Origin of the sequence: Peribacillus sp. NPDC097895, from assembly GCF_050277555.1 — a bacterium.
Taxonomy (GTDB): domain Bacteria; phylum Bacillota; class Bacilli; order Bacillales; family DSM-1321; genus Peribacillus.
In genome coordinates, this window is sequence record NZ_JBNNSH010000008.1 from 115,343 (window position 1) to 173,013 (window position 57,671).

The window sequence follows — 57,671 nt, forward strand, 5'->3', positions numbered from 1 at the left end:
CACCCATCTGGTTCCTACTCTTGGTGATACTATATAACTATCAGAAAAAAAGATAGAAACAGAAGTAAAGCCTTGAACTCAATATGATTCAAGGCTTTATCATTTTCATCATAAGACCGTTTCAATATGAGTAGTCCGCACTGTTGTTAAAATATATCAAGCAACCACATTAAATTTTAAATCAAAATAGTGTAAGCTAATATATATCATCGGTCCCTTCCTTCGAAAAGAAGGTACATCCTGATTGGTCGACCCATCCATCAGTGGCAATGGTGAAAAACCCCATTGGTGGACGTTTCACTTTATTTAATAACCGGAGGGGTTTGTTTAATGAAGATTATATATATCCTTACTCTAGTTCCTTTTATAGGCATACTAGGATTCCTGCCTTTTGTTAATAGAATAGAACCATATGTATTGGGTATGCCTTTCAACATGTTCTGGATGGCTATGTGGGTGGTCCTTACCTCTGCCATTTTGGGCATCATGTATAAGTTGGACCCAAGGAATAGAGAAGGTGACCAGGAATGAATATTGCTCTCTTAATCATTTTAGCATTTTTACTTCTAGCGATTTTTTTAGGCATTCGCTCTTCAAAAGGAAAAGATATGAACTTGGAACAATGGACGGTTGGCGGACGCGGTTTTGGAGCGATATTCGTCTTTCTGCTCATGGCTGGGGAAATTTATACGACCTTCTCTTTTCTTGGCGGCAGCGGCTGGGCATATGGCAAGGGTGCACCCGCTCTATATGTTCTAATTTACATTACCTTGTCTTATGTATTATCTTATTGGCTCCTTCCGGAAATATGGAAATATGCCAAAGATAATAAACTGATGTCACAATCCGATTTCTTTGTTAGCAAATATAAGAGTCCAAGTTTAGGAATTTTAGCTGCGCTTGTCGGTGTGGTGTCGATGATTCCAGTGATTGTCGTGCAGCTGAAAGGATTGGGGATCATTGTCTCGGAAGCATCCTATGGCGCCATCTCCATGTCTGCGGCAGTTTGGATGGGGGCGATCGGCCTTACCATTTATGTGATGATATCCGGTATACACGGCTCAGTTTGGACAGCCGTCATTAAAGATATCATGATGATCGCAATTATAGGCTTCTTAGGGATTTACCTCCCCATTCATTACTTTGGTGGATATCAGCCGATGTTTGAAGCGGTTGATGCGGCCAAGCCCGGTTTTCTAAAGTTCCCTGAGCAGGGACTTAGCGTATCATGGTTTATCTCCACGGTAATATTGCTCGTATTCGGTTTCTATATGTGGCCACAAGTTTTCAGCGCAGTTTATTCGGCGCGCAGCGGGAAGGTATTTCGAAAGAATGCCATCATTAGCCCGTTATATACGCTCATGTTGTTATTTGTCTTTTTTGTCGGGTTCACAGCTATATTGAAAGTGCCTGGACTAGTTGGAGCAGAAGCAGACCTTTCATTGTTGCGTCTTTCGACCGAGACCTTCGATCCATGGTTTATAGGTATAATCGGCGGAGCAGGATTGCTGACCGCATTGGTGCCTGGATCCATGCTATTAATGAGTGTCGCAACACTGCTCGCGAAAAACGTATATAAGGAATTGGCCCCTGCCGTATCCGATCGTCACGTTGTAAGATTGGCAAAATCCCTTGTTCCTGTCATTGCCCTAATAGCCGTCTACTTCACCTTAAACGGGGGAGAAACGATGTCAGCATTGATTCTCATGGGATACAGTCTCATCACACAGCTATTCCCGTCCCTACTCTTTAGTCTGAAGAAGAATAATCCCATCAATAAATATGGCGCAATCGCCGGCATCATCACCGGATTATTCATCGTAATCTGCATTACACTCAGTTCTTCAACTATAGGAACCTTGTTTCCATCCTTGCCACAAGCAGCGAAAGATTTGAATGTCGGGATCATCGCCTTGGCGGTCAATTTCTTGGTGATGATCACGGTAAGCCTCGCTTTCAGGAAGCACGCGGTTAAGCTTGAGCCTAAATCCTTAAACGATATCTGAAGTATTTCTTTGACGGTGGCTTTTGGATGAAAAGTGCACCGTACATGACATTATATAATCGAGAGGCTCAGTCCAAAGACTGAGCCTTTTTACACTATCAACTGTCCACCTCTTCTTATTCAAGAAATATAACCCCTGAAAAATAAAACTCTATGAATTCGTGTAAGCATATATACAAATGAGTCGTTGTCATTTAATGAATGTTCAACATCGTCGTTTATCGTATAGAAATCATATTTAGATTTCTAATTGACTTGCGTGATTGGGACTGTAGAGCATTTGAACTCGAGCAAAGTCTATTGGTTTATTTATAGGGATCTCTATGAAATATTTCAGCTGCCATATTTGAGTTTTTTGTGCCTGACGGCTAACAGGCTTGTCCCAAGGTGGATAAACGCGTATAGCCCGTTTACCGCCATTGCCCTTATTAGATACTATATTTTGATCACATAAGACAGCTTTTGGAAATACAAACTGACCAAAGTTATTCCCTTTGCGAGTACTAATAACAAACAAATCAACTGGATTTGATATGTCATATGGTTGAATCGCTCCATTCCCAATCCGCTCCCACAAAGTCACAAATTGTCCAACCTTTGCAGGTGTGATTTTAGCCACACGAAACCTAATAAAAAGGCTATTCAACTTGAATATATAGGCTCCATATTCAGCGTTTTGTGCTTCTATTAGTGGTTGAGACAAATCAAACCTGCACGTGCTATAAACAAGTTCCTTTGTTGCAATAAGGTCACTATGAATTGTGTCAGAGGAAGCCCAGGAATTTTGACCACCAAGATCGGATTGCAATAAGATTTGATTTTTCTCATCCATCTGTTCTAATCCTCCATTTCAAAAGCTCTCTAGTCATTTTGCTATATCAAGCCCTTCGATACACCTCACTCTTCATTTTAGAACATTCGTTCGTTAAGTTCAAATATCAACAGCAGAATGATATTTAACGTAAAAAACCCAGGCACCTTCATCCCGGGTCTTTAAACTTTATGCTGACTTTTTCCCTTGTTCTGCCTGTGGGAGTTATTTACCAAGTCCCCTGAAATACAATAGGGCATGCCCAAGCGAAGGTAACGGCCCCGTGCTGTTCTTCCTCCAAGATCAATAACAATTCCTTCTTCACTAGGTCTGTATCACCTAATAATTACGATGTACATTTGATTGGAAATCAAATCCCCTAGCTTCTTTTGTATCCAATTCCTTTATGTCCCTGGCACCTTCAATACTCCACTAAAGTCTTCCTTCCAGCATTCAAAGCTTTAACGATTTCCTTATATTCGTGCAACTGTTGTTCTAGTTCTTGTTTTCTATTTACGATCATCCTCGAAACTTCTTTCGGGCTAGGCCCGCCTTGAATGCTTCTGATCTCGACAAAGTATTCGGGAGAGATGATCTTTTTCCATTCGTCTTCATTTAAATTCACTGCAACGAATTCATTTATAATCTTGTTAATGTCTTGTGTGTCCCAATCATACAGCTCTTTCCCTTCACTTATCGACTGTTTTGCAATATGGCTAGCTATGGAATGAGCTTTTCTAAATGATATCTCGTAATCTCTTGATAGGGTATCAGCTAATTCAGTAACTGTTATACTAGATTTTGCCGCCATTTTCTTAGTATGCTCTTCATTTACTTTCAAAGTCGATATGACGGCATACATGAGTTTCATGACACGGCCTGCATTCGAAAAAGCCCGATATAAATGCGGCTGCAGATCATCTTCCGTATCGACGATATCGCCAAATGGAGTATTGTGGATCATATTCATTGCAGCAAGTGCATCACCGTAAGCACTGCTTGCAATCGAACGTGAATGTTCGATTGAAACCGGATTTCTTTTTTGCGGCATGATACTGCTTACTTGAACATAAGGATCAGACACATAAAATGTACCAAACTCCCTTGTCACATGCTGCAAGAAATCTTGAATCCATCTTCCCGTATTGACCATGGCCGTCATGATGGCACTTGCGGTTTCCAATAAATAATCCGCCCCGCCAATCGAATCATAGGAATTTTCAATAACCGAATCAAACCCAAGCAGTTCAGCGGTGCGATTCCGGCTGATTGGAAAACCAGTTGTGGTTAAAGCAGCCGCGCCCAGGGGTGATTGGTTCACCGTTTCATAAGCTGCCCAAAACCGGCCAATATCTCTTTGAAGTACATCATAAATGGCTAGGAAGTAATGGCCTAATGTAGTCGGCTGAGCCGGCTGGGTATGGGTGTAGCCAGTAATATAGGTTTCCATATGCTTCTCTGCTTGCACCAAGAATGCCTCACTCAATTGATTTGCATAGCCAATTAATTGGAGAAGGTGACCTCTCAAAACAAGCCGGTACATGGCGACTCCCATATCGTTGCGACTGCGGCCGATATGGATCTTTCCCGCCAATTCATGGCCAATTTCATCGCCAATCTTTGCCTCCATCATGAAAAATAAGTCTTCGAATTGAGGTTGATAGGTCAGCAGGGTAATATCTGTTTGAGCCACTTTTCGAATCCCATCCAGCATGATTTTCGCTTCTTCTTCTTTAATGATCTTTTGTTCTGAAAGCATGATGACATGTGCTCGGTGAATATCGAACATCACATGGAATAAGTAATCTCTTTGATCATTAAATACAGGCATTAAAAGCTCTTCTACATATGTTTTTCCTGGAAAAACACTACCTTCATTTTTGATAAATTCATCAAGCTTACTCATCTTTGTACCCCCGGTTTATAAGGCTTTTTCTGCCTTGATTCCAAAAAACTTGTTCGAGATAAATAGAACGATGACAATCAGCGCGATTTGAATCATCCCATAGGCAGCAGCCTGCCCCATATTGAACATCCGAAGCTGATTCATAATTTCAATCGATATGGGTCTGTTAGAAATCGTATACAACAGGACTGAGGTTGGAAATTCCCCGACGGACTCGATAAATGCCAATAATGTCCCTGATAAAACGCCAGGCATAATAATCGGTAAAATGACCTTTCTGAATGTATAAAACCACTTAGCCCCCAAGTTTCTGGCCGCTTCCTCAATCGAGTCATCCAACTGCTCCAGAACGGCGTTAGTCGAGCGGACAACCAGTGGAATATGTCTGATGAAATAGGCAAGAGGCAAAATCCAAAATGTCCCTACCAAAATCTGACCAAAAGAAAAGACGCTAGGTTCATTAAAGGCGAATATCAAGTTCATCCCAACAACCGTTGCAGGCAAGGCCCAAGGAATCATGACTAAAATATCAACAAAGCTTTTCCCGACGAATTTCCGTTTGACAAGTACATAAGACGCGATGACCCCAAACACCAGATTCGCCAGTGTGGCAATGACAGCCATTAGTAAACTATTTCTTAGCGGTTTGAATATATTTGGATCTTGGAACAAAAGCCGGTAATTCTCAACATTAAATACTGATGGATATGTTTGAAATGTCCAAGTCCCATCCGGCACAAGTGAAAGCAATAGAATCGTAAAGTGCGGTAAAAGCAGAATTATCACGCCGATGATACCCATTGCGACCATCACCCACTTCATGAACGGATTTTTCACTTCACTTCTATGTGCCCCAATTCCTTTCGAAGCCATACGGTAATCCTTCCTATTCTGATACCAACGCATGAATAATAGAAATGAAATCGAAACAATGGATAGTATGACGGATTGAGTTGCAGCAATTTCCATATCACCATTAATTTTCGAAAAATATATTTGCAAGCTCAACACCCTGTACCCGCCAGCCAATAAAAATGGGGCACTGAATGAAGCCATTGAAATCATGAAAACAAGCAAAGAGGCGGCAACGATGGCCGGTGTCAATAATGGAAATGTCACCTTCCAAAATACCTTGAATTTATTTGCCCCTAGGTTATAAGCAGCTTCTTCTAAGGACGGATCGATTTTATTGATTGCAGCGGATACGGTCATATAAAAATATACATACATCGTATAGGCATGCACGATCAGAATTCCCGAAACCCCGCCGATTTTAAAAGGAACTTTATCGAGACCAAACAGATCTTTGATGGCATTTGGAATTAATCCCGATTCTCCATATAAAAACATAAAGGCCATGACCCCCACCAATGATGGAAGAACAATTGGCAAAATGGCTGCTGATGAAAAGAAGCTTCTGCCTGGAAAATCGTAACGGTTAAAAATAAATGCGAGCGGAATGCCAATCAAGGCACTGACCAATACGCTCAAAATGGATATATAAACGGAATTCCAGAGCGCCTCTAAGTTCGTTTTCGATTCCTGTACGAAGAAGTCCTGATAATTTCCTAGAGATATCGCCCCGTCTTTTTGCAGACTTTCGATAAAGGTCCTCAATGATGGGTAGAGAACATACGCTACGAGCACTAATACAACTGGTATAAGCAGCCAAACCGTCAACCTGGTATCACGATTTTTAATCATGGAGCATCACCGCTTATGACAGGGATGAGACGAAGCTGTTTCTCAGGAAGTTGGACATACACTTCCTTCCCTTGATAAAAGTATCCAAATTCATGTGTATTAAATACGTCCACCCTTAGTGATACGTTTTGAACATCCACCATGACATTCACAACAGATCCAAAGAATTGGACAGAATTGATTTTCCCTTTAAAGACATTCATTACCTCTTCGGCTACATCTAGAATTCTGATTGCTTCCGGACGAATCGAAATCGCAAGGTTATCATCAGTCTGTAAAATGGAATCTCCTTCTCCAGTTTTATTTTGAACATGGAACCTAACCGGATGTTCAACGCTTTTGAGAGAAACCACTATATTCTCTTTTTGAACGTTTTCCACTTGAACGGGTAATAGATTAATCTCACCTATAAAGCTCGCCACAAAATCATTGGCCGGCTGATTATAAATTTCAGCCGGCGTCCCGACCTGGTGACATACACCATAATTGAATACAGCGATCCGATCACTCATCGATAAGGCCTCAGCCTGATCATGCGTGACATAAATGGTGGTAATCTTATAATCACGCTGCAGCCTTAAGATCTCCACCCTCATTTCATCTCGAAGCTTGGCATCCAAATTACTTAATGGTTCATCCAACAGTAATATTTCCGGTTCAATAACAAGGGCTCTCGCAAGGGCCACACGCTGTTGCTGCCCTCCGCTTAACTGGCTCACTTGACGATCCGAGTAGCTCTCAAGCCTGACCTTTTGGAGGGCATCCAGTACTCTCCTCTTTAAGTCAGATGAAGAAACTTTTCTCACACGCAATCCAAACGCTACATTTTCAAAAACAGTCATGTGAGGAAAGAGGGCATAGTTTTGAAATACCATGCCTGTATTTCTTTTCTCCGGAGGTACACGCGTCATATCTTTGCCGCTAAATCGGACGATACCTTTTGTTGGATAATAAAACCCGGCAATCATCCGAAGGGTTGTCGTTTTACCGCAGCCACTTGGGCCAAGAAAGGTAAAAAACTCCCCTTCTTTGATATCCAGATTTAAATGGTCGACAGCTATCGTTTTTCCGAAGGCTTTTTGGACATTCTCTATTTTTATTGACGCCATCCCAAAGACACTTCCTTATTCTTTAATTTCTTTATCTCCACTTTTAATATTTTCGTCCCAATATTTCATCCACTCATCCCCATTTTCTTGGAAAGCATTCCAATCTATATCCATTGCTTTGATTTCCGTGCCCGTGATCCATTCTGGTAAATCCGTCACATCACTTCTTGTCGGAATCCTGTAAAATTCTTCTGCTAAATTTTTTGCAGCTTCTTGTGAATTCACAAACTCATAAAAAGCTTCGGCAGCTTTTGGATGCTTGGCACCTTCAACAATGGCAATCCCTTCTGTCAATACTGGTGTTCCGCTTTCTGGAATGACGAACTCAAACGGATAATTTTTATTTTCTTTTAGCATGACAACATCCGGCATTGCCCAAACAGAAAGTGAGCCCTCTCCTTTAGCTATCTTGTTATACATCATTTCCGGGTTCGCAGAATATTCCTTTGTGTTTTGGTCCAACTTCTTTAACCAGTCATATCCTTCTTGGGGATCATTTGTATCCTTATACGTACGATAGATCATCGAAGAAAAAATTGTCCTCATCGTACCGGAGGCTAACGGATAGCGGATGATAATTTCGTCTTTCCACTTCGGATCAAGCAACTCATCCCAATCTTTCGGTACTTCGTCTTTTGATAGTTCCTTGCTGTTATACATGATGACTTCCGGTGTCTGGCTCGTTCCCGTCCAATACCATTCTGGATCGTGGAATCCTTCATCGAGACTATCTGAATAAGTAGGCTTATAAGCAGCTAACAGCCCATCATCCTTTGCTTGATTAAAATTCGTGGAGGGTGCCCCCCACCAAACGTCAGCCTGCGGATTATTTTTCTCAGATCGAACACGATCAAGGATTTCCTGAGACCCCATGTCAAGCCACTCAACATCAATTCCATATTTATCTTCAAACTGCTTTTCATATTTTGATAAGATATCTTTTCCATGCGGTGAATAAACAACAATTTTATCTTCCAATTCACCTTTTTCTCCCTTGGCCCCGCCAGCTTCCGTATTCGTTTTCGTATCTGTGCCGTTACATCCTGAAATCAATAGGGCTGCAGATAAGGTCAGTACTGAAACAAATGCTTTTTTTCTGCTTTTCATTAATAATCCCCCTCATCACGAAAATTCAAAATGCTATCATATTCCCTTAAAAATAGAGCAACTGCTCCTAGAACTCCTGCGTTTTCTCCCAGTTGTGATGTTTTCATTTCTACTAAACTTGGAAGATATCGATCTACGATCTCCCGAATTTTAGGTAACATGTATTCAGATGAATTTAATACACCACCTCCTAAAATAATCACTTCTGGATTTAGCAAGCTAGCCGCATTGACAATTCCGCAAGCCAAATGTTCGATCGCTTCATTAATGACGGCTATAGCTGACGAGTCTCCTTGTTTTGCTAACAAAAAGGCGTCTTTCCCAGATAGTTCAGAAGACTGGGCCCTTTCGAATAAAGAATGATGGGGATCCTTGAGAACAACTCTGGTAAAATGATCACCAATCGATTTTCCTCCTGCAACACTTTCCAAATAGCCGTATCTATGGAATATCGGCTTGAATTCACGCTTCATGTCCTCTTTGTCAGTCACCATATATCCCATTTCCCCTGCTGCACTTGAAGCCCCTCTGTATAGCTGGTTATTCAAGATAATGCCGCTTCCTATCCCCGTGCCAACTGCAATGAAAAGCAAATTGCGCTTATTTTGTGCGTTCCCCAGCCACTGTTCACCGAGGGCAGCAGCATTTACATCATTGTCGAGAAAAATAGGATAATCAAAATATCGTTTCGCTTCGGCTATAAACGGATACTGTACCCATCCTAAACTCGGTGCCTCCATTACTAATCCACTTGCCGTTTGCGTAATACCGGGAATCCCAACCCCCATCCCTAATATCCTGTCTTTCGCAATCTGGTTCTTTGCAATTAACCTTTCCGTTTCAATCGCCATTTGTTTAAGAAGACCTGAATGCAAGTAAGTGTTTGTTGAAAAACTAGTATCAGCAAGGATATTGCCACTTAAATCACATAAAACGATTTTCACTTTCGTCCCGCCGATATCAGCCCCAATGATATAGGCTGCCTTCTCATTAAAAAAGAGCTGAATGGGCCTCCGTCCACCTTGAGAAGATGACTCACCTATCCCTTTCTCAAATACCCATTTCTCCTGTATAAGTTCATCCACAGCCAGAGAAACAGTCGGTTTACTTAGCTGAAGCTTAACGGCGATTTCAGCTCTCGAAACGGGTGAGCATTCTTGGATGCATTGAATGATTCTTTTCTTATTTACGTATTTTTGTTGACTGGGTGTTCGCTTAAATCTCATCACATCACGGCCTTACTTTATTTAGTTAGTAAATCTTCCTAATTAAGTAAAAATATAACTTAAATAAAGTTTGTGCACAAGTAATTTTTTACAACATTCGAAATAATCTGTTTTTAATAGTTACTTCGAATTATTTACAATTATAACCATTAATGATATTTATTAGATGAGCTTTTTACCATCAAGTTAGTTAGAAAATATTACTAACCTACATTTTTTCCACACAAAAAGCTTAAGTATTTGATAAATGTTGAAGGGGGTTAAAAGTAAAATGAAAAAAGCTTTGGTATCTGTGATTTCTCTTTTATTAATTCTTGCATTATTGCCGCTTGGCGGTAGCGCTGCGAGTACGGAGAAATCAAACATTGAGTTATGGAATGCGGTCAAGCCACTCGAGACAACCGTGACATTCTTAAACAGCGGTGCCCATCCAGATGATGAACGCAGTGACTTTCTCGCTTATCTATCGAGAGGACTAGGTGTGAAGACATCGAGCTTGATTGCAAACAGGGGTGAAGGAGGACAAAATGAAATTGGGGATGAACTAGATAATGCCCTCGGAATCATCCGTTCAAGAGAAATGATAGAAGCTGCAAAAATTACTGGGGTGAAGGCTTATCATCTAAGTGAAACAACTAGTGATCCCATCTATGATTTCGGCTTCTCGAAAACACCAGAGGAAACATTGGAAAAATGGGGCGAGGAACTCACATATGAACGGCTTATCCGATTTATTCGGACGTATCAGCCTGATATATTGATGCCTTCCTTCCAAAATGATGATACCCAGCATGGACATCATCGAACAATGACAATCTTAAGTGAACGTGCTTTTAAGGATGCCGCAGATCCAACTGTTTTCCCGAAACAATTGAAACAAGGTCTATCAGTATGGCAAGTGAAAAAATTATATTTACCTGTTTCCTCCTCAGAACAAGCCGACACTTCCATTGAAATCGGTAACTATGATCCGATATACGGCATGACTTACCCACAGCTTGGAGAACAATCCCGCTATCTGCATAAAAGCCAAGGCATGGGTTCCGATATCCCTGCAGCACCTCGCCAGGTCCATCTGGATTTAAAGCAAAGTGCGGTTGATACAAAAAACAAGTCGGATCTTTTTGCAGGTGTACCCTATAATTTTGCTGAATGGGCTGAAAAACTCCCTCACTCAGCTTCAAAATTAAAGGCAGAATTTAAATACCTGCAAACGAATTTGGACGCTGTTGTTGCGGCATATCCAAATGAAAAACAAATTTTCTCTAAATCTCAAACAGCTCTTTCTCATGTTCGTAAAATGACAGCACAAATAAAAAAAGCAAAGCTAAGCTCTGTCATTAAGAACGACTTGCTTCATAAGCTTTCATTAAAAGAGGAGCAATTACAAAACGTCAGCTATGTCTCTTCAGGACTGGATGTTCAAGCTGAAGCAGTCTCAAACATTCTTACGAAAGGGCAAAATACGAATGTAACCGTAACGGTTAAGAATAACGGGAAACAAACATTGAAAAAGGTTGCTGCTACATTGAACGTGCCTAAAGGATGGCAGACTAAAACAAAATCTAAAGATGTCAATCTAGCACCTAATAAATCAGCAACGATCACCTACAAGGTTGACGTTCCTGAAGATGCAGCCTATTACCACGCTTATGACGAATCAACCATTACAACCAGCATTTCTTATAAATATGGCAGCACCAAAACTTCCATCGTGGAAGAATTGGAAGGAACGATCGCTGTACTTCCTGACGTTGGCCTTACCCTATCTCCTGAAGATATCGTCGTAAATACAGCAGATGTAAAGGAAGAAATACCAGTGACCGTTACCTTGAAGAATTATACAGAAGGAAAAACATCAGCAAAGGTTGCTTTGAAGGTCCCTGAAAATTGGAAAGTAAAGCCTGGAAAGGCCACCGTATCATTCAATGAAAAATCAGAAGAAAAACAAGTGAAGTTCACGCTTACACCACCGAAGACGATTCAAAATGGTGAATATCAGGTTAAAGCGGTTGCTTCTGTCAACGGAAAAACCTTTGATTCAACCATTCAAGAAATATCCTATGACCATATCGGAACATTCTATTACCAATACCCATCAGCTATCAACACCGTTGCATTTGAGTTATTGATGCCAGCTTCCTTAAAAGTGGGTTACATTGAGAGTGGATTTGATAAAGTTGCAGATTACTTAAGCAATGCAGGCCTTAATATAACAAAATTAACCGAAGCTGACTTAGCAAAAGGTGATTTGAGTCAATACGACACGATCGTTACCGGCATACGTGCCTATCTATCGAGGGAAGATCTAAAGGCAAACAACGCTCGCTTACTGGAATATGTTGAAAACGGCGGTCATCTCGTCGTTCAATATCACAAACCAGGCGATGGATGGGATGCCCTGACGACTGCTCCATACCCGCTTACCCTCGGAAATCCATCCATTCGCTGGAGGGTTACCGATGAAAAAGCCACAGTAAACGTTTTGAAACCAGAATCAGCGCTTTTCAACTATCCAAATAAAATAACAACGGACGACTGGAACAATTGGGTTCAAGAAAGAGGATTGTACTTCCCAATGAAATGGGACGATCGATTTGAAACATTCATTTCCATGGCTGATCCAAATGAAGAACCATTTGATGGCGGAATCCTAATGGCCAAATACGGTAAAGGCACCTACCTCTACACTAACCTTGTCCTATACCGGCAAATTCAAGGCCAGGTCCCAGGAGGATATCGAATCATGACGAACTTGATTAGTTACGGGGCCCAGTAACTAGTGAAGAAACCTATGCAAATGTTGAATGCATAGGTTTCTTTTTTCATGTCAATATATGTCCCATTTTTTTCTTTCCACGCCTTCTGTAACTTCCTGCAAACCAAGGGATGTTTCATAAGACGGCCAGGTTTTCAATTTTAGCTTCTTCCCTCTTCCACTAAAACAAAAAAAGTTATGCACAAGATAGGAAAAGGCTTATACGATTGGGTTTCCCCTCATTGTCTCGCATCCCTTTGTCCACACTTTATGCACAACTTCATCCATTACCAACATCAATGCCGGCAATATTACTCTCTTACTTGTATTTCCAAGCTCGCGTTTCCTGCCTAAAGCACTTTACTCAAGAAGGATTTAGTTCTCTCGTGCTGAGGGTTACCGAATAATGCATTCGGCTCATTTTCCTCGACAATATACCCTCCATCCATGAATATGACGCGGTCCCCGACTTCCCGGGCAAAACCCATTTCATGCGTAACTACAACCATTGTCATGCCTTCTTTAGCAAGTTGTTTCATGACTTCCAATACATCTCCGACCATTTCAGGGTCAAGCGCAGAAGTTGGCTCGTCAAATAGCATGATTTTTGGATTCATCGCTAATGCCCTTGCGATGGCAACCCGTTGTTTTTGTCCACCGGAAAGTTCCCCTGGATAGCTATTAGCCTTTTCCTTAAGGCCAACCTTATCCAATAAGTCAAGCGCTAATCTTTCCGCTTCCGCTTTAGCCGTGGCGCGTATTTTAATAGGTCCCAGCGTGATGTTTTCCATAACGGTTTTATGAGGAAACAGATTGAAATGTTGAAAAACCATTCCAACCTCTTGCCTGACTTTATTAATATTGATTTTCCTTTTTGGGTCGGTGATAGTATGTCCGTTAATGACCACTTCACCGCCCGTAACTTCCTCAAGAAGATTCAGGCAACGAAGAAATGTACTCTTTCCAGATCCAGAAGGGCCTATTACACAAATTACTTCCTTTTCTTGCACTTCTGCATTTATATCTTTTAAAACCTCGACAGTTCCAAATGATTTTCTCAGGTTTTTTACAGTAATGATGCTCATCGTACTTGTACCCTCCTTTCTATGAAATTAGCAATAAGGGTTAACAAATAGATGATGATAAAGTAAATCACGCCGACAACCAGCCAAATCTTGAATGCTTCAAAGGTTGCCGAAGCTTGAATTTGTCCTTGCTGGGTTAAATCCGCTATACCGATGACGGATAATAGAGATGTATCTTTCAAGCTAATGATCGATTGGTTCGTAATGGTAGGAAGCATCCTTCTAAAGGCTTGCGGTAAAACGACATATCTCATTGTTTGAGTTCCGGTGAACCCGATTGATCTTGCCGCTTCCGTTTGTCCTTTATCGATGGACTGTATCCCTGCTCTTATTATTTCAGCAAAATATGCCCCTGCATTGATAGCAACGGTTATTATTCCAGCTGTTGTACTGTTCAAAGAAATCAAATTTAGTGAATTCACACCGAAATATATAAAAAACAACTGCACAATGAACGGTGTCCCTCGTATCGCATCCACATAAACCTTTGCAATCCAGTTCAAGATCTTGATCGGGGCAAGTCGCAGTAAGGCAATCACTAAACCAATCAAAAAACCTAGGATAATGGCAATCACAAAGATATAAAGTGTCACCTGAAGTCCTTTTAATAAAATGGGCAATGCCGCCACAATTATATCCATTTCTTTCACCCCTTTGAAAAAGAAAGCGCGCTTAGAGCGCGCCTATTTTGCATGAATCTATTCACCAAGATACGTTTTTATTATTTCATCATACGTGCCGTCTTTTTTAAGATTAGCAAGACCATCATTTATTTTCTTCAATAAATCCTTGTTTTGCCCTTTCAATACGGCGATTCCATACTGATCCCCATTCAAACGGTCACCTACGATTTTCAACCCAAGATCTTTTTGGGCGATTGCATAGGAGATAACCGGATAATCTTCAATAAGAGCATCGGCATTGCCGTTGGCCACTTCCTGGAACATCGCGGGACTATCATTGAATTGAACCACTTTAATTCCTAGTTTCGTAGCATTTTCCTGTGCATATTTAGCACCTGTAGTCCCTTTTTTCACTGCTATCGTTTTTCCTTTAAGATCTTTAACAGATTTAGTAGTATTATTATCTTTTTTAACGACTACTGTTAATCCTGCATCAAAATATGGCGTTGAGAAATCAACAACCTTTTTTCTTTCCTCTGTAATGCTCATGCCTGCAATGGCCACATCAAGCTGGTTGGCTTGCATTGCGGGAATGATTCCGCCGAAATCCATTGGAGAAAATTTGATTTTAAAATCCTGGTCCTTCGCTATTGCATTGATTAAATCAATATCAATACCTTTATAGTCGTTACCCTCTTTAAATTCAAAGGGAGGATAAGTGGTATCCACACCAACTTTATAAACCTTTTCAGTTTTCTTTTCCTCACCTGCATTTTTTTCACCATTGCTTCCACAAGCCGAGATAAAGATAGTTAGAATCAAAAACATACTAAGTAAACCAAGTTTCTTCATTTCAAATCACTCCAATTCATAGATTATACGTGATAACAAATAATTCTCCCTATAATATAGCATAAGTATAAAGTATTATAATATGAATTTTTAGAATAAATATTATTTTCTCCAAATAATATTTATGGATGTTTTTCCTAATATTGTTCAAGTAATGGTAAATGGTATGAAAACGCTTATTTCCATGTCTAAATAGTTCGGAATGAAACTAGCACCTGTAAAAGAAAATTACATTAGATGGTGAATCGATGATAAGGAAATCATTAGCCATTTCATCCGATGACACCCATACCCGCAAATTTACTTTTCGGACAAGTAATATTGATAGTTGCGTGCCTTTCTTTCGATACCGTTCAGCCCGTCTAGTTTCACTAGGATTTTATATATTGTCATCAATTTTCTTATGCTACATTACAAGTTGGCGCGGGTTCTACGTCAAGATAATGTTCCATACAGCGCATACCGCTTTCCTCATCTGTGCCATAAATCATGCGGATCTTCCTTTTTAAAGGAAGACCAAGGCATTTCAATATCTTTAACGCATAAAATGCTGCCATTCCCGGTCCTTTATCATCAATGGTACCGCGGGCATATAGCTTTCCTTCTCGAATAGTTGGCTCATAAGGTGGTGTTGTCCATTCTCCAGGAGCAGGAACCACGTCGACATGGGCAAGTACCCCAATATAATCTTCAGACTCTCCCCATTCAGCAAACAAGGCGAAGCCGTCTAAGTTTTTTGTTTTAAAACCCTCATTTTTGGCTAATGCCAAACATAATCCAATGCTTCGCCTATCTTTTCCCCCATTGGATATTCGGGAGTACTCGTTGTTAAATCCTTAACACTCGCAATACGCAATAAGCCTTCCAAGTCCTTTAAAAGATCATCTTTTCTTTTTTCCACTTCTGCCAGCCAATTGATTTCCATTACATCCTCAACTCCCTTCTCAATTATATTAATTTTACATCCAATTCCTTTTCTCCTTTAAATACTCTTAAGCTGACCTGCCCCTTTAGTGCATAAAGAAAAAGCTGCCTTAAAGACAGCTCCAATCTTCAGCTAACGCACCCGTTAGCTGGAGTACAATAATTCATAATCTTACTTTTTTAGATAAAAACTATTACTACAAGGTTTATATTGTATAAATATTATAAATATGTAAAAAAGCTTACTCAAAGAGTAAGCTTAACCTCTATAAACACTTTCACATGTTCCAGGTTTTGGTTCATAAAAACAATGGTCTTTAAATTGACCAGTATGAGGTTGATCATACCATGTTGGAGGGCATGGAGCATATGGATTAAAATACCAAAGAGCATATCTAGCCGGATGCTGTCTCCAGTGCTTCAAATTCTGTTCTGCTAATCTTCTTTCAATACCTCTCGCTCTTTGATAAAATACATTCCCTTTTTGAACAGCTTCAAAAGAATAATTTCCTCCTTGTACTTGATAAATGACTTGTGGAATTGTTCTTAAACCTTTAAAGTCTAAACAATTAGCTACAAGACGATTCACAATTACATTTCCAACATATAACATTCCTAGTTGTCCTTCACCTTCGGCTTCTGCTCTCATCATCCTTGCCATTAAGTCCACGTCTGAACTTCGGTAGTTTGCTCTTGTCATTTTTCCACCCCAAAAATATTGTATGAAAAATAGCCTACAGTCATGTCATTATTTATGTAATATAAATGTTTAGTTATAATAACTTACAGCTTTTAAGTAAAATGAAAACTATTGCCTTCTTTTTTCCCTTTATGCAACTAACCTGCCCCGTTAGTGCCATAAGAAAAAGGCTGCCTCAGCAACCTCTCTTATTGTAGTAAAGCACCTGTTAGTTCATTAAGAAAGCCCTTTATGGAAGCAAAGAAAAGAAAATAAATAAAGAGATAGCAATATTCATATACCCCCAAAATCCTTTTCTGTCTTTTTGAAGTTCGGCTAATCCTGTCACCAACATAAGTGCCCCAAGGAAAAACATATAATACGGAAATAACTCAAAGGTTTGAGTTATTAGACTATAACCTGAAAGAACAATAACCACTATTGTTAAGATAATTCTAACCATTTTCAAGAATATATTTCCCCCTAAAAATTAAGTTCTGTACAATTTCTTTTTCAATCATACCATTTGACACCTTTTCATTTGTGTAAAAAATGGAAATTCCTTCTTTCACTAACCTGCCCCTTTAGTTCCATAAGAAAAAGCTGCCTTAAGACAGCTTCGATTTTCAGCTCACGAGCTCATGCACCTATTAGTTCAACAGAATGATTAATTTAACAAAGGTTAAAAACAACAATATATTAGACTTCGTTTATTTGACAAGTTGTTCAGAATAGTCACAGATGACGAAAAAAAGGTTTAGTATTTTTACACTGTATTGGTAACCCCTTCAATGTTTGTCTTTAAATATTCTTGTTCCCAATCCCAATTTTAAGTTTTATTAATAAGCTCTATATATTGTAAATCTCCATAGCCTACTGTTGGGAACAGAGCAAATAACCTATTAATTAAATCTGATGTTGGTAAATCTTTATTTTTGGAAATATACTTTACTACTGCATTATCTTCTTTTAGCATATCTAAATATATGCCTATTGCCTGATACATGACTGGAAGTAGTTCATTTGATGGTTTATTATGATTGACCAATACTTCCTTGTATACAGAATAATAATGACCTAATTTAAGTTCAGTTTGATTAACTTTAAATTCATCCTCCCTGAAGCAATTTAAGAACACTTTCCCTTCATATCCGGACTGTTCAAGATAGGCAAGTATGGTAAGTAGGTTCATTTGACAAAACATGTCTTCACCAAACCATAAAACGATACATTTATACTCTTTATTAAAAAGATTGTCTAATGGAACAATGACCTTTTTGATATAATTCTCTACTGACTCATGATGTCCTGTAGCTCGAGTGTTTATAAATTCTTTATCAAAAACTTGTTTAGTAGTCGCGTTTACACACATTGCTTCATTAAATGGAGCGTAATCAGCATCTCCCATTAGTCTGTTATCTTTAAACTCCTCATACATCGCTTGACCATTCAATAAGTTGAGTACTTCTTTGTCAAACAATTCACTCTTCTCGTTTTTTAACTGTTCAACCTCAATTTTTCTAGAAACATTCATTCTACACCATTCCCCTTTCTTATTAATAGTGAGTTTAACAATCGACTGGACAGGCAACTTATTAAGTTGATATTCTCTAGGATTGATACCAAAAACAGTTTTAAAGGCTCTGCTATATGCTTCTTGCGAAGAATAATCGTAATCAAAGGCGACATCAATTATCTTCCTGTTATTTGCTAAATCTTCCGTGGATAAATACAATCTTCTAAGAAGGATAAAAAAGTTACTCCTTATTATTTAATGAAAAGTTTTAAGAAGGAGTATTCGTATAAGCCTTCCCTTTAGTGAAATCCACTTTTATTCCCCCTATAAAATAAAAAAAGTGCCAACTTCTCTATAATAGAAATCGGCACTTGGTTTATTCGCTATACGTTATCGTGTCGTTTGTGGCGGTTGGCATACGTCACATTTACGTTGGTTATTATTTTTAAATTTCGTAAATGTTTTTTCAAAGTTGCTACCACATGCACATTTAAATAGTAACTTTTGAGAAAATCCGTGATATTCCGTGGTTAGCAACTTACTTTCCGAATTGTTCTCAACAAATTCTTTAATTTTACCAATTGTCCATCGTTTATTCATTCTCTTACACCTCCATATTTTATCGCTATGCGGAGGCTTTTCTTGGCATCCGTTCAATTATAAGGAAAAGTCGTAATTACCCTAAGTTCATCATTATAACATGAGCTGACACTCAATTAAACAGATGGAAGGTACTATTTTAAACTAATCCGCCCCTTTTAGTTCCATAAGAAACGATTGCCTCAGTCCCCCCTATTGAAGTAACGCACCAGTTATTCAGCCAGAAAGGTACATTAATCGTTCAGTAAGGTTTTTAATGGCATCTTCAATTTCTGATTCAGATGACATCTCTTAATTGAGTATTTTTGAGTCTTTCGTTTCATTAAAATCGCATTTTCGTACCTATCTACCCAATCTGGCATGAGGTAGATAATAGGTTTTAATGTTTCCCCAAATGCAGTAAGAGAATAATCGACTTTTGGAGGAATCTCTCGATATATTTCACGATATACAATACCGTCTTGTTCCAATTCCCGAAGTTGTAATGTTAACATACGTTTTGTGGTATAGGGCATAAGTTTTCCTAACTCGTTAAAACGTTTAGGTCTGGAAATTAAGTAATATAATATGATTCATTTCCATTTGCCGCCTATCACATCTACTGTTATGGCAACAGGGCAAGCTGTGGTATCAGGACACTTTTCTGTTTTAAAGTCCTTCATAGTAACACCCCATTTTTTTTAGTATCAAATTGTATACTACATTACAAATTTTATCCTACTCCACAAAATTGTGCGTACTTTTAAAATTATAATATATAAAGTATCATTGAATTTGCAAGCGAAGACTAAATATTCTCTCTCTTTGGACTGTTCACCATTACAGATGTTACGTAAAAAAATCCGATAAGAATGTCACTACCTGGAACAGCAGTGGATTGGAACCAGATCATCTCATAACAAGGAATCACTTTTTTGATCGTTTCGAAGGGAGGATAATAGATTGTTTTCGGGGATATTATTTACCATTATATAGACAACTGAAGCTGTTTCTGTTAAATTTGGCCTTCAATCAGTCCCCTCCATTTACCATGGGAAGCATCCGGTTTCTTTTTAAAGGTCATTTACGATTTGATAAACCACCTAGACATAGATTAAAGTAGCAGCTTGGATCATAAAGTTCAAAGGGAAGTAAACGCAGGTTATATTAGCTTTATTCTTAGCACATACCAATCATCTTGACCATCAATAGGTAATGAGATATTTCCCCATTTTCAGAAAAATAAAAAGGAGTGACTAATATGAAATCACAAATTATTCAATCTTTTGGTGAACCATCCGTATTTCAATATAAAGAGATTTCAAAACCTGAACTGAAACCTGGACATGTACTTATTCAAGTAAAGGCTACAAGTGTAAATCCTATTGATACGAAAGTCCGTGCTGGTGCAGTTCCAGCCGTTGCACCCGAGTTTCCAGCAGTATTACACGGAGATGTGTCAGGGTTGGTATCTGCAGTGGGTGAAGGAGTAACCGAATTTAAAATTGGCGATGAAGTGTTTGGATGCGCCGGTGGATTTAGAGGGACTGGCGGTGCACTTGCAGAGTTTATGCTTGCAGATGCCGATTTACTTGCTCATAAGCCGAAAAATTTGACGATGGAAGAAGCCGCAGCTTTACCATTAGTATCCATAACCGCTTGGGAAGCATTATTTAATCGTGCTAGGCTTATACCTGGACAAAATATATTGATCCATGGAGCCACCGGTGGTGTAGGACATATCGCCATTCAACTAGCCAAATGGGGAGGAGCGACAGTCTATACAACTGCCTCTTCGCAAGAGAAGCTAGAGATTGGCACGCGCCTTGGTGCTGATATAACGATTAATTATCGAGAAGAAAGCGTTCTTGACTATGTACAAAAATATACAAACGGAAAAGGATTTGACGTCGTGTTTGACACGGTAGGGGGTGAAAACCTTGATCGCTCTTTTGAGGCAGCAGCAGTCCATGGAACAGTAACAGCCATTGCTGCTCGTTCGACTCATGACCTCTCCCCCGTGCATTCAAAGGGACTTTCTCTTCATGTTACCTTTATGTTGTTGAAGATATTAAACAAGGACATGCATAAACATCATGGAGAAATTTTGAAGAAGGTTGCTAGGCTGGTTGAAGAAGGGCAACTGCGTCCGCTTTTGGATTCAAATATTTTTACGTTTGATGAAGTCTCAAAAGCCCATGAGTACCTGGAGTCAGGCAAGACGATAGGAAAAATTGTTTTGAAAAATAGCTGGTAATATTATTTCAAATTTGAAATGCCTCAACAACTTTACGTTCATTTAAAAGTAGATGGTCAATAGAATCTCTTTAAGATTCTCGATGTACCGTCTGCTTTTATTTTTAATTACCGTAAAAACCAAAACGGCATAATAATAGAAATATCGGCAACTTTAAGATCATTTGCTACCACTAATACTCTTCGTTTACATCCACTTGTTCTTCATTCCAAAAATCATACTTAATACCTCAAGAATTCCTTTTCTTATTGAACTAACCTGCCCCGATAGTTCCATAAGAAAAAGCTGCCTTAGAGACAGCTCCGATCTTCAGCTAACGCACCCATTAGTTGAACAAGGTTAAGTAAAATCTTTAAAAAAACAGTTTATACAAAACATATCCAACTATTAAAACAACAATTAATATTCCTGTTCCTTTCCAACCTAAACCAGCAACTAAGTCTAAATTACCATTTTCAGTTCTATCAAATCCATCTTTTAATGCACCTATTGGATTTTTTTTAAGTTCTTCTTGTCTTAACCTCTCTCTTTTTTCTTCAGGCGTTTCATGGTGATTATTCAAACTGACCACCCCTACGAATAGTTTCTGTTGTAAATATTCTATTATTTATCGTCTATACCTTCTTACACTAAACTGCCCCTTTAGTTGCATAAGAAAAAGAGCTGCCTTAAAGACAGCTCCGATCTTCAGCTAACGCACCCGTTAGTTCTATAAGAATAAAAGCTAATGAAGCAACTCCCTTATTGAAGTAAAGCACCCCATAGTTGAAGAAGAAACAAGGTAAAAGAAAGGAAATTAAATAAAAACAGCCTCGTTATAAAGGCTGTTAAATTGCATCTATCCATTTTTATTGTTCGTGCGTCCAATTGACTGATTCTCCTGTGGAAGGACAGCTTGGGAACTTCTCTCCTTGCTGAAGCACCACATGTTCACCATCTGCATCTATATAATGACCTGATTCCATAACCGTGTCCCCAGTTCTATGAGAATGGCTTGCATGGGTCCAGGTTGTAGCGTGTCCAGTTGATGGGCAATCAGGAAATGTATCTCCTTGTCTGAGTTCCTTTTTTTCTCCTCCTGTACAAATGTAGGTACCAGCTTCTGACGCAGTTTCTCCTGTGTGGTGATGGTCAGTGAAGTGATCCATAATCAATTCCTCCTTTTTATTTCATACAACCGATAGTCTCTCACTGACCAATAAAAATATTCGTTTTACTGTCCTTGCACACACCTCTTCAAGGAAAAACAGCAATCTCCGCTAACCTGCCCCTTCGTATCATAATGACAGCCAGATATTAGCTCAATAAGATAAGGGCTTATCCTGGGTATATCCCATAGTGGTATTTTCATTTACTTCCATAACTTCTGCCACTTCAATCCTTTTACTAGATTCCTCGATTCCGGTTAACTTTAAGGAGAGCACATATTAACAATGTATAATATATGCTCTCCTTTTATCTTTTAATGAACTAACGCACCCGTTAGTTTAAGTACAATCCTTCACAAATATAAGAAAAAGAGCTGCCAATGCAGCTCCCTTATTGAGTAAAGCACTTGTATTGAAGGTCTCTTAAAATGTGTAACTTATTCAACTACTTCTTCTTATAGACCCAGATAAAATAAAATACTGCAAGGGAAGTTAATCCAACATTCGTATATATGAAAAATATTCCAGAATACCATATATTTTTTTCAGCAAGTGGATCGAAAATATAATGTAAAAAATGATATATTGCCACATACCATATGCAAACATACCAGAATACTTGCTCTTTTCCTGAATTGAATTTTTTAACAAGTTGAAGAATAACAACCCAAAGCACGAGTATTAATGATGTGCCAATTAAATTGAAGGGGTAAGTTACAAAATAAAATATGTATGCACTATAAAACGCAATAATGGACAACAAAAGCATTAATAGTGATTTTCTGGATTCTTTTCGTGTTATAAAAATATATAAACTGACTAAAATACCAACACAAGAATAAATGTAGTGAAATAAATTTTCCATTTCAAAACCTCAAATTTAGCAACAAACTTTTATTTTGTTTCGATAAATAACGAAATGCTTATACTATTATAGGTTAAACTGCTCGGAAATAAAGAACTTTCAACAATCATTTTACTCACTGTTTCGTTAAAATCTAAAATACTTTTATTTTGTTCTATACTATTTCTTACATTTTCAGTGTTGTTCCTATAATTAAACTTTTCTTTCTGTTCCGTTTTTGAATTAGCACTATTTGTTTCTAAATTACACCAGTTCTTATGCAACTAACCTGCCCCGTCAGTTCCATAAGAAAAAGCTGCCTTTAAGACAGCTCCGATCTACAGCTAACGCACCCGTTAGTTCATTAAGAAAGCCTGTATGGAAGCAAAGAAAACAAATAAAGAGATAGCAATATTAATATACCCCCAAAATCCTTTTCTGTCTTTTTGAATTTCGGCTAATCCTGTCACCAATATTAGTGCCCCAAGGAAAAACATATAATATGGCATTAACTCCAAGGTTTGAGTTATTAGACTATAACCTGATAGAACAAAAACCACTATTGTTAAGATAATTCTAACCATTTTCAAGAATATATTTCCCCCTAAAAATTAAGTTCTGTACAATTTCTTTTTCAATCATACCATTTGACACCTTTTCATTTGTGTGAAAGATGGAAATTCCTTCTTTCACTAACCTGCCCCGTTAGTTCCATAAGAAAAAAGAGCTGCCAAAGCAACTCCCTTATTGAAGTAAAGCACCTGTTAGTTCATTAAGAACACAGTAAAAAAAGTCCCTTATTGGGCTGTTTTTATTTAGATAATATTAAATTAAATAAAAGCCTATGACCAAAACAAAAAGGTAAATAAACATAGAGTATAGAGTTAAGATGTATTCCTTTTTTTCTCTTTTATATTTCCATTCCATGAAAGCACGAAAACTTAATGAAATAAGGAAGTAGCCAATAAGAAAGGGGATAGTATTATCAACAAACCATATTAAGATAAGAAATGCTATTAGCATAGACATTTCAATCCACTTCTGATATTTATTAACACCTTTTGTAAAAACGCCCCTCACTTTTACCGATCTTTAATTTCTTCTTCAACCAACGTTCAAACACTATTGCAATAATAAGAATAGCTATAATAAAAATGATGTAATTTAACAAAAAACTCACCTGCCATGACTACCAATTTTAAAGATGTGAATTATTTACCATGTTCCTTTTTCCGAGCGAAAACCCAGCAGCTAATAAAGATACTGTCGCTAAACCAACTCCAATAATCATAGAATAGTCGAAATAATTTTTAAGTGCCATACCACTAGAAATAGCTACAATAAACAAAAGTAAAAAGAAAACCGTATAATTCTTTTTCATATTTCCTCACCACCCCTTATCGATATTACCAAAAAAATCAAATGAATTGTTGATCTAACCTGCCCCTTTAGTTCCACAAGAAAAAGCTGCCTTAAAGACAACTCCGATCTTCAGCTAAAGCACAGAAGCCTTTATTTTTCAAATCTCACTAACGTTTTTTCTGGTATTTCAATCTGGTCAATATCAAAGTTATTGATTTGGAGAGTTATCTCACCCTCTCGCTTATCAGTTTCATCTCCAATCCAACAGCTATACAGTTCAAAATAATCCCCTTTTTCAAGATAGCTGTCTATTCTTTTACAAAGTTCTAACAGTTTTACTTTTGATTCAGCACAGGTTTCTTGATTCATATATTCCGAAATCTCAATTCCCCAATGACTTGATACCTCGTAAACATAAGGGTTAGTAAACTGATATTTTTTTACATTTTGCAGTTCGCTATCTCCTGCAAAACATCTTCCAATGTAAAAAGAATCATCTGAATATTCATCATCGTTAATTGGTAATTCTATATTACAGCCAATGTAGGAAGCTAAACTCATTCTTACCGACTCCTTTGATAATCCTTTTTAAACTATTCTGCCCCTTTAGTTGCATAACAAAAAGGTTTAATAAAGCTTTCCAATCATTACTCCCATGGATTTTCGTATTTAGTTCTAATTTTATCGACTTTATTATATTCGCAAATGGTATCTTTTCCTGATAATTGAACTTTCATCGTATTTTTTTCGACTATAATAGTAAAATTGTCAGAACCACCATCATAGTCAAATTCGTAATCATTATTCTCTATGTGCTTATATGTACCAGAAGATTGTTCTCCGCCCTGGAATCTTGAATTTTGAATTTCAAAATTATTTTCCCCTTTAAAGGTAAAGGAGTCTGGACAAACACTCTTTTCTTCATCCGTATTTTTCCATGTACCTTTCCAAGATGGTGCTTTTCCTTCACCACACGCAGCTAATACTAATGCAGCCATCGTTGAGATCATTAATATTTTTTTCATTTATACACCTACTCCAAAGGACAACTTTATTTCCTGCTCCTTTTAATACGAACTAAAAAGGTAAAAGTTCCCTTGTATTGAACTAACCTGCCCCGTTAGTTCCATTAGAAAAAGCTGCCTTAAAGACAGCTCCGCTAACGCACCCGTTAGTGCAATAAAAAATTCTATTTTAATGCTTTTATCTTTCAGTTTCGTAATCATTAATGATTACTTCTATAATATTACATTGTTCATCTGCGACTGCTTTGTTAGATTGTTTATTATAGTTGTAGGTTATTAAAGCCTTCCATAAAGCCCAACCTCTTGCTCTATTCCAAGTTTCTGCATCAAAATTCAATGCATTCTTAAATGTCTTTCTGCTACTATCATCAAAAAAAGTCCAAGCCATTGCAGCATCGCAAGAAGGGTCTCCTACTCCCAATATCCCAAAATCAATAACCGCACACAATTTACCATTTTCAATTAATATATTTCCTGGGGCTATGTCACCGTGGACCCAAACTGGTTCACCAGCCCACTTTGAAGTTAATGCCAATTCCCAAATTTCTTTCAATAGGTGTTTATTAAAAGTATTTTCATTATTATTAATGGCATCTCTACACTCATCATCGTATACAACAATATCTCCGCCTCTATAAAAATTATGTTCGCCAGCTAAGGGACCTTCATTGGCGTCAATAGATTGTAATTCAACTAAAAATTTCCCCAAATCATTTGCAAATTGATTTGAATCATCTATATTTTCTAAAGTTAATGTCTCTCCATCCAACCATTTGTTGACTGACCAAGGATGTGGGTAATCCTCACTTGGTTCTCCTTTAGCTAATGGTTCAGATATTGGTGTAGAAAGATGCTTGGCTAAAATGGGTAACCATTTTTGTTCTTTTTCAACTTGGGGTACATAAGCTTCATCACTTGGTAACCTAACGCTCATACTGTTGCCTAAGTGAAAAGTTTTATTATCATTTCCACTTTTTTTAACAGGCTTAATTTCCAAATTAGACCACTCTGGAAATTGGCTATTTATTAACTTCGAAACTAAATCTACGTCGATTTTTATCATTTAATTTCTCCCTATAATTTTATTTATTCATCACCCAAAACCCAGTTACAGTCACAAATTTATTTGATAAACGCATCCTTATCAACCCCTTTAATGTGATTACATTTAATGTACCATATACTTACTACTACAAGGACTTCTTATTCCACTATCCTGCCCCTTTAGTTCCATAAAAAAAGGCTGCCTTAAAGGTAGCTCTGATCCTAAGCTAAAGCACCCGTTAGTTTAAGTGCATTTTTTCACAATCTTATGGATTGAACATTAAACATTTAAGAAACACTCTAAAAATATAATTTCTTTTTAACACATAATTGAGGATTCGTGATTAGTTTAGCTTTCGCTATTCCTCGCTTAAATCTTACATTGTTTAACCATTCAACAATTGCTTTTGCATCATAATTAGGGTGAATTCTTTCCCCATTTTCTAAAGCCCAATATTCTGTATTCTTTTCCTCGTCAAAAATCCAATTTAGAAAGTCCTCCTGAATACTGTTCATCTTCCTACCTACTTTTGTTGAACAAGAAACGTATTGAATAAAATCGTCACCAAAGTCAATTTTTATAATCATAAGAGTTTAACTCCTTAAAATCGTTTTGAAATTAAGGCTATTATAGCACTCCTTATTATTAAACTAACCGGCCCCTTTAGCTCCATAAAAAAAGCTGCCTTAAAGACAGCTCCGATCTTCAGCTAAAGCACCCGTTAGTTCATTAAGACTTATTGTAGAGTTAACACAAACTATGTATTAGTGATCGGCTTTTTTCTTATCAAAATCTCCCCATAACCAACTAAAAAGGGAATGAAATGCTACGAAACAGAATGCGTATGCTAAATTCTCTAACCAATTTATCGCTTGCCCCCTGAAGTATTGCAGACCAGAGCTTGCAATATACATGAGTATGAAACCCACTATATAACTAATGAAAAATCTTTTCTTTGTTATTGCCATAAATACAAACCACTCCTATTCTTTGGCAGGCAATCCGACTAACCTGCCCCGTTAATTCCATAAAAAAAAAGAGCTACCAAAAGCAACTCCCTTATTGCAGTAAAGCACTCGTTAGTTCCAAAGGACTTATTGAAGAGTTGACACAAACTGTGACGCAATTAGACGGTATGAAAATTAATTATATGAGTTGGATCTGCTTTGTTTCTTATGATGGGATAAACGATAAAGGCCACTAATGAGGTAGTACAGAAAGAAGTAACCAAAAAGAATAATGGTAGGTACTATATTGGTAAAGATATTTATAAAAATAAAACCTAAAATGAGAAAAGTTAAAGAAACTATAAAATTAAATTTAAAACTTTTATTTCTATTCAACAAAATCACCTCTAACTAATTTTACCATTTAAAAACCTTTTTGGAAATAATCCTCACAGTCCAAAAACACTATGCTTGTTAAACTATCCTGCCCCGTTAGTTCCATAAGAAAAAGGCTGCCGCAGAACCCTTGTTAATGAACTAACGCACCCGTTAGCTGAATAAGATATTATCTTTATATTAATTCACTTTAAGGATGTTTAAATGCTTCGTTGTAGAAATCAAATCTATTTTATGATTTCCTTTTGTGTAAAAAACGGAAGCCCCTTCTCTTTCTCCCTTTTTCCATCCATTCGCTTTAAGGACTAATTCATATCCAAATGGTATGCCATTTTCTTCCGATGCTTTTGACCAATCATAACTTTTCCCTTGTTCATTTTCCTGGACTAGCTCAGCATTTTTAGGAACTGGGAAGTCAAATGCATCTTTTGATGGTTCGTATAGAGATAACGTTATGAAATAATAAATGACTCCACCTATCAAAAGCGTAGCTAAAGTAAGTGTCCAACCCACCATTTTCTTCATTTTACTTACCCTTCCTTCATAGGTTGTTATTTGGATCGATACTCCAAACAACTATTTGTTTTCTACATATTCTATTCAAATTGTGGATTATCCTTGTTCAACTAAACTGCCCCGTTAGTTCATTAAGAAAAGCGATTCTTATTAAAGAATCGCACCCGATAGCTGAATATAATAATTGTCTCTCTTTCATTCTTTCGTTTCTAATAATGAAATTGTCAAAGTAGATAAGCAAATCATCAAAGAAATCCCTTATTTATTTTACACTGTGAAAAATAAAAGATTTGGTTTCTGAAGTTGCTTGTTTAAACTCCCAATCTCCATAAACTTGGAATTGTGAAAAGCCTACTTGTTGTAAGGATTCATGGATTTCATCTTGTGTTCGGAATTTTAATTGCATCTTTTTATGAATTACTACTTCTTCTGTACGTGCATTTTTCACAGTTTCATAAAATGTAAAAACATCTTCTATAAATCCCTCGTATTCTGTCCATATTTCAAGTGTATCACCAGTCATCTGATTCGTTGCAATATCAGGTGTCATATCCTTTTTCCACTGTTCCCACGCCTTTGCTAATGGGTTACGTGTATCAAAGATAAAATGTCCTCCAGGCTTTAATGCTCGATATGCATCTGAAATGACGTGTTGCCAACTTTCATCTGTAAGAAATACTTGCGCAACATTCGCTGTCATTATAACGGCATCAAACCCATTTGTTTGTAATTTTGAGCTATCACCAACAATCCAAGTCACTTCGTCTGGATACGCTTTGTTTTCCGCATATTCGATTGCTTCTTCATTCGGGTCAATAGCTGTAATATGATAGCCTACTTTCGCAAAATGCGTTGTCAATCTTCCAGTTCCACAACCCAAATCAGCTATTTTTTTAACATTTACCTTCATTAACAGTGCTAAGAAGAATTCATCGTCTTTACCCCAGCTATTAATTTGATCATATACTAATGGAATCATTTATTTACCTACTTTCTAAATCATACTTATTTTTTCCTTTATATTTGGCAAAGTACTTTTACCAGTACCTGTACCACAAATTATTTTCACTTAATTACTTCGATTGGATTACAATTTCTTCTTCCGCAATATGGCCCTTTAATGGAATAACATAAACAACTTTAATGTTACTTAACAGTATTCCTTATGGAACTATCCTGCCCCGTTAGTTCATTAAGAAAAGCGATTCTTATTAAAGAATCGCGCCTTTTTCTTGATAAACAAGAAGCTCATATTAGCCGGTATTGTGGAGGCAATTAACTTATTCTTGCTGGTAATGTTAAATATCGTAGAAGAGTGAGATTACTTTGGATCAACAATTGTTTGATTAAAGTTATTCGTTAGCTCAAAGAAAGATCTGTGTATACATCTCTCGATCCTCAACTAACGTCACCTTTTTGAAGAAAAAATGGATTACTCTTCTCTTGCCTATTTATAATGAATAACATTTCAAGAATACCAATAAAAAGCATAATCAGTCATAACTGAAGAATTACCCAACTGATGTAACATAGCTGAAATATTCCCTCTATGATAGGTTCCATGATTCACAACGTGTAAGACCATTTCAGATATACTTGTTTCTCTTAATCCTGCCCATGGATTATCCAACATTATTCTCTTTTCCATATCTTCCTGTCTGGTCAAAAAGGATTTAAACCGAGATGTTAAAGTGTGAAATTCCGTTTCTAAGTCTTCAATGGGCAGTTTCTCAATCTTTTCTTGAATTTGAAATGAAGATTGCATTGCTTCATTCATACTCTGACCCTCTAGGGTATTAAGCCATCCATATTCCACCAAATAGAGATGAGATAAAACCTTTGAAACAGAAGAAAAGACACTTTTCATTTCCTTTTGATATTTCTCAGGAGAAAGTGTCTTAAGATGATCAATAATCCGTTGATTTGCCCATACATGATAGTTATATAGATTTTCTACATGATTTGCCATACAATCGCCTCCTTATCATCACGTTTTTTAATATTCTTTATCAGAATGAATTATTCCTTTAAATATTATTACTTATCTGATGAGATCTTCAAATAAATGGCCCAATTGTTGAACAAAGGTCAAAGCAATCTTCAATTAACCTGCCCCGATAGTTGCATAACAAAAAGCCGTCTTAAAGACAGCTCTAATTTAAAATATATAAATACAGTGCTATTAGGTATACAACAATATAAATCAATGCACCAATTCTTCCGAATTTTACAACAAAACCTTTTTCTTTTCTTGTATTAAATAAAAAAACACCGGCCACAGTTACTAAAATATACAATGGAGAAACTACAAGTTGGAAATTCCAGAATTGGATGCACTCATCCAAATCAATGACTACGTCACCTTTTTTTAACTCAACCCCTAATAGATTATTATCTTGTTTGACCGTACGATCTCTTCTTGAAATATGAAAACGATATCGAAGCATTTCTTCAACGGCTTTTTTGGGACATTCGCCCTTCAGATGCTAGGAGTCATTGGTGAGTTGGAGAGCAACACGATCGTGAGTTAGTTGGATAAAGAAGCCACCCACTCATCGACAGGTATCACCTCGGCCTGACGGGGGAACACCTTCTCGGTTAGAACGCGATGAACCTCGGGGTCGGCATCGATACAGGCGTCGGAAAGAACCGTAAGGGCAAAGTCTTTATCTGCTGCTTCCCGTAAAGTCGATAGAACGACCCCGCTTGTGGCGATACCGCTGAGAATCAGCGTGTCAATCTGGCGGGACCGAAGGATCACCTCAAGGTCACTTCCGGCGAACGCGCTCACTCGAAGCTTGGTCACGATCGGCTCGTCCGGCCGAGGCTGCACGGATTCATGAATTTGCATCGTCGCTTCCGGAGCCGCCGCTGTTCCGGCCCTACTGGCAATACCCGCGAACATTTTGTTTCTAGAACTAATCTCGGGATAACCTGCGCGAAATGCGACACGTACGAAAATAACGGGAATAGCGTGACTGCGTGCGGCTTCAATTGCCTTTTGGAACGGAACAAGTGTCTTCTCGCTGTCTACGAACCGCGACACGATGCTGTTTTGCATATCCATGACCAACAGCGCGCTTTTGCTTGATGAATTTTGCATGTGTTTTTATACTCCTTTTCATCGAGTTGTATTTACGGCGTTCTAGTTGAAACATTTTTGGGGACCCACTTGAATCGTTCGCGAATCACCTCACCGTCATAAAACGGAGAACGCCCTCCGTTTATGATTATACGGAGAACGCTCTCCGTTTGTCAATGAATCGCCAGTGATGTAATATTTATAAAGAGGTGTTATCCCAAGATGTCTAAAAATAAAATTTCAGCTGGAGATGGTGACGCCACAGATTCAGTCGTCACCACAACTCCCGAGAAGCCATTGCGTGCAGATGCCAAAAGAAATCGGGATAAGCTGCTCAATGTCGCCCATAGGGTGTTTATGACCGAAGGCATCTCTGTCTCGATGGATGAAATCGCCCGACGTGCCGGTATGGGCGTGGGTACCGTCTATCGGCATTTCCCCACCAAGGAAGATTTGTTTGGGGCCGTTATTGTCAGCCACAAGGCGAGTCTTATCGAAGAAGCAAATCAATTGCTTTACCACGACGACCCGGGCGAAGCATTCTTTCATTATTTTGCAAGAATCATACGCGAGGGGATTGCAAACAAGGCGATCACCGACGCCCTTGTTTGCAGTCTGAATATAGACGCTGGACGTTCGGAGCTTGCGAGGGATTTTTGGCGAGGGATTGACAATCTTCTCTCCCGTGCCCAAAAAAGCGGCTCTGTTCGGGCTGATGCTCGCATTGAGGATATCAAAGTCCTGCTTATCGGCATCTTGCAGGCAACCGGGGACGGCGGGACTTTTCCGGACCGCATCGTGTCGATTCTATGCGACGGTCTTCGCAGGTAATCAAGAAGAAACGCTTGCGACTCACGAGATCGCAAGCGTTTAAGGCCCATATTTTTTCTCCCTACTTGTGATACGGTTCTCCACAGCATCTCTAAATGAGGTTTCTCAAAAAAGCGGGGACTAGCAAATACTTTTGAAATGAAAGGGGCTCCCCCCCCCATGAAGTGATACTCATACATCGTGTTTATTTATTTTTGATTTTCTACATATGCGTTAACAGGCGATCCTTTTGGTCAAGGAAATATGCCATCAGTTTCTTACATTGAGGAATAGAAAATCCTAAAATTGGACCTAATCCAAACGCAATAAACACTGTTCCAATTCCAACAGGCCCCCCTAGCATCCAACCAAGAAGAAAAACGAGTACTTCAATTCCATTTCTAACCAACGGGATACTCCAACCCGTTCTTTCAACAATTAATAACATAAAGCTGTCTCTAGGACCTGCTCCAAAATCAGCAGAAACATATAATCCAATACCGTACCCAATGAAAATAACACCTATGATAAAGGCAATTGTTGCTCCTGCTAAACTATCAATGCTAGGTAAAATCCAATTAAAAAGATCAATAAATAATCCTAGAAACAACATATTCAGAAAAGCCCCTATTTTTGGCCATGCCTTATTGAAAATTGAACTGATCAACAAGAGTAAAAATCCACTTATTATCGACCAAGTTCCAATAGTAAAGCCAAATTTAGTAAATAGACCATAATGAAAAACATCCCATGGTCCAATCCCTAAATAGTTTCCTTCAATTGTTAAAGATATGCCAAATGCTAACACCATTAATCCCAAAATAAAAAAAGACCAGCGTAGAATCCATTCCTTTTTCATAACCGCTCCTCTATCTTATATCTTATTATTTTATTAATATAACATTAACTTTGGACAGAAGTTATAATCTATATTTTCTGAAATATAACCAAAAAAGCGTATCTTTAATTTTCTTATTAAAGGAGAATTATGGGGTCTTATTTGTTTTAACAATGAAAAAGCTGACGAGGGCAATATCATATAGCCACGTCAGCTTTTTCCTTTTGAAGATAGATTTTAGGAGAACATTAAATCAACTTACTTAGTTTTAAGAAAAAAAACTCATTTACTTATGGTACGGTTCCCTGCAATTGATTTTGAACTATCCTGTCCGTTAACGTAGCGAGCTGCTAATCCATGCGGCAGCTTCGTCCTGCTGATTGTTCAGCCCTTCAGCTTCTCGGCGTGTCTTTTTGTGAATATTACCACATATTCTTCTTCAATTAACCTCCCTCAATAAACGAATAAAAATCTCACACCAAATATAATCTAATATCCAATTTTGTTTGGAAATCTTATTCCATTAAATGGCCCAATTGTTGAACAAAAATCAAAACGCACTCTTGAACTAACCTGCCCCTTTAGCTCTATAAGAAAAAGAGCTGCCTAAGCAACTCCCTTATTGAAGTAAAGCACCCGTTAATCAATTTTCTCTTTATTAACTTTCAGTATCGCCTTTAATGTAGCATGAATATTTTGAAGGCTAATTAAAATCAATCCTAGCATAATAAATGTTACTACTTCACCTGTAAATATAGAGATTATTGCTATTATTAGAGCATATAAGCCATAAAGCCAACCTTGCATTTTATATCACCTCACCATGTTTTATTTTACCATTATTTCTTAAAATATCCTGACCAGATAGTGGCAAAAAGAAAAAGCTGCCTTAAGCAGCTTCGATCCTCAGCTCATGCACCTTTTAGTTTATTTCACAATCCTGCTTTCTTGGATAAAATTCTATTACTAAATGTTTGATATATAAAAAGGGAACACCTGCAAACCAGGAAGTTCCCTTTTTATTTCGTAAGATAAAATTTTCACACCGAAACAACGATAGGTAAAATAGGATGCCGTAGCTTTTTTTCAACCAACACCTGTTACATGACAAACAGGTGTTGCATTGAATGAATATGGTTGGCACTAGCCCTATGACTAAAAACTTTATATACGTAGCACCAAAAAAGAAATAACACAATAAAACTCCAGGATTAATAATAACTCCTAGACAACTTAACCGGTATAAACACTTTCACATGTCCCAGCTATTGGTTCATAATAACAATGATTTTTATACTGACCAGCAAAAGGTTGGTTATACCACGTTGGAGGGCATGGAGCATATGGATTAAAATACCAAAGAGCATATTTCCCTGGGTGTTCTCTCCAATAATCCAAATTCTGTTTTGCTAATCTTTTTTCAGCAGTTCTCGCTCTTTGATAAAATACATTACCTTTTTGAACAGCTTCAAAAGAATAATTTCCTCCTTGTACATGATAAATGACTTGTGGAATTGTTCTTAACTCTTTAAAGTCTAAACAATCTGCTTTAAGACGATTTACAATCACATTTCCAACATATAGCATTCCTTGTAATCCTTCACCTTCGGCTTCTGCTCTCATCATCCTTGCCATTAAGTCCACGTCTGAACTTCGATAACTTACTCTTGGCATTTTTTCACCCCAAAAATATAGTATGAAAAAAAGCCTACATTAATGTCATTGTCTATAAAATAAGGATGCTGAGTTTTTAAGTTAAATGAAAACTATGGCATTCTTTTTATACCATTCAACTAAACTGCCCCGTTAGTGCCATAAGAAAAAGGCTGCCTAAGCAACCTGCCTTCTTTATTGAAGTAATATACCTTTTAGTTGTAAACCCATGGACTTTACAAGCCCCTACTTAACTTTTTCATGCGTACGGGTCAGGTATTTTCGGGATACAGCATTAAAATATCCTACATCAATAATTGCTACTTCTCCTTTATAAGGGCATTGAATGTGCGTTAGCTGATGTGATTCATTGATGATGACCAAGTCTATTGCGTCCAATTCTTTTTTGCAACACGAACATTTTACAGGTAGTAAGTTTTCTGTTTCCATTAAAGAAGCCCCCTTTTGATAAATAGGTATTCTTTATGTCTAGTCACTAATCCTACCTGTTCACACAACCGTCAAAAATTCCCTTTTCCCATTATATATTCAGTTAGTGTCTACATAGCTTATTCAACTAACTTAACGCGATAGTTGAATAAAAAAAAGCTGCCTTAAAGACAGCTCCTAACTTCACCTAACGCACCGTTAGTTCATTAAAGAATGATTTAAAACTAACTATATTTAGCCATTGACAATCAGGTTTATCATTTATCTCAAATAAATGGACACCATGCTCTTTTAATACTGCCGTTTCTCTAGCAGCACGACATGCATATGCAGGTACAAAAATTCTTCTCTCTTTTTATTGCGATGTCCCCTGTAACATTTTAAAAAGCCGACTCATTTATTTATGAACATTTTCATTTTTGGTTAGTGAAAATGCTGGCAAATCCTACTGAACAGCATTACACAACCGACCGATATTCTCGACTTCAACAACGACCTCATCCCCCGACTTGATCGGGCAGCTGCCAGATGGTGAACCCGTGGCCAAAATGTCACCGGGCTCCAGTGTCATTACCTGTGAAAGCCAGCTGATTAAATACGGAATGCTTAGAGACATTTCATTGGTATTCCCGTCTTGGACAACACGGCCGTTTAAAGTGGTCACAATCCGCAAATTTGTAGGATCTACCCCAGTAACGATGCACGGTCCCAAAGGTCCGAATGTATCAAATCCTTTGCCCCGCGTAAACTGTGGATCTTTTTTTGTAAGATCTCTTGCTGTGACGTCATTAAATATCGTACAACCAAACACATAATCAAGCGCATCTTCTTCTTTAATGTTTTTTCCGCGCTTTCCAATGACAAGGGCTACTTCCCCTTCAAGTTCCACTTGGTTGGATAGATCGTTTGGAGGAAGGATAATTTTCTCCTTGTCTGCAATAAGCGCAGATAATGGCTTTAAGAATAGAAATGGTTCTACAAGGTTTGCCTCTCCCCCTGTTTCCTTCGCATGACCTGCATATGTCCATCCGAAATTAACCACTTTAGAAGGTTTTACAGGCTCCAAAATTTTCACGTCACTATATTTTACCTTTACCCCGTCATACTCTATTTCCTTGTTGACAAGTTCTGCAAAACTGCTAGACAGTTGTGATATTATATCATCATCCTCAACAATACCGTAATGTATATTGCCTTGTTGATTCTGATAGCGAACTATTTTTTGTGTTTTTTGTAGCACATGCATGATGAATAAACTCCTTTGATAAATAAGGTATACAAACCTCAGATAATATAAAATTCGGGTCTCCACATAATCGCGAGCGAAAACTACCAACTCCATTATAACCGATAAGGTCAATGGAAATAAAATTTAGCTTCCCAATACCATTAATTCCCCTTTAGATAAGGAAGAGAAATTAAATAAAAAAAGAACTGTATGGATCACAGTTCTTCTTGATTTTGTAGACAAAAGGGGTAATCTAAATGTTAAAACAAAGTTGATTGGAACGAGTGTCCTACGTTCCAATCAACGGTGATTAAACTAATTTATACATAAGAATATCATCCACATAATCATTATCACTCATTTTATATTCTTTAATTTTACGGCCTTCTTCAATGAACCCCATCTTTTTATACAAGGATATTGCCCTATGATTTGTTGAGAAAACGGCTAAACTTACCTTTTCAATCATAGGATTCTTCTCTGCCCAGTCCAATAAAGCTTTTAGTAACATCCCTCCAATCCCCAGTTCTCTGTAACCTTTTCTTATCATCATTCCAAATGAACCTGTATGAGACAATCGTTTTCTATTTTTGTTAGTTTCAAATACTATCCAACCAACAACTTCACCATCTTTTTCAGCGACAATTAATGTTTCTTTTTCATTGTTTAATATGCTCTGCACCCATTCTTTTTGTTGAGACGAAGTTCTATTAAACTCTTCTGGATACGCAATTAGAAACTTGCCTTCGGAAACAACTGATTTCTGTATCTCTAAAATTGCCACGGCATCTTCAATTCTTCCTGTACGAACAAGGTAACTACTTATATCTTTTGAGATTGACAATTATATCTCCCCTTATAAAAAAACTTTCAACATTAATACATTGGTTTATTCTGTAATTTGCACCAATATTCCTTCTTCAGCCAACCTGCTCCCATAGTTCCATAAGAAAAGAGCTGCCTTAAAGACAGCTCTTTTCTTCAGCTATCGTTCTTTCAACAAGAATGAAAAAATCATTTTCAATTGTCCATCCATCTGTCGCTATTCAATTACGTTTTTACATATTTCCAAAAGATTACATTAAAGTAGCGGTACATCTAAAGATAAATGGTCAACGAAGAAAAATCTGAAAGAACTCATAATAAGGTCTTACACATGAGGTTGCTTACCATGTTCTAAAAGGGGAATACCAGAAATAAAATAGAAATTTTTTGTAAGGTACACACTAAAACACCAATCTACTCTCAATATGATTTTTCATACTAATAAGAGACTTGGAACTTCCATATTCAGTAAGAGAATCTTGAAAATCTGCTAGCGTTTCAATAGATATCGTTTGAACTTTAATTAAATAATTGAAATCCCCACTAATTCTATGTAACTCAGAAACTGCTTTAGAATCTTTACAGAATTCAATGAAAGATTGGCATTTCTCAGTTTTGAATAAAATAAATGCTGTTACTCCTTTGTCCAACTTATCTGGATTAAGTACAGCGTTGTAGCTTAAAATTATTTTTTGTTCCTCTAATTTAGAAATGCGTTCTTTCACAGAAGGTTGTGACATAGCAACCTTTTGACTAATTTTCGAAATAGGAATGCGCGCATTTTTTTGTAAAATCTCCATTATTTTATAGTCAACAACATCTAAATCACTGTAATTTTTCACACTTACAACTCCTTAGGTATTTATTTAATAAAACCTTTATTTATAAGGTTTTATATCAAATTTAACTTATTAATCATATGTATTCATCACATAGAATAAAGTACACTAAAAAAAGGAGGCGTTTTTATGTCTAATATAAAAGGAATTGCACATATTGCAATCCAAGCAAAGGATTTCGATGAAGTCATTAGATTTTATACTAAGGCATTGAATTTTAAAATTGCACATACGTGGGCACTACCTGAGTTTAATTTAGAGAAAGCTGCTATGCTTGTATCATCCGATGGTCATACATTTATAGAAGTCTTTGATTACGAAGCACAAATAGCTGCTCAAGGAAGAAAGGCTTTAGAGCATGAAGAAATAAAACATGGTGCATTATTACACTTTGCCTTAACAGTTGAAAATGCAAGTGAAGCTTATAAAACAGCTATTCACTTTGGGGCAAAAAACTGTGTTCCACCAGCTACAATGGAATTAGGATATCCAGTAATTAAAGTGAATAATGCACTTGTATACAGCCCAAATGGGGAAGTCATTGAGTTTATTGAAAAGGTAAATTTCCAACCATTCAATTGATAATATTTACTGTTACTCATTCCTAAGAGGTGTCTCAATGAAATTTTCCACAAACCGTTTAGCCTTGTTTTAAACGGTTTAGCTTTATTTTAAATTTTCACTCTGATCTTAAGGCTAACGCACCCGTTAGTTTAAGTACAATCCTTCACAATCTTTTTTGAGAAATTGGAATAAGTCGCCACTACAACTTAAAGACAGCTCTTACAGAAGAGAAGAAAAACATAAATAATCTTATAATTTTTTTCATATTTAAATAACTGGAGTTTTTCAGTAACTTGTACTTCACCTATTTTTATATAACCTAACTTTTCATAAAAATGGTGATTTCTTTTGTTTATATAAGGAGTATATAAGCTCCAACCTTCAAATCCGACTGCCTCTATCCCTTTCTTCAAATTATGGACACTCTGAATGACATTTTTCATTTAGAGTTGTCCACTGACTGATCCTTTGCCTGTTGCCCCTTCACCCTTTTTTTTAAATCCACAATCGCAGCTCCAGCATTTGCATAGACCCACGGTACCAGATATTCCACGAATTGAGGTTATAGTTATTTTCGCATATATGGAAGACCTATACTAAAGGACTTTTCTCACTCATTTAAAGATTTAAGAAAAAACATATGAATATAACGCGAATTCCGTCTTTTCATCCTTGACTGGTTGTGCTGTGATGACCATTAGGCGGGACTCCTAAAATAGTAAAATATACCTTGTGTATAATTTTGGATGGTATACTATTATTTAGGAACATTATCAAATTCAGAGGAGGTTATTCCATGCAAAAAGTACGGTTTGGAATATGGATGTTTGTTACACTCGTTCTCATGCTATTTTTACTTCCAGATATATCAGTTAAGGCGGCAGCAAATCCGATCATTAAGGTCAAATTAAAAGGATATCTTGGTAACAAATCCGAGATTACCATCGAACCGGAAGTCACGTACACTACGAATCTAGCAAATGTAAAACTAGAATCGAACAAGAAGTATACAATGAGGGCCAGCGGTAGGGACATTGTTGTCCTGACAGATTCAAAAGAAATAGGCAAAGCTTCTGAGATTGAAGTGAAACCTGAAACAGGGAACGGTCCACTTTCGATTAATGGCCGTCCATACTTAGGAAGTTTCCGTTTTATTATGGAAGATGGGAGATTCATCCGCCCTCTAAACTCGATTGGTCTTGAAGATTATTTAAAAGGGGTCGTTCCAGCTGAAATGCCGGCTTTATGGAATCAAGAAGCCTTAAAGGCACAGTCTGTTGCGGCAAGAACCTATTCAATGAGCTACATCAACAGAACACCCGATGACACAATGAGTTACCAGGTATACGGTGGTTACGCTTGGCACGAAAATTCAACCAAAGCTGTTAAAGCAACAGAAGGTCAGGTCATTGGTTATGGTGATAAACTACATATAGGCTCAGATGCTTTTTTTTCCTCTAGTAACGGAGGAAAAACTGAATCAAACAAAAATGTTTGGGTCGGCACAGAGCTACCATATTTAAAGGTCAAAGACGATCCATATGATCCACAAGCTGTGTGGAGTTTTAGTGTGAAAAAGCAACAAATAGACCTTAAAAACTTAGATCTGACAAAAGCAGATGCATGGTGGGCTACTACGAAGGAAGCCGAAAAAACACCAGAAATTTCTAATATAAGATCATGGCTACAGACCAATGGCTTTACAGGCAAAGACATTAAAATTACGGCTGTCCCTTTCCTATCTCTTCATGCACCAACAAGTGGCGGCAGGATGAGTAAAGGAAGTATTACTATTGAATTTATAGTGAAAGAACAGGGAAAAGCGCAACAGCAAAGTGTAATATTAGAAGATGTAACGGCTTCGAAAATTAGAGAAATTATTGGTCTGAGCATCATGAAAAGCTTTTTAGTAGAAAAAGTGGATACTGCAAGGGATACGATTAACGTTTCAGGCAAAGGCTTCGGCCATGGTGTCGGACTAAGTCAGTATGGCGCGAAGAAGGCTGGCGAAAAGGGACATACGTATCGAGAGATTCTTGCTTTCTATTATGAAGGGACAAGCTTAAAACAAGCTTATGAGCCAGAACCTGAGGAAATGGGACCAGTAAAGCCGGAACCGGCACCTGTCATTCCAACGCCAATCCCAACACCAGTTCCAGACCCTGCACCTAAAGATGAAACAGCACCAACGATTAAAGATATAAAAACGTATTACGATACTAAAACAAAACAAGTCAAATTAACCTTTGTCACGAATGAAAAAGCGAATGTGACAGTGGAAGTTAAGGATAAAAAAGAGCATATCGTCGCTACTCTTGTCAAAGGTGACGAAAAGCCGCCAGGATCGCAATTAGCCGTTTGGGATGCTTTAAGGGCAAGCGACGGTTCATACACCTTTGAAATTAGAGCGATTGATAGTAGTAATAATACTAGTTCAGCATCTGTTCCATTTTCAATAACAACGCCTTCCGTTATTAAAAATACAAATACCTCATATGACTCAAAAACGAATAAAGTTTTCCTGAAGTATGAGATCAATGAAAAAGCAAAGGTTACCGTTCAAGTAAAAGACGCAAAAGGCAAAATCCTAGCTACTCCGATCAATAATGTAGACAAAAATGCCGGTGTCCAATGGACATCTTGGAATGTATCGAAGGTTTCGAACGGTAAGTACTCATTTGAAATTACAACGATTGACAGCAATCAAAATAAAAGCTCAGCAATGGTTCCATTTACTTTAACGAAACCCGATAAAACGGCACCTTCCATTAATAATATAAAAACCTCATATGATTCTAATACAAGTAATGTTGCTTTGAAGTATGAAATTAATGAAAAGGCGAAGGTAACCGTTCAAGTAAAAGATGCAAAAGGCAAAACCGTGGCGACACTAACCAATAATGTTACAAAAAATTCCGGTATTCAAAGTGCATCATGGAATGTATCAAAGGTATCGAACGGAAAGTATACGTTTACCATTACAGCCATTGATCCAAGCAAGAACAAACGTACAACTACAACTTCCTACACTTTAAACAAACCGGCAGCGAAAAATATGACTGGTAAGGTCAATGCTACGAAGTTGAATGTCCGTTCCAAGCCAACCACATCAGGGAAAGTTCTTGGCTCTTTGAAGAAAAACCAAATTGTTACTGTAATGAATAAGAGCAATTCTTGGTACAAAATTCAGTACGGTAAGGGAACAGGTTATGTGCACGAAAAATACTTAACGAACGTCAGATAACGAAATCAATCAGTGAAAAGCCCTAATCAAAGTTAGTGAGCACTGAATATGACCATGATTTTTTAAGATGGTCTTTTTCTATAAATTTTTATTTCCGATAGTTTTCTGGTTGTAAGAAAGATTTATCAAAAGTGCCCCCTAAACTCACATATTAACGTAAATAAAAAAGAATCCATTTTGCCTTTTCCAAAATGGATTCTTTTCTGGTCAATTATTATAAAGTTTTTATTATTTTTAGTGGCCCTTAAAGAACTAAAGCACCTGTTTGTGGCATAAAATGACAAGGTCACGGAAATGAGCCACTTTATTTAAAGTAACGTACTTTCCGCATATATTTTAAATCTAGAGCGTCAGGAAAATACGGATATACAACGTTAAGGGGTCGTTATTACTGTTAATAGCATAAATATTACAAAACCTATATATACTCCAGTTTTCTTTTTACTATCAGGTTCGTCTTCAAATTTTCTCATAAGTAAAATCATTACTGACATTCCTATAGCGAAAGAGTAATGTATTGCGTTAACAATAGAATCTTCATCTTGTCAAAAAACATATGAAATTATACAAATGCTTAATATGATAATAATACCATACGCAATTTTTTGAAAAATACGATTCTTAATAAATCGTTCACTTGAATTAGCAATTAATAGAATCCCAAATAGAACTAGGACACTATAAAATAAAAAAGTATTCATATACATTTAACCTCAACTTTATAGGGATTTTACATATTCGTATGTCTTTTTTTCCAAATATATAGAATCATTTTCCTTTTTTATTATAAGATTTGAATCAATCTTTATTTAAAATTATCAATCTTTATTATAAATCTACACGTACAGTTCAGTAAAAAACTATCCTGCCCCTGTAGTTCCATAAGAAAAGAGCTGCCTTAAAGACAGCTCTGATCTTCAGCTAACGCACCCTTTAGTTCTATAAGAAAAGCACATTATTTGTCTATCTCTTTTACATACTTACAGTTCTAGGTAGTATACCTAAATATAAATAGCCTCATCAGGTTTTTGATGAGGCTATCCACTGCGTATAGTGTATTAAAGTTTTTGCACTAGAACCAATATTTCTTTAGGAGCATTTCTTTAGTTTTGTACGGCTCTAGTATAATAATATTCTTCAAGAGTAATTCCGTGGCTCATAATAGTTTGAGCTATTGATTTGCCTACATATCGAAGATGCCATGGTTCATACTTATAACCAGTAACTGATTCTTTTCCTTTAGGGTATCGGATAATAAATCCATAATCATCTGCATGTGCCTGTAGCCATTTTGCTTCTTTAGTACCTCCAAAGCAATCCTGTGCCGCGCATTTACCATTTCCTCCTGTCACATCAATAGCAAGGCCTGTTTCATGCTCACTTGTTCCAGGTAATGCACTGTATGTGATTGCTTTGGCATAACCATCCCTTTTTACATAATAATCAAATAGAGCAACTTGTGTAGCATGTGATCTATATGCAGATACACCGAGAAGACTTACTCCCTGCTTCTTGGATTCCGCAAATAATTTGCTAATGGCAGCTGCTGCTTCACTTCGCATTTTTCTCTTTTCTGTCTTTTCTTTAAAAGTAAACGGTATCGACGTATATACTAAGTCTTTTGGTACATAGTTTTCTGGTAGCTTATTTTTTTTATTGACTAGCACTGGAATACTTTCAGGCTTTGCAACAACCTGAATGGCGTCAGATGTAGGATTGGATACCTTTACATATTTACTACTAACATAACCTGTTTGACCGTTTAAGCTAACCTTTAGCCATCCATTCGCATTTTTTCCAGTAACCGTTAGCTTTGTGCCCTGTTTAACTGTTGCTATAATTTTATTAGCAGTAGATGGACCTGTACGGACATTCAGGTTAGCAGTTGCTGTATAGATCACAGTTGCTGTACTAGAGCCAGATGAAGAGTTTGATATTTTTACATAATGGCTACTAACATAACCTGTTTGACCATTTAAGCTAACCTTTAGCCATCCATTCGCATCTTTTCCAGTAACCGTTAACTTAGTGCCCTGTTTAACTGTTGCTATAATTTTATTAGTAGTAGATGGACCTGTACGGACATTCAGGTTAGCAGTTGCTATATAGGTTACAGTTGCTGCATTGGCAACACTTGGTTCTAACCCCTTAATATTTGCATGGTTAAAACCGATTAAACCTGCACATAAAATAATGAAAGCGAAACCGGTAGTTAGCAATCTTTTGTTTAACGTTACTTTATTTAGTTTTGTCATTTAGAACACCTCTGCTTTAAGGTATAATTTAAAACAATAAATGTCACTGGTTTATTGTTCCAATTAGCAACAAGAATGTTGAAACAACATCCGCAAAGATATTCTTTTACATTTTTAAAATAATAGATGGTCCTTAAGTTAACTAAATTGGTTTACTTTTTTTATTACGTTTCTCCCTGGATGAATTGCAGGGCTAGTTTCGCAGTATTTATCTTATGCTAAACATTAGATTATCTTTTCTTCTTCAACTTACCTGTCCCGGTAATTCCATAAGAAAAAGGCTGCCGCAACAACTCCTGTTATTGAAGTAAAGCACCCGCTAGTTTAACAAGCCCCTATAATAATTTAGACATAAAATATTGGTCGAAAAGTGTGTCATTTATCACTAGTGAGTTTCTTTTTATGCCTTCTATCTCAAATCCCATTTTCTTATATAGAGATACTCCTGCTTCATTTTGAATGACCACTGTAAGTTCTAACCGTAAGATATTATGTATTACTGCCCATTCTTCTAACCTTTGAAATAGAGTTGTTCCTATACCTCGCCCTGTGTATTCTTTTAAAATACCTATAACTAGGTAGGCTGAATGATTTGTTCTCCTTGTATCTCCGCCAATGACTGCTAAATATCCTACTAACTGTCCACCTTGTTCTGCAACAAGTACTGTTGAGTTACTCTCTTTGTCCACTCGTTCCAACCATTTACGTTGTTGTTCAGGAGAACCTTTTCTTTCTCCTGGTTCCATAAGCATAAAATCAGCCTCGGTTTCAACTTGCTTCATTAGCAAATCAAAACTTTCAGCATCCTCAGGTTTTATCTCTCTGATTAACATCGAATCCCCCTCCATAAACATATATATCCAATTTTACACGAGTTTTGGAAAAAAGAAGACAAATGAGTAATTTAAAATATATAAATGAAAAAGCATCAGTAAATGCAGATTCGAAATAAAGTTTGATCCAAAATCCTGTGATATAAAGTATTTTTTCTTTTTCAGCAAACAGATCATATTGTGGAGCAACGTCTTTAAAAGAAATTGGATTTATATACTATAATTTTACAGGGTAATGTGAAATTATTTACTTAAAATAGTACAAATGAAATTCCATAATACTCTTCCTCTATGCCATCAATTTACCTACCCAACTTTGACCTAGTTCAGCTATTTCACCATAATGTGATTTACATCTAACCTTAATTAACCTATAAAAAATTCAAATCTCCTGCCTGCCCTTTAACTCTTATACAATAGATAAATTTGATTTGCTATATAGTCCGAACTGAAGTGTAAGCCTTTCCGGATCCACCACATAATAACACCAATTAAAGAAGCGGTTTTAATATCAATTGTTACGTAGTTTTCCGGGAGTACTTGCTCACTATTTTCCCTTCTTTTCATTACAAGTTGTTGGATAAATATAAATAGCTTCTCTTCGAAGTCATCATTGTCAAATAAAATAAGCAAGTATTCACGGTGACTATATAAGTTATCTAATAGCTTCGTCAATTGTTGTTTTTCCGATAAATCTGTAGCGTCAATAAGAGACAAAATTTGAACTGAAATTCCCTCCATAATTTCTTGAGTTAGTTGTCCTACTAATTCCTGAATGTCATGGTAATGCAAATAAAAAGTTGTGCGATTTAATTTTGCAGCCTTCGCAACTTTTTGTACGGTCAATGAAGAAGTCTTTTCCCCTTCACTTAATAATTCTAGGACTGCCTTCTTAAACATTTCCTTTGTTCGAATCGACCTTGGATCTTCTTTTTTATATGTAGACATTTGTTCTCTCCTATATTCATTATCTCTCATTTCATCGACAGCTAATTCATTCTTGTCGACTACTGAACAATTTGAAAAATATTGTTTATGGTCAAAAGTTATGGCCTTCTGATACCATTTACTTTATCGACAAATTGTCGACAAAACAAGTCTCAATATAAAGGGGTTCACATGCAAAACGAATTATCGGAAAGAGCAAAGACCATTTTATTGATTATATTAATAACAGGGTGTTTTTTATCTACGTTAAATCAAACATTGTTAAACGTTGCACTAAGTAATTTAATGGATGTATTTCAAGTAGATGCAGCAACCATCCAATGGTTATCGACTGGATTTATGCTTGTTAATGGGGTACTCGTCCCAATTACTGCATTTTTAATGAAGAGATTTACAACTAGACAGCTGTTTATAAGCTCAATGGGCTTTTTGTTAGTTGGTTCAATTATTTGTGGGAGTGCCATGAACTTTGGCTTACTGTTAACTGGTCGTATGATTCAAGCGATTGGAGCTGGCATAATCGTCCCTCTTATGATGACGGTAATTCTATATTTATATCCTGCAGAAAAACGCGGAGCTGTAATGGGGAAAATTGGATTTGCGATTATATTTGCCCCTGCAATTGCCCCTACACTTTCAGGTTTCCTCATTGAATATTTCTCATGGCGTTGGCTATTTATCGCACTAGTTCCATTTGTAATTGCCGTTATTTTGTTAGCAAATAAATATTTATTGAATGTCGCAGAAACATCAAAAGCAAAATTAGATATGTACAGTATTTTACTTTCAACAATAGGCTTTGGCAGTATTTTATTTGGTTTTAGTAGCGCAGGTAGTAAAGGCTGGGATGACGTAACTGTTTTAACACCGACCATTGTTGGTATTATCATTACAGCTCTGTTCTGCATCAGACAAATCAAGTCAAAAGATCCATTGTTAAATTTAACTGTTTTCAAGTATAAAATCTTTACATTAACATCAATTATTAATGTTGTTATTACGGTGATTATGTATGCAGACTTAATTTTGCTACCGATTTACTTGCAAAATGGTCGAGGTTTTACAGCATTAGAAGCAGGATTGCTACTATTACCTGGAGCAGTCATTAATGCCTTCCTTTCGCCAGTTACAGGGAAAATGTTTGATAAATATGGGGCTAAACCTTTATTTATAACTGGACTAGTATTTATTATCATTTCTATATGGGGCGTACTAAATTTAACCACTTCTACAACCTTTGTATATCTCATGATTCGTACAATTATTTTACGAATAGGCTTAAGTTTTATTACGATGCCATTAAATACAGCTGGCTTAAATGCACTTCCAAGAGAGTTAGGTTCACATGGATCTGCTCTTAATAATACGGTTCGCCAACTTGCAGGTGCTATTGGTACGGCCGTCGTCATGACAATTTATTCAATTCAAGCAACTGCTCATGCCACGACACTTGCAACCCAGCAAGTTGTACATGAAAAAATCCGTCAATTATCTTCCATTTTGAGTACCAATGACGCATATTTAGTTATGTTAGTATTTGCGATCGTCGGATTAGTAGTTGCATGCTTGATGCCGAGAATACAGAAAACCCAATAATTTATTTAAAGCTGTTGTATGAACATAAAACGTATAACAGCTTTTATTTAGTATGCGCGTATGTTTTGCCTATATTGTAGGTATTACCGAGACAGATAAAGTTGGATGTGAAAAATATCACCTAAAATAAAAAACAACTCCTAAAGTGACAGTTATATTTCATTTTGCATTTCCTTATGAAACTATTCTGCCCCGTTAGTTCCATAAGAAAAAGGCTGCCTTAAAGGCAGCTCTTTGGATAAATCCTTCGCATACTATACTTACTTTTTCATAACGGGGATCCATATTTCACTTCTAAATGTTGGTGAGGTTATATCTTTATTTTCGTTCCAAAGGATTTCTGGACCTTCTCTTTGTTCATAGTTAGAGGATGGAAACCATTCGGAATAAATACGTCCCCATACATTTTGCAGTGTTTCAGGAAAGGGTCCGACTGCTTCGAATACCACCCATGTAGACGCAACAACTTTCAACTGTGTTAAGTTATCTGGACATTCCCTCGTTGTTGCTGCGCCGATATAATGATCAAGCTCCCCTTTTTCCTCCAACCGACCTTCGGAAAAGTTTGCAGATGCACTAAGCAGCCCTAATGGCTCGACATTCGATAAGTTTTTAAGTTCATTTATCGTTTTCTCATCTAAACTTTTCCACATAGATGCAATCTCTGGATTAACGCCTTTAAAAATGATTGGAACTCTTTTTTTTATTCCAATAATGTGAAATGCCTCTTTTTCTTCAATTCGATAGTTCATTTCACTGCCTCCTTTAATGGATAATTGGAAGGACATCGGTGGATAGGCTTTAAGTGAATGTCCATTACTTCTCGCTTCTGATGGTGTGATGCCATGCAAATGTTGAAACGCTCTTGCAAAAGAGTCAGGTGAGCTGTACCCGTACTTTATCGCTATATCAATAACCTTTATGTTGTTATCTTTTAGCTCAAACGCCGCAAGTGTTAGTCGTCTTCGGCGGATATACTCGGAAAGTGAAATACCTGCAAGGAAGGAAAACATCCTTTTAAAATGATATTCCGAGCAATAAGCTAGCCTTGCAACTTCTTTAAAGTCAATTTCGTTCGTTAGATTGTCTTCAATGCATTTAATGGCAGCATTCATATTTTTGAGCAAATCCATTCAATGACCTCCCTTATATCAACAGAATAGCAGGAATTGAAACGAATCATCCGACATTCTGTGCACAATTATGCAGGGTCTAATCCCTTTCGCATCTGTTAATGAAAATAACCTTATTGTTAAAATGAACTAAAGAACCCGTTAGCTTAATACAACTCGCTATTTCTCCCAAAGCTCGACCAGTCGACCCTCAGGATCTTTAATCCAAATAAACTTTCCAAATTCACTAATCTCTTTTTTCTTTGCAAGAGGTACACCAATATGTTCAAGATGCTTAATAGTCTCGTTTAGATTATGTACTTGGAAATTTAACATCACTTGTTGTTCTGTTGGAAAATAACTGTCATTCTCGGTAAAGAAAGAAAAGATAGTCTCATTTCCTAATTGGGGTTTAATCACAGTCCCATTCCAATTTTCTAAGTCAATCTTCAACGTTTCACTGTACCATTTTTTTACAACATCAAGATTCTTAGTTCTCCAAAATATTCCTCCTAAACCTTTTATCATCGTATCTAACTCCTATCTGTCTCAAAATTTTTAGTTTTTCAATTATTGTTAAGTTCCTACTTCAACTATACTGCCCCTATAGTAGCATAAAGAAAAAGCTGCCTTATAGACAGCTCCGATCTTCAGCTAACACACCCGTTAGTTGAACAAGGCTTTTACCTTCTCCCTCAATTTTTCAATTTCTTCAATCATTAGTTTCGGTTCTTTTTTAGATGTTGTCTTCCTTATCTCTTTTTCCTCAAATACCCTATAATCAATCAATGTCTTCCAAAAGTGTTCTGCTCCATCTAAAATGGATTCTAAAAACTCTTTTTCAGGCAATACTGCTTGTGCAAAAACCACAACAGGTTCCCAATCACCCACAATAGAGAACTCCAATAAATTGTTGTTTATTGAAACTAATTTCATAAGATATGGATCGATACCATAAAGTCTTTCAACGTTCTCACCGTCTAAATATTGCTCAATAGCAACCATATAATCGGACCATAAATCTAACCCACTGGGAACATGCACTCCTACCACGATCTGATTGTTATACTTAATTGATATACGCATTTGAATGTGCTCAGGAGTAAATTTTCGATGGTCAAAAATTTCTCTTAATTTTAAAGAATCATCTAAGGATACATAACTCTCTTCACCTTCATTAGTTTTTACTAGAAATGTACTTATATTAAACATCATTAAACTCCTATCAGAATAGTCTGTTCTTTATTATAGCTTAATAACTTCATTAAACCTGCCCCTGTAGTTCCATAAGAGAAAGCTGCCTTATAGACAGCTCCGATTTTCAGCTAACTCACCCGTTTGTTTAAGTGCATTTCGTCATAATGTTAGAAGATAAAGTTATTTCGTTTTAACGCAAATCCCTCCTAATTTACTACTTTTTCTTTAATAAAACCCCTCGAAAATACTTATAATATATCCAGGCATCTAATGTGGACAGATTTCTAAAATTTTTTGTATTTATAAAGGAGAGAAAAAAATGCAAACATTTAAAAAAGTTACAGTAGAAACAACAATTCAAGCACCCATAGAAAAGGTGTGGAAGTATTGGACAGAGCCGGATCATTTAACAAAATGGAACAATCCTTCAGATGATTGGCACACACCATTTGCCGAAAATGATCTAAGGCCAGGTGGGAAATTCGTTTCAAGAATGGAAGCCAAAGATGGCAGTGCTGGTTTCGATTTTGGTGGAATCTATGATGAAGTAAAATTACATGAGGTTATTTCTTATACCATGGGTGATGGGAGAAAAGTAAAGATCACTTTTAAAGAACAAGAAAACGAAATCGAAGTAATTGAAACTTTTGATGCTGAAACTACACATCCGATTGAGTTTCAAAAACAAGGATGGCAGGCGATTTTAAATAATTTCAAAAAATATGTTGAGCAAACAAACGATTAAAAAAGTTGCTCCAGTTATTAATTTTATAAGTCATTAGTGGCGTATCTGTGGATATAGAATAACCACAGATACCGCCATTTTTTATTTTTCCTTTATTGTACAACCTGCCCCGATAGTTGCATAAATAAAAAGCTGCCTTAAAGACGCCCCGATCCTCAGCTAACGCACCCGTTAGTTTAAGTACAATCCTTCACATATTAAAAAATTTAATCTCTATCTAAATTATATTAATGTCTTAATTGCCCACTAAAACATTAAACGAACAAATAAAAAGTATTTTGTTCAGAGGAAACATGAGTGGGGCTGCCTCATTACAAAAGTTTCTTTTAGAGTTCTTGAATGGTTGGACGAACAATCATTTCATTAATCGCTACATCTGATGGTTGTTCAATTGCAAATGCAATCGCACGAGCAATGCTAGCAGGCTCAATTCCAATTTTGCTATCTTCAACAATTGCAGATTTTAATTCTAAATCTGTAATGGTTTCTAGTAATTCTGTAGTAATAGTTCCTGGGGAGATTATAGTTGTACGAATATTGTTGCTAGCCTCTTCTATACGGAGACCTTCTGTAATGGCACGTACAGCAAACTTTGTACCACTATAAACTGCACTAGCAGGGAATATTAAGTGACCAGCTATTGAGGAAACGTTAATAATATGCCCTTTTTTTCTTTCTCTCATGGACGGAAGAACAGCAGCAATACCATAAAGTACACCCTTGATGTTTACATCAATCATCGTATCCCATTCATTGATTTTTTTCTCATAAACAGGTGATAACGGCATTACTCCTGCATTATTGACCATTACATCAATTTTTCCAAACTCTTTAAGAGCAAAATCAGCTAACTCTTCCATTTGTTCATGTGAGGCAACATCCGTCACTTTATAAATAGCTTGCCCGCCATTATTTTGAATCTCCTCTTGTAATCTCTTTAATCGATCTTCGCGCCGAGCCGCCAGTACCAACTTCGCACCTTTAGATGCAAGTTCTTTTGCAGTAGCTTCTCCAATCCCACTAGAGGCACCCGAAATAATTACAACCTTATCTTGAATATTCGACATATATATGACATCCTCTCTTAATAAAAACGTGATAAAAAACAGTAAACTTTTCTATTACGATGTTAGTCTTCGATCTTAAACCATGGACCTGAAGCTTGAATTACATTCCAAAGTTTTCCTGGAAGCTCAAGCTCGCTTACTTTTGAAGTCTTAATTGCTGTCTTAATTTCAGCTTCTTTTCCACTCTGAACCTTTTCAACCCATTCTGGATTCATGATTAACGCGTGGCCAATTGCAGCTAGGGTAAGTCCCTTATCTAATGCATTGGCGACATCATCCGGAGTTACCATAGAACCAGCAGCCAGTACAGGAACTCGTCCGTTTACATGGTCAACAACTAACTCAAGATATGTCTTTTCATCTTGACTGTCGACTGGCTTTGAAGAAAGAGCATCAGCCAATGAAGCATGCACATAATCAACATCCTCTTCAATTAGGCGTTCAATCAATGCATAGGTATCCTTCATTCTCAAACCGCCTTCTTCATGTTCGTCAGGAGATATTCTGTATCCTAACATAAACGGTTTTGTTGCATACTTTTCAATGACATTTTTCACTTCCTGAACGATTGCCAGTGGGAAACGCATGCGATTTTCTAATGATCCTCCCCATTGATCTTCTCGTCTGTTAAAGAAAGGTGAGAAGAAGTTTTGCATTAAAAACCCATGAGCACCATGAAGTTCAACGCCGTCAAAACCTGCTTCAATTGCTCTTCTTGTTGTTTCTCCAAATGCATGGATGATATCTAAAATTTCCTCGTGTGAAAGTTCTCTAGGCAAAACTGAAGGAGCAAATCCAGTAGCTTCAGTCTCTAAAGCGCTGGAACTAACAACCTCACCATTTGGAACAAGATCTGGTAGGGCTTTGTTACCTGCATGGAAAATTTGAAGGATAGCAGGGGCTCCGCCACTTTTCGCGGCTTCAGCTAATTTACGTAAGCCCGGCGTAAATGTATCGTCATAAGCTGCAAATTCATTTGTAAAACCGATCCCGTTTGGAGTCGCATGTGTACAACCTGTAATCACAAGTCCTACTCCGTTAACTCTTTTTTTGTAATAGGTTAATTCCTCATCTGAAACCGTGTAATCATCATTACTGGACCAAGTTGTCATTGGTGCCATAACTACTCTATTATTAAGGGTTATCCCGTTTTTAAATGTAAAAGATTTAAATAAGTTGCTATATTTTTCGCTCATTTTTTAACCTCTTTCTGAATAGCATTGATCTAACATTGTTAGTTTGTCGTATTTTATAAAGGTTGATTAACCCTTCATGTATTTAATGGTGCAAGATTAGGTTAATCCCTAGAGAGCACTCTAACGCAAGTATTTTTTTATTTTTATTTCCGATAAAAACACGATGTAGAAAGCTGTCTGTACGAGGGTTATCCAAAAGATGCAAATGGAAAAAACAACTAGCTGCTTAATTTCTAAGAGAAACAGTCTCCTACTTCATTTTCATAAAAATTTATTTTATTATCCAGATGCTCTAAACTTTGACGAATCTTCTCCAATTCTTCCACTACTTTTTTACGATGCTTTTTAAGCAGAGCTAATCTTTCTTCCATTGTTTTATCCCCCATATGCCCCCACATGGCAAATCGTTTCATGTCTTTTAGTGACATCCCTGTATTTTTTAGGTGGAGCAAGGATTCAATCCATAATTTATTTTCATCCGAATAAATTCTGACATTGTTATCGCCTCTATTTACTTTTATTAACCCTTCTTTTTCATAAAACCTCAATGTATGTTCGCTTAGCCCAACTATTTTAGAAAATTCTCCAATAGAATATGTCAATATAACCGCCTCCATTAAATCTGATATGTCTATTTCTTTTTTAATTTGTGTTATAAAGAAAGAATAATACTTAGAGTTTACTCTAAGTCAAGAAGTTGTAATTCTTCTGCATATGATGATTAACAATCTTTTAGATTTATTTCGTTAGAAGAATTTTAAAAAGGAGACCTAAAGAGTAGAATAAAAAAAGTCACTTATTTGACTTCGTTATTTTCAAATAAAAAAGCAAACTCGCCGCAGTTTTGGCGAGTTTGCTTTTTTATAGCTATCCGGTTCCTTATGCAACTAACCTGCCCTGATAGTTGCATAAACAAAAGAAGCTCCCAGATGGCATCCGAATCTTCAATTAAGCACCCGTTAGTAAATAAGTACCCTTTTGATTGCAATGTACCTATTTGTAAAAAAATATATATGTTTTCAATTTAACTCCACCAAAAACAGCAAGTTCCATCCACTTAAAATAGAAATCTGTATGGTTAAAACCCATTTCACTTAACCAATTCACCTGAATATTTACTCTTTCAAATATATTATCTTTTTTATCGTGGTGACAATAATATTCCTTTGAAACTTCTTCTCGGTCTTTAATGAAAACAACCCTTAAGGAAAAATTAAGCTTCTTTCGGGATACTGGTTTCAATGAAGCAGAAAGGAGCAAAGTGATTATGTAAATATGTAATAGTGAGAGGTAATTTGGAGGGAAATTGTCTTCCGTATTAAAAGAAACAGTTTAGTTGTTAAGCCGACACATTTAAAAACTAGAACAATAAATAGATAACTTAATTAAAAACAAACTTTTTAGGAGGAATTTATTATGAAGAAAAAATTATTTGGTTATGTGATGGCAGGAGCATTAGGAGTTAATATTCTAGGGGCAGCTTCTACGACGTTTGCTGCAAGCAATGATATCCATAATACAGCTTCCAAGACGCAAGTGGAAACATCCGTTTCACACCAAGTATCTACTAAACAAAATTCAGAATTCAAAAAACTTCAGAGCCAAGCAAAAGGATTTAGCATTAAAGTTGAAGGGAAAACTGTAGATCAGTTAAAGAAAGAAATTAATAAGGGCAAAGACCTTCAAAGCCAGGCTAAAAAACTTGGTATTAAACCAGATGGTAAAAGTCCGGATCAATTAAAAAAAGAAATTAATAAGGGCAAAGACCTTCAAAGCCAAGCTAAAAAACTTGGTATTAAACCAGATGGTAAAAGTCCGGATCAATTAAAGAAAGAAATTAATAAGGGCAAAGACCTTCAAAGCCAAGCTAAAAAACTTGGTATTAAACCAGATGGTAAAAATCCGAATCAATTAAAGAAAGAAATTAATGATTGCAAAGACCTTCAAAGCCAAGCTAAAAAACTTGGTATTAAACCAGATGGTAAAAATCCGAATCAATTAAAGAAAGAAATTAATAAGGGCAAAGACCTTCAAAGCCAAGCTAAAAAACTTGGTATTAAACCAGATGGTAAAAATCCAGATCAATTAAAGAAAGAAATTAATGATCATAAGCAACCTCAAAACCAAGTTAAAAAATAATACAGAGAGTAATTAGTTTTGCTCTTTGAACCTCTTTGATTTAATGGCTCATCTTTTATATAGATGGGCTTTTTATATTGGTTCTGATTTTACATAACACGTACAAGGGGCATGTGGTGTACAACAACCCTTATCGGGAATTCCAATATGCACGTAACCAAACCGCAAAGCTTAAACAAGCTTGTCTTACTGATGGATTTACATCCCTTTCATATCGGACTCTTAATCCTGAGCGTAGATATTGCACTTCATTTGTGGCCATAACTATTCACCTTTAGTTTCATTTTATTGCATAATTCGCTATCATAGCTTAAAAACACATATATATCTTTGGGAAAGGAGTTTAACTAAATAAGATGACCAAAGAGGAAATATTAGAATACCTTCATCGAATAGGCATTAAAGAAATCAAACCTCCTTCAAAAGAATACCTTTTAGAACTACATAAAGCACATGTAGAGAAAATTTCTTGGCAAACAATTGATATCTTTGCAGGTAAGCTAACAACAATTAATGTACGTGATTCTGTTCAACTGATGATCCAACAAAGAAGTGGATATTGTTTTCATTTAAATGGTGCCTTCTATGAACTACTTCGCTCATTAGGGTTCAATGTTGCCATTCACCGTGCAGGTATACAAGGAAGAAAGTCAAATCCTATAATTGATTCCTTTCATGTTGGCTTGATGGTGGCTATTGATAATAACAACGGTGAGAAAGAAAAGTGGCTTGTTGATGTTGGATTAGGGGATATGCCGTATGAACCGATTCCATTACAAGTCGGCATTTATAAGCAAGGGCCATTTTCATATTACGTAAAAAAATCAACTGTTGATAATAAAGGATGGCGTTTGGAATCGACTCATCCAGGTAGTTACTTAGGAGTTGATTACGCTGCTGAAGCTGTTCCCGGTATAGAGGTATTTGAGCCAAAGCATGCCTATTACAGTGAATCTAAGGATTCGCCGTGGCAGAATTTATTTTTAATTCAAAATCGGCAAGAGGCGGTATGGAATGAATTAAGAGGGTGTATGTTACAGCAACGTGATGCAGTAAATGTACAAAAAACAGAAATTACACATAAAGAACAGTGGTTTGAAGTGCTGTCTACTGTGTTTAATGAACAGTTAGTAAGCTATTCAAATGCCGAAAAAGACGCCTTATGGAGCAAAGTAAAGAAACTCCATGAAACTTGGAAAGCTTCTAAAAATAACCTGTCCCGTAATTGAAGAATGAGTTATTTATTATAGGCAATGAAAAAGGATCTTCGACTGGAAGATCCTTTTAGCTGCTTGTTTTAATTATTATAATATCAAGAACGCAGTAAAAAGAATACTAAATATCTAACATTTAATTAGGCTTTAACCGTATAATTCGAAAACACTACGCTTATTGAACTAACCTGCCCCTATAGTTCAACCAGAGAAATGAACAAAAAAAGAACCCCTTTGCAATAAAGAAGTCCTTATTCATTCAATTTCAGTTGCAAATTGAAACAATTCCGGGTGATCTGCCATGTCTTACATCGCTTTTTCTCTTTGTTTTTTGGCTGTTTCAATGTCATCTTCAATTAATGTGTCACTTCCAGGTAAAAGAATAACTTCTTCATCTACTGGTACTGGCGCATTTGCTAAATCAGATTGGAAAGAAAAAAGACCAATGAAAGTGATTCCAAATAACATAAGGATTTTCTTAAACTTAATCTACCTCCTTAGGATATGTTTAATTATACCATTTTCCGGCTCTCTTATGGAGCTAACGCACCCGTTAGTTTAAGTACAAACCTTCACAATCTTGTTAACCTTTATTTTAATCGCCAATTGCTACTATTAACTTTTTTTTCAGTAATGCTTCTTTGCAAAGTTCGATTAATTTTTCAGCAAATTGTTTTATTTTTTGCCCGTATAAATTATCTGTTTTGTATTTAATAACTATACCCTCGCAAATGTTTACTAACTGATTTATTTCTTGCGTTGAAAATATTTTATCACCATATTGGTCATTCATTGTCCGCCTTTTTCATATTTTAATGTTTTTCATATTATATCAGTCTTTGTTGAACTAACCTGCCCCGTTAGTTGCATAAGGAAAAAGCTGCCTTAAAGACAGCTCCGTTCTTCAGCTAACGCACCCGTTAGTTCATTAAGAAATCGATTCTTATTAAAGAATAGCGCCCTATTGTGGAAGATCTTAATTTTATTATTTGCATCTCCTTCAGTTTTTTAACCACATTTATTACACAGTCAATTCTAAGAGATTGCCTTCAGGATCTTCTATCACACTCTCATAATAGCCGTCCCCAGTAACACGAGGACCATTAACAAGGCGGTAACCATCATTTTGTAAGCGCACTGTCATCTGATTGACGGACTCCCTGCTCCCCAGGGAAATTGCAATATGAGCCCAGCCAATCCTATTGTCCTGATCCGGCTTATCGATAGCTGACTTACACATAATCTCTAAACGTGCACCCCCGTCAAACGTTAGAAAATAAGATTCAAATTTCTTATCTTTATTATGATACTTTGAGTTTGCATTCCCATTAAAGTACGTAACATAAAACGTCTTCATAGCTTCTAAATCTTTGACCCAGATTGCCACATGCTCTATTTTCATCTCACTGTCA

General features: G+C 36.8%; 56 protein-coding genes and 4 pseudogenes (1 of these 60 cut by a window edge). 12 read left to right on the forward strand and 48 right to left on the reverse strand.

The genetic code is table 11. The features are described 5' to 3' along the window. The 3 genes from ACQKMH_RS25175 to ACQKMH_RS25185 all read left to right on the forward strand — a co-directional run. Nucleotides 1–56, forward strand: the final stretch of a protein-coding gene (locus tag ACQKMH_RS25175) for an amino acid permease (protein WP_427590072.1). Its footprint begins 1,285 nt before the window's first position; the window shows 56 of its 1,341 coding nt (coding positions 1,286–1,341); its start codon lies off the left edge, out of view; the stop codon is at nt 54–56. Between the two features lie 274 nt (nt 57–330). Beyond that, entirely contained in the window at nt 331–531 is a 201-nt protein-coding gene (locus tag ACQKMH_RS25180; protein WP_125161884.1) for a DUF3311 domain-containing protein, read from the forward strand. Then, nucleotides 528–2,006, forward strand: coding sequence for a sodium:solute symporter family protein (locus tag ACQKMH_RS25185; protein WP_427590074.1), 1,479 nt, complete (start codon nt 528–530; stop codon nt 2,004–2,006). The genes ACQKMH_RS25180 and ACQKMH_RS25185 overlap by 4 nt, the downstream gene beginning before the upstream one ends. Nucleotides 2,007–2,243: 237 nt before the next feature. On the opposite strand, the gene ACQKMH_RS25190 is transcribed toward ACQKMH_RS25185, so the two are convergent. The 6 genes from ACQKMH_RS25190 to ACQKMH_RS25215 form a co-directional block, all read right to left on the reverse strand. After that, complete coding sequence (locus tag ACQKMH_RS25190; RefSeq protein WP_427590075.1) at nt 2,244–2,837, reverse strand: MepB family protein; 594 nt, start codon at nt 2,835–2,837, stop codon at nt 2,244–2,246. 400 nt (nt 2,838–3,237) lie between these two features. Continuing rightward, nucleotides 3,238–4,722: an argininosuccinate lyase gene (gene argH / locus ACQKMH_RS25195; protein WP_427590076.1), complete on the reverse strand. Its 1,485-nt coding sequence runs from the start codon at nt 4,720–4,722 to the stop codon at nt 3,238–3,240. A gap of 15 nt (nt 4,723–4,737) precedes the next feature. After that, a complete protein-coding gene (locus ACQKMH_RS25200; protein ID WP_427590077.1) occupies nt 4,738–6,426 on the reverse strand; it encodes an ABC transporter permease in 1,689 nt (562 codons plus the stop codon). Then, the gene (locus tag ACQKMH_RS25205) at nt 6,423–7,535 is read right to left on the reverse strand and encodes an ABC transporter ATP-binding protein (protein WP_427590079.1); all 1,113 of its coding nucleotides are present in this window, start codon (nt 7,533–7,535) and stop codon (nt 6,423–6,425) included. The genes ACQKMH_RS25200 and ACQKMH_RS25205 overlap by 4 nt, the downstream gene beginning before the upstream one ends. 15 nt (nt 7,536–7,550) lie before the next feature. After that, nucleotides 7,551–8,642 (reverse strand): extracellular solute-binding protein, encoded by a 1,092-nt coding sequence (locus ACQKMH_RS25210; protein WP_427590081.1) that lies wholly within the window; start codon nt 8,640–8,642, stop codon nt 7,551–7,553. Continuing rightward, on the reverse strand, nt 8,642–9,868 hold the full coding sequence (locus ACQKMH_RS25215) for an ROK family transcriptional regulator (RefSeq protein WP_427590140.1): 1,227 nt from the start codon (nt 9,866–9,868) through the stop codon (nt 8,642–8,644). The genes ACQKMH_RS25210 and ACQKMH_RS25215 overlap by 1 nt, the downstream gene beginning before the upstream one ends. 271 nt (nt 9,869–10,139) lie before the next feature. On the opposite strand from ACQKMH_RS25215, the gene ACQKMH_RS25220 reads away from it, so the two are divergent. Beyond that, nucleotides 10,140–12,647 carry an NEW3 domain-containing protein gene (locus ACQKMH_RS25220; RefSeq protein WP_427590082.1) on the forward strand — a complete coding sequence of 836 codons (2,508 nt, stop codon included), beginning with the start codon at nt 10,140–10,142 and terminating at the stop codon, nt 12,645–12,647. A gap of 329 nt (nt 12,648–12,976) precedes the next feature. Here ACQKMH_RS25220 and ACQKMH_RS25225 read toward each other — a convergent pair whose 3' ends face one another. The 9 genes and pseudogenes from ACQKMH_RS25225 to ACQKMH_RS25265 form a co-directional block, all read right to left on the reverse strand. Next, nucleotides 12,977–13,711, reverse strand: a complete 735-nt coding sequence (locus ACQKMH_RS25225; protein WP_427590083.1) for an amino acid ABC transporter ATP-binding protein — start codon at nt 13,709–13,711, stop codon at nt 12,977–12,979. Continuing rightward, on the reverse strand, nt 13,708–14,352 hold the full coding sequence (locus ACQKMH_RS25230; RefSeq protein ID WP_063234732.1) for an amino acid ABC transporter permease: 645 nt from the start codon (nt 14,350–14,352) through the stop codon (nt 13,708–13,710). Before ACQKMH_RS25230 ends, ACQKMH_RS25225 begins: the two co-directional genes overlap by 4 nt. A gap of 57 nt (nt 14,353–14,409) precedes the next feature. Continuing rightward, on the reverse strand, nt 14,410–15,186 hold the full coding sequence (locus ACQKMH_RS25235) for a transporter substrate-binding domain-containing protein (RefSeq protein WP_427590084.1): 777 nt from the start codon (nt 15,184–15,186) through the stop codon (nt 14,410–14,412). 416 nt (nt 15,187–15,602) lie between these two features. After that, nucleotides 15,603–16,111 (reverse strand): annotated as a pseudogene (locus ACQKMH_RS25240) (Sapep family Mn(2+)-dependent dipeptidase); the annotation flags it as partial. Between the two features lie 258 nt (nt 16,112–16,369). Continuing rightward, nucleotides 16,370–16,810, reverse strand: coding sequence for a cell wall hydrolase (locus ACQKMH_RS25245; RefSeq protein WP_427590085.1), 441 nt, complete (start codon nt 16,808–16,810; stop codon nt 16,370–16,372). Nucleotides 16,811–17,039: 229 nt separating this feature from the next. After that, complete coding sequence (locus tag ACQKMH_RS25250) at nt 17,040–17,252, reverse strand: DUF3953 domain-containing protein (protein WP_286177210.1); 213 nt, start codon at nt 17,250–17,252, stop codon at nt 17,040–17,042. A gap of 366 nt (nt 17,253–17,618) precedes the next feature. Continuing rightward, nucleotides 17,619–18,542 (reverse strand): annotated as a pseudogene (locus ACQKMH_RS25255) (helix-turn-helix domain-containing protein); the annotation flags it as partial. Nucleotides 18,543–18,695: 153 nt separating this feature from the next. Further along, complete coding sequence (locus tag ACQKMH_RS25260; protein ID WP_427590086.1) at nt 18,696–18,905, reverse strand: hypothetical protein; 210 nt, start codon at nt 18,903–18,905, stop codon at nt 18,696–18,698. Between the two features lie 233 nt (nt 18,906–19,138). After that, a pseudogene (locus tag ACQKMH_RS25265) lies at nt 19,139–19,567 on the reverse strand (winged helix-turn-helix transcriptional regulator). Between the two features lie 578 nt (nt 19,568–20,145). Between ACQKMH_RS25265 and ACQKMH_RS25270 the strand changes: the two are divergent. Continuing rightward, nucleotides 20,146–21,141: a zinc-dependent alcohol dehydrogenase family protein gene (locus ACQKMH_RS25270; protein ID WP_427590087.1), complete on the forward strand. Its 996-nt coding sequence runs from the start codon at nt 20,146–20,148 to the stop codon at nt 21,139–21,141. A gap of 352 nt (nt 21,142–21,493) precedes the next feature. Here ACQKMH_RS25270 and ACQKMH_RS25275 read toward each other — a convergent pair whose 3' ends face one another. The 14 genes and pseudogenes from ACQKMH_RS25275 to ACQKMH_RS25340 all read right to left on the reverse strand — a co-directional run bounded on the left by ACQKMH_RS25275 (nt 21,494) and on the right by ACQKMH_RS25340 (nt 31,527). Further along, entirely contained in the window at nt 21,494–21,703 is a 210-nt protein-coding gene (locus tag ACQKMH_RS25275; RefSeq protein ID WP_427590088.1) for a DUF6366 family protein, read from the reverse strand. Between the two features lie 286 nt (nt 21,704–21,989). After that, nucleotides 21,990–22,289 (reverse strand): hypothetical protein, encoded by a 300-nt coding sequence (locus ACQKMH_RS25280; RefSeq protein WP_427590089.1) that lies wholly within the window; start codon nt 22,287–22,289, stop codon nt 21,990–21,992. 1,200 nt (nt 22,290–23,489) lie between these two features. Further along, nucleotides 23,490–23,717, reverse strand: coding sequence for a DUF3953 domain-containing protein (locus ACQKMH_RS25285; protein ID WP_427590142.1), 228 nt, complete (start codon nt 23,715–23,717; stop codon nt 23,490–23,492). 241 nt (nt 23,718–23,958) lie between these two features. Then, a complete protein-coding gene (locus ACQKMH_RS25290) occupies nt 23,959–24,213 on the reverse strand; it encodes a DUF4181 domain-containing protein (RefSeq protein ID WP_427590090.1) in 255 nt (84 codons plus the stop codon). A 118-nt stretch (nt 24,214–24,331) separates the two neighbouring features. Further along, the gene (locus ACQKMH_RS25295) at nt 24,332–24,514 is read right to left on the reverse strand and encodes a hypothetical protein (RefSeq protein WP_375090380.1); all 183 of its coding nucleotides are present in this window, start codon (nt 24,512–24,514) and stop codon (nt 24,332–24,334) included. A gap of 131 nt (nt 24,515–24,645) precedes the next feature. Next, nucleotides 24,646–25,056, reverse strand: a complete 411-nt coding sequence (locus tag ACQKMH_RS25300) for a hypothetical protein (RefSeq protein WP_427590091.1) — start codon at nt 25,054–25,056, stop codon at nt 24,646–24,648. 86 nt (nt 25,057–25,142) lie between these two features. Beyond that, the gene (locus ACQKMH_RS25305; protein ID WP_427590092.1) at nt 25,143–25,520 is read right to left on the reverse strand and encodes a hypothetical protein; all 378 of its coding nucleotides are present in this window, start codon (nt 25,518–25,520) and stop codon (nt 25,143–25,145) included. Between the two features lie 178 nt (nt 25,521–25,698). Beyond that, nucleotides 25,699–26,583: an aminoglycoside phosphotransferase family protein gene (locus ACQKMH_RS25310; protein ID WP_427590093.1), complete on the reverse strand. Its 885-nt coding sequence runs from the start codon at nt 26,581–26,583 to the stop codon at nt 25,699–25,701. A gap of 281 nt (nt 26,584–26,864) precedes the next feature. After that, on the reverse strand, nt 26,865–27,152 hold the full coding sequence (locus ACQKMH_RS25315) for a hypothetical protein (RefSeq protein WP_427590094.1): 288 nt from the start codon (nt 27,150–27,152) through the stop codon (nt 26,865–26,867). Between the two features lie 936 nt (nt 27,153–28,088). Further along, nucleotides 28,089–28,433, reverse strand: coding sequence for a hypothetical protein (locus ACQKMH_RS25320; RefSeq protein ID WP_106027904.1), 345 nt, complete (start codon nt 28,431–28,433; stop codon nt 28,089–28,091). A 253-nt stretch (nt 28,434–28,686) separates the two neighbouring features. Beyond that, entirely contained in the window at nt 28,687–29,403 is a 717-nt protein-coding gene (locus ACQKMH_RS25325; RefSeq protein WP_427590095.1) for a class I SAM-dependent methyltransferase, read from the reverse strand. A 489-nt stretch (nt 29,404–29,892) separates the two neighbouring features. Next, the gene (locus ACQKMH_RS25330; RefSeq protein WP_427590096.1) at nt 29,893–30,393 is read right to left on the reverse strand and encodes a DinB family protein; all 501 of its coding nucleotides are present in this window, start codon (nt 30,391–30,393) and stop codon (nt 29,893–29,895) included. A 357-nt stretch (nt 30,394–30,750) separates the two neighbouring features. Further along, nucleotides 30,751–30,898, reverse strand: a pseudogene (locus tag ACQKMH_RS25335) (cytochrome P450); the annotation flags it as partial. A gap of 53 nt (nt 30,899–30,951) precedes the next feature. Continuing rightward, nucleotides 30,952–31,527, reverse strand: a complete 576-nt coding sequence (locus tag ACQKMH_RS25340; protein WP_427590097.1) for a cysteine hydrolase family protein — start codon at nt 31,525–31,527, stop codon at nt 30,952–30,954. Nucleotides 31,528–31,728: 201 nt separating this feature from the next. Here ACQKMH_RS25340 and ACQKMH_RS25345 point away from each other — a divergent pair, with 201 nt between their 5' ends. Beyond that, on the forward strand, nt 31,729–32,337 hold the full coding sequence (locus tag ACQKMH_RS25345; RefSeq protein WP_427590098.1) for a TetR/AcrR family transcriptional regulator: 609 nt from the start codon (nt 31,729–31,731) through the stop codon (nt 32,335–32,337). Between the two features lie 202 nt (nt 32,338–32,539). On the opposite strand, the gene ACQKMH_RS25350 is transcribed toward ACQKMH_RS25345, so the two are convergent. The 7 genes from ACQKMH_RS25350 to ACQKMH_RS25380 form a co-directional block, all read right to left on the reverse strand. Further along, nucleotides 32,540–33,175: a YczE/YyaS/YitT family protein gene (locus tag ACQKMH_RS25350; protein ID WP_427590099.1), complete on the reverse strand. Its 636-nt coding sequence runs from the start codon at nt 33,173–33,175 to the stop codon at nt 32,540–32,542. Between the two features lie 618 nt (nt 33,176–33,793). After that, nucleotides 33,794–33,961 (reverse strand): hypothetical protein, encoded by a 168-nt coding sequence (locus ACQKMH_RS25355; RefSeq protein WP_427590100.1) that lies wholly within the window; start codon nt 33,959–33,961, stop codon nt 33,794–33,796. Between the two features lie 426 nt (nt 33,962–34,387). Continuing rightward, a complete protein-coding gene (locus ACQKMH_RS25360; RefSeq protein ID WP_427590101.1) occupies nt 34,388–34,828 on the reverse strand; it encodes a cell wall hydrolase in 441 nt (146 codons plus the stop codon). A 225-nt stretch (nt 34,829–35,053) separates the two neighbouring features. After that, complete coding sequence (locus ACQKMH_RS25365) at nt 35,054–35,257, reverse strand: hypothetical protein (protein WP_427590102.1); 204 nt, start codon at nt 35,255–35,257, stop codon at nt 35,054–35,056. Between the two features lie 445 nt (nt 35,258–35,702). After that, a complete protein-coding gene (locus ACQKMH_RS25370; RefSeq protein WP_427590103.1) occupies nt 35,703–36,503 on the reverse strand; it encodes a fumarylacetoacetate hydrolase family protein in 801 nt (266 codons plus the stop codon). Between the two features lie 292 nt (nt 36,504–36,795). Then, on the reverse strand, nt 36,796–37,329 hold the full coding sequence (locus tag ACQKMH_RS25375; protein ID WP_427590104.1) for an N-acetyltransferase family protein: 534 nt from the start codon (nt 37,327–37,329) through the stop codon (nt 36,796–36,798). A gap of 382 nt (nt 37,330–37,711) precedes the next feature. Beyond that, complete coding sequence (locus tag ACQKMH_RS25380; RefSeq protein WP_427590105.1) at nt 37,712–38,152, reverse strand: Lrp/AsnC family transcriptional regulator; 441 nt, start codon at nt 38,150–38,152, stop codon at nt 37,712–37,714. A gap of 126 nt (nt 38,153–38,278) precedes the next feature. Here ACQKMH_RS25380 and ACQKMH_RS25385 point away from each other — a divergent pair, with 126 nt between their 5' ends. Both ACQKMH_RS25385 and ACQKMH_RS25390 read left to right on the forward strand, forming a co-directional pair. Continuing rightward, nucleotides 38,279–38,731, forward strand: coding sequence for a VOC family protein (locus tag ACQKMH_RS25385; RefSeq protein WP_427590106.1), 453 nt, complete (start codon nt 38,279–38,281; stop codon nt 38,729–38,731). A gap of 778 nt (nt 38,732–39,509) precedes the next feature. After that, nucleotides 39,510–41,957 (forward strand): SpoIID/LytB domain-containing protein, encoded by a 2,448-nt coding sequence (locus ACQKMH_RS25390; protein ID WP_427590107.1) that lies wholly within the window; start codon nt 39,510–39,512, stop codon nt 41,955–41,957. A gap of 1,103 nt (nt 41,958–43,060) precedes the next feature. Here the strand turns inward: ACQKMH_RS25390 and ACQKMH_RS25395 are convergent. The 3 genes from ACQKMH_RS25395 to ACQKMH_RS25405 all read right to left on the reverse strand — a co-directional run bounded on the left by ACQKMH_RS25395 (nt 43,061) and on the right by ACQKMH_RS25405 (nt 45,993). Next, entirely contained in the window at nt 43,061–44,212 is a 1,152-nt protein-coding gene (locus ACQKMH_RS25395) for a D-alanyl-D-alanine carboxypeptidase family protein (protein ID WP_427590108.1), read from the reverse strand. A 335-nt stretch (nt 44,213–44,547) separates the two neighbouring features. Beyond that, on the reverse strand, nt 44,548–45,045 hold the full coding sequence (locus tag ACQKMH_RS25400; protein WP_427590109.1) for an N-acetyltransferase family protein: 498 nt from the start codon (nt 45,043–45,045) through the stop codon (nt 44,548–44,550). 402 nt (nt 45,046–45,447) lie between these two features. Next, entirely contained in the window at nt 45,448–45,993 is a 546-nt protein-coding gene (locus ACQKMH_RS25405) for a TetR/AcrR family transcriptional regulator (RefSeq protein WP_427590110.1), read from the reverse strand. A 171-nt stretch (nt 45,994–46,164) separates the two neighbouring features. Between ACQKMH_RS25405 and ACQKMH_RS25410 the strand changes: the two genes are divergently transcribed. Continuing rightward, entirely contained in the window at nt 46,165–47,589 is a 1,425-nt protein-coding gene (locus ACQKMH_RS25410; RefSeq protein WP_427590111.1) for a DHA2 family efflux MFS transporter permease subunit, read from the forward strand. Nucleotides 47,590–47,849: 260 nt separating this feature from the next. Here ACQKMH_RS25410 and ACQKMH_RS25415 read toward each other — a convergent pair whose 3' ends face one another. The 3 genes from ACQKMH_RS25415 to ACQKMH_RS25425 all read right to left on the reverse strand — a co-directional run bounded on the left by ACQKMH_RS25415 (nt 47,850) and on the right by ACQKMH_RS25425 (nt 49,913). After that, complete coding sequence (locus ACQKMH_RS25415; protein ID WP_427590112.1) at nt 47,850–48,722, reverse strand: AraC family transcriptional regulator; 873 nt, start codon at nt 48,720–48,722, stop codon at nt 47,850–47,852. 159 nt (nt 48,723–48,881) lie between these two features. Then, nucleotides 48,882–49,229: a VOC family protein gene (locus ACQKMH_RS25420; RefSeq protein WP_427590113.1), complete on the reverse strand. Its 348-nt coding sequence runs from the start codon at nt 49,227–49,229 to the stop codon at nt 48,882–48,884. Nucleotides 49,230–49,367: 138 nt separating this feature from the next. Continuing rightward, entirely contained in the window at nt 49,368–49,913 is a 546-nt protein-coding gene (locus ACQKMH_RS25425) for a hypothetical protein (RefSeq protein ID WP_427590114.1), read from the reverse strand. Between the two features lie 304 nt (nt 49,914–50,217). Here ACQKMH_RS25425 and ACQKMH_RS25430 point away from each other — a divergent pair, with 304 nt between their 5' ends. Continuing rightward, the gene (locus ACQKMH_RS25430) at nt 50,218–50,643 is read left to right on the forward strand and encodes an SRPBCC family protein (protein WP_427590115.1); all 426 of its coding nucleotides are present in this window, start codon (nt 50,218–50,220) and stop codon (nt 50,641–50,643) included. A gap of 326 nt (nt 50,644–50,969) precedes the next feature. Here ACQKMH_RS25430 and ACQKMH_RS25435 read toward each other — a convergent pair whose 3' ends face one another. The 3 genes from ACQKMH_RS25435 to ACQKMH_RS25445 all read right to left on the reverse strand — a co-directional run bounded on the left by ACQKMH_RS25435 (nt 50,970) and on the right by ACQKMH_RS25445 (nt 53,508). Then, nucleotides 50,970–51,710 (reverse strand): SDR family oxidoreductase, encoded by a 741-nt coding sequence (locus ACQKMH_RS25435; RefSeq protein ID WP_427590116.1) that lies wholly within the window; start codon nt 51,708–51,710, stop codon nt 50,970–50,972. Between the two features lie 62 nt (nt 51,711–51,772). Further along, nucleotides 51,773–52,906 carry an NADH-dependent flavin oxidoreductase gene (locus tag ACQKMH_RS25440; RefSeq protein WP_427590117.1) on the reverse strand — a complete coding sequence of 378 codons (1,134 nt, stop codon included), beginning with the start codon at nt 52,904–52,906 and terminating at the stop codon, nt 51,773–51,775. 233 nt (nt 52,907–53,139) lie between these two features. Continuing rightward, on the reverse strand, nt 53,140–53,508 hold the full coding sequence (locus ACQKMH_RS25445) for a MerR family transcriptional regulator (protein ID WP_427590118.1): 369 nt from the start codon (nt 53,506–53,508) through the stop codon (nt 53,140–53,142). Between the two features lie 814 nt (nt 53,509–54,322). Between ACQKMH_RS25445 and ACQKMH_RS25450 the strand changes: the two genes are divergently transcribed. Both ACQKMH_RS25450 and ACQKMH_RS25455 read left to right on the forward strand, forming a co-directional pair. After that, a complete protein-coding gene (locus tag ACQKMH_RS25450; protein ID WP_427590119.1) occupies nt 54,323–55,045 on the forward strand; it encodes a hypothetical protein in 723 nt (240 codons plus the stop codon). Nucleotides 55,046–55,401: 356 nt separating this feature from the next. Then, nucleotides 55,402–56,274, forward strand: coding sequence for an arylamine N-acetyltransferase family protein (locus ACQKMH_RS25455; RefSeq protein ID WP_427590120.1), 873 nt, complete (start codon nt 55,402–55,404; stop codon nt 56,272–56,274). Nucleotides 56,275–56,565: 291 nt separating this feature from the next. On the opposite strand, the gene ACQKMH_RS25460 is transcribed toward ACQKMH_RS25455, so the two are convergent. The 3 genes from ACQKMH_RS25460 to ACQKMH_RS25470 all read right to left on the reverse strand — a co-directional run bounded on the left by ACQKMH_RS25460 (nt 56,566) and on the right by ACQKMH_RS25470 (nt 57,661). Next, the gene (locus ACQKMH_RS25460) at nt 56,566–56,727 is read right to left on the reverse strand and encodes a hypothetical protein (protein WP_427590121.1); all 162 of its coding nucleotides are present in this window, start codon (nt 56,725–56,727) and stop codon (nt 56,566–56,568) included. A 127-nt stretch (nt 56,728–56,854) separates the two neighbouring features. Continuing rightward, complete coding sequence (locus tag ACQKMH_RS25465) at nt 56,855–57,052, reverse strand: hypothetical protein (protein WP_427590122.1); 198 nt, start codon at nt 57,050–57,052, stop codon at nt 56,855–56,857. 228 nt (nt 57,053–57,280) lie between these two features. Beyond that, the gene (locus tag ACQKMH_RS25470; RefSeq protein ID WP_427590123.1) at nt 57,281–57,661 is read right to left on the reverse strand and encodes a VOC family protein; all 381 of its coding nucleotides are present in this window, start codon (nt 57,659–57,661) and stop codon (nt 57,281–57,283) included. Nucleotides 57,662–57,671 lie beyond the last annotated feature (10 nt).

Excerpts from the sequence above, each read along its gene's own strand:
- ACQKMH_RS25180 (WP_125161884.1), top strand. The coding sequence starts at position 331 with ATGAAGATTATATATATCCTTACTCTAGTTCCTTTTATAGGCATACTA.
- ACQKMH_RS25185 (WP_427590074.1), top strand. The coding sequence starts at position 528 with ATGAATATTGCTCTCTTAATCATTTTAGCATTTTTACTTCTAGCGATT.
- ACQKMH_RS25190 (WP_427590075.1), bottom strand. The coding sequence starts at position 2,837 with ATGGATGAGAAAAATCAAATCTTATTGCAATCCGATCTTGGTGGTCAA.
- argH (WP_427590076.1), bottom strand. The coding sequence starts at position 4,722 with ATGAGTAAGCTTGATGAATTTATCAAAAATGAAGGTAGTGTTTTTCCA.
- ACQKMH_RS25200 (WP_427590077.1), bottom strand. The coding sequence starts at position 6,426 with ATGATTAAAAATCGTGATACCAGGTTGACGGTTTGGCTGCTTATACCA.
- ACQKMH_RS25205 (WP_427590079.1), bottom strand. The coding sequence starts at position 7,535 with ATGGCGTCAATAAAAATAGAGAATGTCCAAAAAGCCTTCGGAAAAACG.
- ACQKMH_RS25210 (WP_427590081.1), bottom strand. The coding sequence starts at position 8,642 with ATGAAAAGCAGAAAAAAAGCATTTGTTTCAGTACTGACCTTATCTGCA.
- ACQKMH_RS25215 (WP_427590140.1), bottom strand. The coding sequence starts at position 9,868 with ATGAGATTTAAGCGAACACCCAGTCAACAAAAATACGTAAATAAGAAA.
- ACQKMH_RS25220 (WP_427590082.1), top strand. The coding sequence starts at position 10,140 with ATGAAAAAAGCTTTGGTATCTGTGATTTCTCTTTTATTAATTCTTGCA.
- ACQKMH_RS25225 (WP_427590083.1), bottom strand. The coding sequence starts at position 13,711 with ATGAGCATCATTACTGTAAAAAACCTGAGAAAATCATTTGGAACTGTC.
- ACQKMH_RS25230 (WP_063234732.1), bottom strand. The coding sequence starts at position 14,352 with ATGGATATAATTGTGGCGGCATTGCCCATTTTATTAAAAGGACTTCAG.
- ACQKMH_RS25235 (WP_427590084.1), bottom strand. The coding sequence starts at position 15,186 with ATGAAGAAACTTGGTTTACTTAGTATGTTTTTGATTCTAACTATCTTT.
- ACQKMH_RS25245 (WP_427590085.1), bottom strand. The coding sequence starts at position 16,810 with ATGACAAGAGCAAACTACCGAAGTTCAGACGTGGACTTAATGGCAAGG.
- ACQKMH_RS25250 (WP_286177210.1), bottom strand. The coding sequence starts at position 17,252 with ATGGTTAGAATTATCTTAACAATAGTGGTTATTGTTCTTTCAGGTTAT.
- ACQKMH_RS25260 (WP_427590086.1), bottom strand. The coding sequence starts at position 18,905 with ATGAATAAACGATGGACAATTGGTAAAATTAAAGAATTTGTTGAGAAC.
- ACQKMH_RS25270 (WP_427590087.1), top strand. The coding sequence starts at position 20,146 with ATGAAATCACAAATTATTCAATCTTTTGGTGAACCATCCGTATTTCAA.
- ACQKMH_RS25280 (WP_427590089.1), bottom strand. The coding sequence starts at position 22,289 with ATGGATCACTTCACTGACCATCACCACACAGGAGAAACTGCGTCAGAA.
- ACQKMH_RS25285 (WP_427590142.1), bottom strand. The coding sequence starts at position 23,717 with ATGGTTAGAATTATCTTAACAATAGTGGTTTTTGTTCTATCAGGTTAT.
- ACQKMH_RS25295 (WP_375090380.1), bottom strand. The coding sequence starts at position 24,514 with ATGAAAAAGAATTATACGGTTTTCTTTTTACTTTTGTTTATTGTAGCT.
- ACQKMH_RS25300 (WP_427590091.1), bottom strand. The coding sequence starts at position 25,056 with ATGAGTTTAGCTTCCTACATTGGCTGTAATATAGAATTACCAATTAAC.
- ACQKMH_RS25305 (WP_427590092.1), bottom strand. The coding sequence starts at position 25,520 with ATGAAAAAAATATTAATGATCTCAACGATGGCTGCATTAGTATTAGCT.
- ACQKMH_RS25310 (WP_427590093.1), bottom strand. The coding sequence starts at position 26,583 with ATGATAAAAATCGACGTAGATTTAGTTTCGAAGTTAATAAATAGCCAA.
- ACQKMH_RS25315 (WP_427590094.1), bottom strand. The coding sequence starts at position 27,152 with ATGATTATAAAAATTGACTTTGGTGACGATTTTATTCAATACGTTTCT.
- ACQKMH_RS25320 (WP_106027904.1), bottom strand. The coding sequence starts at position 28,433 with ATGAAGAAAATGGTGGGTTGGACACTTACTTTAGCTACGCTTTTGATA.
- ACQKMH_RS25325 (WP_427590095.1), bottom strand. The coding sequence starts at position 29,403 with ATGATTCCATTAGTATATGATCAAATTAATAGCTGGGGTAAAGACGAT.
- ACQKMH_RS25330 (WP_427590096.1), bottom strand. The coding sequence starts at position 30,393 with ATGGCAAATCATGTAGAAAATCTATATAACTATCATGTATGGGCAAAT.
- ACQKMH_RS25340 (WP_427590097.1), bottom strand. The coding sequence starts at position 31,527 with ATGCAAAATTCATCAAGCAAAAGCGCGCTGTTGGTCATGGATATGCAA.
- ACQKMH_RS25345 (WP_427590098.1), top strand. The coding sequence starts at position 31,729 with ATGTCTAAAAATAAAATTTCAGCTGGAGATGGTGACGCCACAGATTCA.
- ACQKMH_RS25350 (WP_427590099.1), bottom strand. The coding sequence starts at position 33,175 with ATGAAAAAGGAATGGATTCTACGCTGGTCTTTTTTTATTTTGGGATTA.
- ACQKMH_RS25355 (WP_427590100.1), bottom strand. The coding sequence starts at position 33,961 with ATGCAAGGTTGGCTTTATGGCTTATATGCTCTAATAATAGCAATAATC.
- ACQKMH_RS25360 (WP_427590101.1), bottom strand. The coding sequence starts at position 34,828 with ATGCCAAGAGTAAGTTATCGAAGTTCAGACGTGGACTTAATGGCAAGG.
- ACQKMH_RS25365 (WP_427590102.1), bottom strand. The coding sequence starts at position 35,257 with ATGGAAACAGAAAACTTACTACCTGTAAAATGTTCGTGTTGCAAAAAA.
- ACQKMH_RS25370 (WP_427590103.1), bottom strand. The coding sequence starts at position 36,503 with ATGCATGTGCTACAAAAAACACAAAAAATAGTTCGCTATCAGAATCAA.
- ACQKMH_RS25385 (WP_427590106.1), top strand. The coding sequence starts at position 38,279 with ATGTCTAATATAAAAGGAATTGCACATATTGCAATCCAAGCAAAGGAT.
- ACQKMH_RS25390 (WP_427590107.1), top strand. The coding sequence starts at position 39,510 with ATGCAAAAAGTACGGTTTGGAATATGGATGTTTGTTACACTCGTTCTC.
- ACQKMH_RS25395 (WP_427590108.1), bottom strand. The coding sequence starts at position 44,212 with ATGACAAAACTAAATAAAGTAACGTTAAACAAAAGATTGCTAACTACC.
- ACQKMH_RS25400 (WP_427590109.1), bottom strand. The coding sequence starts at position 45,045 with ATGTTAATCAGAGAGATAAAACCTGAGGATGCTGAAAGTTTTGATTTG.
- ACQKMH_RS25405 (WP_427590110.1), bottom strand. The coding sequence starts at position 45,993 with ATGTCTACATATAAAAAAGAAGATCCAAGGTCGATTCGAACAAAGGAA.
- ACQKMH_RS25410 (WP_427590111.1), top strand. The coding sequence starts at position 46,165 with ATGCAAAACGAATTATCGGAAAGAGCAAAGACCATTTTATTGATTATA.
- ACQKMH_RS25415 (WP_427590112.1), bottom strand. The coding sequence starts at position 48,722 with ATGGATTTGCTCAAAAATATGAATGCTGCCATTAAATGCATTGAAGAC.
- ACQKMH_RS25420 (WP_427590113.1), bottom strand. The coding sequence starts at position 49,229 with ATGATAAAAGGTTTAGGAGGAATATTTTGGAGAACTAAGAATCTTGAT.
- ACQKMH_RS25425 (WP_427590114.1), bottom strand. The coding sequence starts at position 49,913 with ATGTTTAATATAAGTACATTTCTAGTAAAAACTAATGAAGGTGAAGAG.
- ACQKMH_RS25430 (WP_427590115.1), top strand. The coding sequence starts at position 50,218 with ATGCAAACATTTAAAAAAGTTACAGTAGAAACAACAATTCAAGCACCC.
- ACQKMH_RS25435 (WP_427590116.1), bottom strand. The coding sequence starts at position 51,710 with ATGTCGAATATTCAAGATAAGGTTGTAATTATTTCGGGTGCCTCTAGT.
- ACQKMH_RS25440 (WP_427590117.1), bottom strand. The coding sequence starts at position 52,906 with ATGAGCGAAAAATATAGCAACTTATTTAAATCTTTTACATTTAAAAAC.
- ACQKMH_RS25450 (WP_427590119.1), top strand. The coding sequence starts at position 54,323 with ATGAAGAAAAAATTATTTGGTTATGTGATGGCAGGAGCATTAGGAGTT.
- ACQKMH_RS25455 (WP_427590120.1), top strand. The coding sequence starts at position 55,402 with ATGACCAAAGAGGAAATATTAGAATACCTTCATCGAATAGGCATTAAA.
- ACQKMH_RS25460 (WP_427590121.1), bottom strand. The coding sequence starts at position 56,727 with ATGTTATTTGGAATCACTTTCATTGGTCTTTTTTCTTTCCAATCTGAT.
- ACQKMH_RS25465 (WP_427590122.1), bottom strand. The coding sequence starts at position 57,052 with ATGAATGACCAATATGGTGATAAAATATTTTCAACGCAAGAAATAAAT.
- ACQKMH_RS25470 (WP_427590123.1), bottom strand. The coding sequence starts at position 57,661 with ATGAAAATAGAGCATGTGGCAATCTGGGTCAAAGATTTAGAAGCTATG.